Here is a 57,671-nt window from a genome sequence, read left to right on the forward strand (position 1 = left end):
TGACGGAGAGCGGGCCGCCGGCGCCGCGCCCGGCGAGGAGGGTGTCGAGCACCGTCGAGAGCGGCAGGCGCGCGGGGCCGGTTGCCACGTCCAGCAGGAAGGCCGCGAGAAGGCCGAGGCTGAGCGCCAGGAGCAGCGCCCCGCGGCGCAGCAGCAGCCGGCGGTAGCCCGCAGCGCCCTCCGCCACCTCCATCACCGCGGCGCTCACCGGAGCGACACCCAGTAGGTGCCCTCCAGCGGCAGGCTCGGCAGGAAGCGGCGGTTCATCTCGGCCAGGGTGGCGGCGGGGTCGATATCCGCGAACAGGTCAGGATGAAGCCAGCGCGCCAGGGCTTCCAGGGCAAGGAGGTTGTAGGGGCTGTCGTAGAAGCTGTGCCACAGCGCGTGCGCCCGCCCGGCCTTCACGCCGGAGAGGCCGGAGACGCCGGGGCGGGAGACGGCGCGCACAAGGGCGGCGCGGGCCTCCTCGGGCGTCACGCCCGGGCCCAGGCGGGGCTGGGTGCCCTCGCCATTCGCGCCGCCGGTCGCGACGTAGACGGCGGGGTCGCGGGTGACGACGTATTCGAGGTTCAGCGTCCCGAGCGCGCCCGGGACGACCCCCGCGCCGATATTGTCCCCGCCCGCCAGCTCGATGAGCCCGCCGAGGTTGCCCCGGCCGGGGGAGCCGCAGCACTCCCGGGTTCCGCCGGCGCGCAGCTCCATCAGCACGGCGGGGCGTGTCGGCCTGGCCTCGGCCAGCCGCGCCCGGATACGCTCGGCGTGCTCGCGCGCGAAGCCGACATACTCCGCGGCCTCGCGGTCCCGCCCGAGCGCCTTGCCGAGGAGCGCGATGCTGGGAAGCGTGTTGTTCAGCGGGTCCTGACGGAAATCGACGAAGACCACGGGCACGCCGGCCCGGGCGAACTGCGCCTCCGCCTCACTGCCCTTGCCCGGGCCATGGCCGTCCAGGCCGAGCACCACGAGGTCGGGGCGGGCGGTCAGGGCGCTCTCGATCGAGAAGGTCTCGGCGGAGGAGGCGCCGACGACGGGGATGCGCTCCGCGGCCGGGAAGCGGGCGGCGAGCTGGGCGAAGCCCTGCGGGTCCAGCCGGTGGAACTCGCCCATCCAGCCGGCGACGACGCGGGTGGGGTCTTCCCGCTCCAGCAGCGCAAGAACGGAGATGAGCCGGCCCTCGCCGAGCAGCAGGCGTTTCGCGGGGGCGGGCAGCACCACCTCGCGCCCGGCCACGTCGCGCAGGGTGATCGGCTGCGGCGCGCCCTGCCCCATGGAGGGCGCGGCGGCGAGCAGGGGGGGAAGCAGCGCGGCAAGGCGCAGCAGGCTGCGACGGATCATGGCGGCTCCTGGCGGGGGATGGCGCAGACAATAATCATTCGCATCCAGCCGTACAAATGCCGGCAGCGCGAGGCTCACCCGCTCCGGACGGGGCCGGAGGGGGAGGCGCTCCCCTCGGTCCGGATCATCGCTCCGGCCAGCGCCACCAGCAGGAGGGCGATGGGCACCGTGGAGACGAAGCCGAGGCGGGAGAAGGCGACCGCCCCCGCCACCCCGCCGAGCATGAAGCCGCCGAGAATGGCGAGCAGGAGCCGCAGCTTCGCCCGGTCGGCCCGCACCGCCGCGCCGCCGGGCACGCGGTTCCAGTACAGCAGCTTGCCCAGCTCGATCCCGAGATCCGTCACCACCCCGGTCATGTGGGTGGTGCGGATGCGCGAGCCCGAGATCTTCGTGACCGTCGCGTTCTGAAGCCCCATGAGAGAGCAGAGCAGCGGAACCGCCAGCCCCGCGACCGGCACCGCCTGGAAGAACTCGCCCAGTATGCCGAGGAGAAGGAGGAGGCCGGCCTCCAGCAGGAGGGGCAGGGCATAGGGGTGATACCGCCCGTTCCGGCGCCCCCAGTTGATCAGCACCGCGGAGAGGCCGGCGCCCAGGAGAAAGCAGGAAACGGCCGTGGCCCCGGCGACCGCCAAGCCGAAGGCGTGGAGCGCCACCGCGTCCGCGACGCCGGAGAGGATGCCCGACATGTGGGAGGTGTACTGCCCCGCCAGCAGGAAGCCGCCGGCGTTAACCGCCCCCGCGACGAAGGCGAGCGAGACGCCCAGACCGGATTCCCCCATCGCGAGCCGCCCCAGTTCCCGCATGCCGAACCCTCACCTGCCGGCGAGCCTATCGCGAAAGCGGCGCCCGGCCGAAGGGCCGGGGTTGGAATGGTTCTGGAAATCGCGATCTAGAGGACCCGTCCGGCCGCTCCGGAGAGGCTTCTGGGATGACGCTGCTGATCTCCGAGGCGACCGCCCGCACCCGCTCCCCGGGCGCGCTCGTGGCCCGCCTGCGCGACCGCATGGCCGATCACGGGATAGGGGTGGCGGGAAGCGGTGCCGAGACGCGCATCCTCCTCCCCGGTGCCACCGCCCTTCTCCTGCTGCGGGAAGGCGCGGTGGGGCTGCGGGTGGAAGCGGCCTGCCCCGATCGCCTCGCCGATGCCCAGGCCGTCCTCGCCGGCCATCTGGATGCCTTCGCCCCCGCCGAGGCCCTCGGCATTCTCTGGCGCGGCGGCAGTGCGGCCGGGGGGGACGGAAGGCCGCACAACTTCCGTGCCCTGCGCGTGGTGAGCGTGACGGATATCGCGCCCCGGATGCGCCGCGTCACCCTGGCCGGAGAGCGGCTGGAGCGGTTCAGGGCCGGGGGGATGCACGCGAAGATCCTCATCCCCGCGCCGGGGGTGGATCCGGTCTGGCCCCGGGTGGGCCCGGGCGGCCAGCCCGTTCTCGACGGCTGCGGCCTGATCCGCCGCTCCTATACGATCCGCCGCCTGGACCTCGCCGCGGGCACGCTGGACATCGACTTCCTCCTGCACGGGGAGGAGGGGCCCGGCTCCGCCTTCGCGCTGCGGGCGCGGCCCGGGGATCCGCTGGGGATCCTGGGCCCGGGCGGCGGCACCGTGACGCTCGGGCGCTGGACCATGCTCGCGGGGGACGAGACCGCGCTGCCCGCCATCGCCCGTGCCCTGGAAGGAATGCATGCGGGCGCGCGCGGCCTCGCGCTGATCGAGGTGGCAGACGCGGGGGAGGAGCAGCCGCTCCGGCATCCCGCCAGCGTCGCGCTGAGATGGGTTCACCGGGGCGTTGCACCCCACGGTGCCCGGCTACTGGAAGCTGCCCGGGCCGCCACCCTGCCCGTGCAGGAGGAGGTCACCTGCTGGGGTGGCTGCGAGAACGGCACTGCCCGTGCCCTCCGCGAGCACTGGGGAGGGGAGCGCGGCCTCGACCGCGCTCGCTACCGCGCCGTGGCCTACTGGCGCCACGGCGGGGATGGCGAGGGATAGGATGGGGTGCGGAAGGAGCCGCCCCCATCCCAGGAGTCAGCCGACGCCGAGAAGCTCCACGTCGAAGACGAGCGTGGCGTTGGGCGGGATCACGCCGCCGGCGCCGCGCGCGCCGTAGCCCTTCTCCGGCGGGATCGTCAGCCGGCGCTGCCCGCCGACCTTCATGCCCTGCACGCCCTCGTCCCAGCCGCGGATCACATGGCCCATGCCGAGGGGGAAGGAGAAGGGCTCGCCGCGGTCGCGGGAGCTGTCGAACTTGCGGCCCTTGTTCTCGGGCTTGCCGGCATCGAAGAGCCAGCCGGTGTAGTGGACCGTGACCTCCTTGCCGGCCACGGCCTCGTCGCCCGTGCCGGGCTTCTGTTCGTCGATCATGTCTCTACTTCCCTGGTGAGGGCGGCGTTCTAGCCGGACCGGCAAGGCCGGCCAAATGACGAGGCCGGGCGCTCAGGCCGCGGCACGCCTCTCGCCCGCCACTTCCGCCAGGATGGAGAAGGAGCGCTTGCGGGCGGCGTGGTCGTGGATCTGGCCCGTCACCATCAACTCGTCCGCCCCGGTGCGGGCGACGAGGTCGCTCAGCCCCTGCCGCACCGTCTCCGGCCCGCCGACGATGGAGAAGGAGAGGGAGTTGTCCAGCATCGCCTTCGCATAGGGATCGAGGCCCTCGTAGAAGCCCTCCTTCGGCGCGGGCAGCTTGCCCGGCCGGCCGCTGCGCAGGTTCACGAAGGACTGCTGGTGCGAGGAGAAGAGAAGCCGCGCCGCCTCGTCCGTCTCCGCCGCATGCACGTTCACGCCCAGCATGACATAGGGCTTCTCGATATGGCCGGAGGGGCGGAAGCGCTCCCGGTAGATCGCCACCGCCTGCTCCAGCGCCGCCGGGGCGAAATGGGAGGCGAAGGCATAGGGTAGGCCGAGCGCGGCCGCGAGCTGTGCGCCATAGGTGGAGGAGCCGAGGATCCAGAGCGGCACCTCCAGCCCCGCGCCGGGCACGGCCTGCACGCGCTGGCCGGGCTGGGCCGGGCGGAAGAGGGCCATCAGCTCCATCACGTCCTGCGGGAAGGAATCGACATCCCCCTGCAGCGTGCGGCGCAGCGCGTGGGCGGTGACCTGGTCGGAGCCCGGGGCCCGGCCGAGGCCGAGGTCCACGCGGCCGGGATGCAGGGCGGCGAGCGTCCCGAACTGCTCGGCGATCGCGAGGGGCGCGTGATTGGGTAGCATCACACCGCCGGCGCCGATGCGGATCCGGCTGGTGCCGGAGGCCACATGCGCGAGCGCCACGGCAGTCGCGGCACTCGCGATGCCGGGCATGTTGTGGTGCTCGGCCATCCAGTAGCGACGATAGCCGAGGGCTTCGGTGTGTCGCGCCAGATCGGCCGAGTTGCGCAACGCCTGGCCGGCGTCGCTCCCCTCGGGCACGGGGGAGAGGTCGAGGACGGAGAGCGGGATCATCCACGCCATATGGGCGCCCCCCTCCGGCTTCAAAACCCCGGAGGGGGGAGTGGCTAGAACCGGTTCTGCAGGCGCAGCAGCACGCGGGTCTCATCGAAATTCGCCGCCTTGTCGTAGCGAACGGCACCCCCGAGGGTGAGGCCGGGGCTGATCGCCCAGTCCAGCTCGGCCCGCACGCCGCCGACGAAGCCGCTCTGCGACTGCCCGGCATAGAAGGCGTTGAAGGGCGCCCCGCTGCCGGCCGAGGAGGTGGCCAGGGCCTCCGCCTGGGATTGCAGCGCCGGGTTGTTCGGGAAGAGGGGCGCGCGGTCCTCGCGATAGGCGGCGTAGCCGGCCGTGGCGCCGACCCTGTAGGTGACGTCCCCCGCGCGGCCGCGATAGTCCACGGGGATGTTCAGCGCCGTGTACTGCTGTGGGCTGAAATACCCGCCATGGCCGAGGGTGAAGTAGCGCAGGTTCCGGTCGTAGCCGAAATAGACGAGGTCCACGCCGCCCGTCAGCTCGCCGGATGCCGTCTTGACGAGGGGCATGGAGAGGCCGGCCCCGGCCTCGACCCGGGTGTTGTTCGCCACCCCCTCGCCATCGAAGCTCGCATAGCCGCCGCCCGCATAGGCGAAGCCCGCGCCGATCGGCACCTCCACTTGGCCGCGTCCCACCGTACGCATGACGGAGCCCCAGCGGGCGCCGGTGCGGTCGTCCACCGCGCCGGCCCAGGAGAGAAGGCTGTCCGTCACGGCGCGCCGCTCTCCGGCGAAGCGCAGCCGCAGGCGGTCGGACAGCGCCGGGGCCAGTTCAATGCCGCCGACGATGTTGCTGTTGCGAAAGCCTAGGGGCGTCGTGCCGACATCGACCTTCAGCCAGTCGTTCCGGACGTAGTTGAGCGCGAGCGCCACGCCCGAGGCGCTGGTGCCGCGCGCCGAGGCGAGGGTGCTCGCGCGGTCCGCGAGGGAGGTGTCCACCGCATTGCTGCCGTAGCGCCGCAGCGCCTGCACGCTCGTGCTCGGCGAGCCGGATTCGATGGTCACCGGTTGCACCGAGGCCGTCAGGCGCCCCCCGAGGGAGCCGGGCGAGATCTCCCCCTGGAAGGTGGCGCCGAGTTCCCGCAACCGGTCCAGCCCCGCATCGCCGGACCGGACCCGGCCCGTGATCGCCCCGGTGAGCAGGGTGCCGGTCTCCGCGCGAAGCGCCCCGGCCTCCGCCGCGATCTGGCGCATGATGGGGTCGGAGGGCTGGGCGATCGCGGCCGGGGCGGTCGTTGCCCCCAGGCTGGTCCGGGCGAAGGGGTTCGCGAGACCGGCCACCGGCACCGCCGCCGGGGCCGCCGAGGCAGCGCGGGCGGAGCCGCCGAGTTCCGCCGCCCGCTGGGTCTCGGCCATCTCGAGGGCGCGGCGGGCGCGCGCCTCATCGCCGGAGGCACGGGCCACCCGCGCCTCCAGCAGCGCGACGCGGGAATCCCGGGGGCTGTTCGCCTGCGCCCCCGCCAGCAGCCCTTCGGCCCGCGTCCGGTCGCCGATGGCCAGTGCCGCCTCCACCGCCGCGCGGCGTGCCTCCAGGTTGCGGGGATCGCGGACCAGCACCGCCTCGGCCACCCGCAGCGCATCCTCCGGGCGGCGGGCGCCGAGATAGAGGCGGGAGAGGGCGAGGCCGGCATCGCTGTTCGCGGGATCATCGGCCAGGACGGGGCGCAGCCGCTCAAAGGCATTGGCCTGGTCGCCCGCCTCGTTCAGCCGGTCCGACGCGCGGATCGCGGCGCCGGAGCGAATGGCGGCGAGGTCGCGGCGCTGCTCGGCCGTGGCCCCGGAGAGCTCGGCCTCGCCCGCCAGGGCCGTCGCTTCGGCCTCCAGTCCCACCCCGAGCAGCGCCCCCGCGATCGCGATGCGGGCGGCCATGGCGGTGCCGGCGCGGTTGGCCAGAGCGACGCGGGCGGCCTCGGCCGCCCCCGCGCGGTCATTCGCCTCGCCCAGTGCCTTGATCACCGCGACCGCCGTGCTGCCCGTGGGATCCGGACGGGCCGCGAGGGTGAGAAGGCGCGACCGCCCCTCGATGGGGCTCATGGGCAGCAGGGCGGCCGCGGAGGCCACCTCGCGCTGGCCGCGGATGCGCGCGGCGAGGCGGGACATGTCCGGGCTGCGCCGCTGCGGCGGGATGCGGGAGAGCAGGAGGTCCGCATCGGCAAGGCGGTTGTCCTCCTCCGCGAGCAGGGCGGCGGCGAAGGTGGCATCCGCCCCGCTGTCGCGCGCGGCCAGTTCATCCACCACGGCGCGGGCCTCGGCCCCGCGGCCCTGCCGGCGCAGGGCGCGGGCGAGGTCGAGCCTCGTCCAGGGATCCTCCGGCGCGGCGGCAACGGCGTTGCGGAGCAGGGCTGCGGCCGCGGCAGCGTCCGCGGTGCGCCCAGCCTCGGCGCGATAGGCGTTCGCCTGGGCATTCCCAGGGCTGGTCGGGGCGGACGAAGCGGGTTGGGGAAGGGCGAAGGCCGCGGGGCGGCCCTGGGCGCGCAGCGCGGCGTTCAGCCCTTGCTGCGCCGCGCCGAAGCCGGGGCGCCGGCTGAGCGCCGTGCGGAAGCGCGCCTCGGCGCCCTGCGGATCGTTGCGTCGCAGGGCCAGCTCGCCGAGCACCAGCTCGGCATCGGACCGGTCGTTCACCTCGCGCATCGCGGCGCGGCGTGCAGCCACGTCCGCGCCGTCGAGGTCGTTGCGGCGGAGCTTCGCCTGGGCCTCCGCGAGGTCCCCTGAATAGGAAGCGGCGTCGAGCGCGCGCTGCCATTGCTGCGCGCGGGACGGATCGGCCGCGACGGCTCGTTCCAGCAGGCGGCGGGCCTCGGGGTTGTTGCCCTGGCGAAGGCGGACCACGCCGAGGCCACCGAGCGCGTCGGCATCGTTCGGATCGGCAGCGAGGGCCGCCTCGAACCCCCGCGCGGCCTCACCCACGCCACCCGCATCGAGGCGGGCAAAGGCCGACTGGCGCACGACGGCGTTCGGGTCCGTGGGCGTGGCCTGCGGTGCGGCCCTCAACGCCTCCAGGCGGCGACGCATCTCCGCATCGTCGGGGAAGCGTTGAAGATAGGCCTCGACCGCTGGCGCGGCGGCAGGGTCGTTCCCGGCGAAGCCGAGGGCAGCCTGCCAGGATTGCCGCGCCTCGGCCCCGATCTCCGGGCGGCCGGCCAACTCGCCCAGGCGGCGGATGCCCTCGGCCCGCGTGGCGGCCGAGTAGGTGAGAGCCTGGGCATGGGCGAGGCGCATGCGGTCCGTGGCGCCGGGACGGGCGGCCAGGGCAGCGAGGCCGCGCTGCCCCTCCGCGGCGCCCGCATCGGTGCCGCTGAGCGTCTGATAGTACTCCAGCGCGTAGGGCTCGGTCGGCCCTTGGGCGCCGAAGATCTGGCGGTAGCGCTGCGCGGCAGCCTCCGTCCGGCCCTCCCGCGCGAGCCGGCGCGCTTCGTCGATCGCGGCGCGATCGAGCGAGGCGCCACGCACGGCGCCCTCGGCCTGTGATTGCTGCTCCGAACTGCCGCCCACCGTGCGAAGGCGCGCGAGGAAGGCGTTCGCCGCTTCACGGTTCCCGCGCGCCACCTCCAGCCGTGCGGCGACCGAGAGAACGGCGGGATCGTCCGGCGCGACGGCGAGGGCGCGTTCGACGGCCGGCGCCGCGAGCTCGGTGCGGTCCTGGGACAGCCAGCGCTCGGCTTGTCGGACCAGGACATCCAGCGCGGCCGGGGAGTTGGTCGGGGCCTGGGCAGAGGCCTGCCCGTGCCAGGCGGCGAGGGCCAGCGCGACGCCCAGCGCGCCGCGCGCCCGTCCTCGGCGGTGCTCTCCCATGGTCCTAGTGTCCCTTCGGTGTGCGGGCGCGGAGCCGCATCGCGGCTCGGCGCCGCAGGAGCCAGTGGAAGGGCAGGCCGAGCATCAGCGCCGCCGCGAGCATCAGCCCCGCGACGCGCCAGGGGCTGGTGCCGAGCCAGAGATAGGGCAGCACCCACCAGGGCGGGTTGCCCACGGCATAGCTGGCCCCCGTGCGGTAGCCGGAAACCTGGCCGCCGTTGATGACGACGAGGTCGCCCTGCACGCGCGCGGAGGTCTCGACATTGCGCAGCGCCCCGACGGCGTTGGAGAGCGCGGCCGGTGTCGCGCCCAGTACCGCGACCACCGACTTGCCGGCGGTGAGCGGACTCTCCGTTCCCAACATCACCGCAACGCCCTCGCCCAGATCGGCCAGGGCCGTTGAGGCGCGGGTCAACTCGTCGGAGCCGGGATGGTCGAGGAAGAGCGCGCGGATGTCCGCCAGCGCGTCGGGCGCCGCGAGGGTGATCCGGTCGCCCTGCACCTGCACCGGGCTATTGCGGAGCAGGGTCGCGGCCGCGGGCTGCCGGCCGAGCGTGCCCAACAGCAGCAGATCGTGCCCGGCCACGGTCTGCAGAAAGGCGGGGAAGACGACCGAGAGGCCTGTGGCGGGATGTCCGACATGAGCGGCGAGGCCGCCGATCAGGTCGAGGAAGGCGCCCGCCTCCAGCGTGTTCGGACGCTCCGGAAGCACCACGGCCGTGCCGGAGAGGTCAGCCATCCGCGTGAAAGGGAAACCGGCCGAAGCGAAGAACCCGAGGCTCGGCAGCCGTGCGTAGCGCCAGGCCCGCGAGAGATCGATCGTGCTGTCCGGATCGACGGCGGCGCGGATATCGCCCGGCACGGCGGTGCACTCGCCCCGGTTCAGCGGGCGCATGTCGAAGCGCATCTGCAACTCCTCACGCCCGAAGAGCAGGTAGGTCGGCACCAACGCCCGGCCGCTGCGCACGGCGGAGTCCGGCATGAGCCAGCCGGCGAGCTGGTTCATCGGCCACATCCGCTCCCCCGAACCGAGGGGGAAGGATTTCAGGAAGTTCTCGGAAACCAGCACGTCAAGCCGCGAAGCGCCGACATCCACGGCTTGTCCATTGGGCCCGCGGAAGCGGAGATCGGCGGGGATGCCGCGATCGGACCAAGTGATCAGGTCGGGCGCGGTGCGCAGCGGCACCCGGATGGTGCCGGGCGTGTAGCCATGGGCCTGCAGCTCGGAGCGATCGACAAGGCTTCCGATCTGCACCGGCCGGTCCGGGGGAAGCCAGCGCGGCGCGTCATAGGGAGTGCGAGCCGGGAGGTTCGGCGGGGAGACGCGGGCCATCTCCCCGCCAATGCCGCCCCGTCCCGCGGCGAGTGCGAGCGCGGCCTGCGCCACCTCGCTCTCCGACCGCCCGCCGAGAACCAGCAGCGTTCCGTAGGGATCGTTTGGGTTCGCGATCATCGCGAGAGTCGGCCCCTCGAAGCGCGGCAGCGTCAGGCCGGGAACGGCGTCCGGCCCCGCGGCCAGGACGAGCGCGTTGCCCTGGGCCGGTGCGGCGCGATCCACGGGAAAGCTGGCCCCGCGGTAATCCGCCTGCACCGCGAACCAGGAGGCCGCGACGGCTGCCGCCCGCAGGCCCTGCGGCCCGGTCTCTGGCGGGATCACCACCGGAAGGGTCAGCGCCCCGCGCAGCACGCGCCGGTCGAAAAGCGGCTCGGGAAGCCGTGCCAGATCCCGCTGCGGCGGCAGGCGCTCGATCGTCAGGGCGAGGGTCGAAAGGTCGGATAGATTGGCGTAGAGCAGGCCGGAGAGAGGGTCGTTGCACTCCGTCGCGTAGCGGCCGGAGAAGCGGAAGTTCAGACGGTTCACCTCGGTGAAGTTCAGCGGATCGATCTCGAAGGAGAGCGGGCCGAACGCCTGGCGCACGGGATCGAGCGGGATGTTGCCGACGAACTGCTCGTTCAGCGTCACCGCGATCTGGCTGAGCGAGGGGATGAGGGCGGCGGAGGAGCCGCCCTGCACCGTCAGGCGAGCGGAGGTCACGACCTCGTCCCGCGATAGGCCGAACAGCACTCCCTGCAGGTCGGAGGTGCCGCGGAACTGCATCGGGCCGGCCAGGCCCAGCTCGCGCAGGGTCAGCCGCGCCTCCCTTGTCCCCGCAGACCGTGCCGGGGCCGCGGCAGGCGGCGGCGCCGCCACAGGGCGGAAGGATGGGGGCTCCACCGAGGGGGCCGCGACCGGGGTGGGTACTGCCGGGCGGGACTGGGCAGAGGCCAGCCCAGGAAGCATCAGCGCAGCGAGAAGCAGCGCGGCGGTGGTATTCTCCATCACCCGGTTCGCACCGGACCGGGCGGGTGCCGCGGTCTGCGGCTTCGGGCGCAGGACGTCGGACTTGCGGATCTGCTCCAGGGGAAGTGGCTTGCTCACGCGGCTCGGCGCCTTTGTCATCTTGAAGCGGTACTTGCGGAAGACGGCGTCCTTGGTCGCCATTACGACGTCCTTCAACGCGCGCAGCGGCTGGTCCTTGGGCCAGTTGTCCCAGTGGATCCAGGCATCCGGGCGGCCAAAGAAGACGCGGACCATCGCAGCCTCGTCGGCAAGGTTCTCCGTGTGAAAGCGAAGGAAAGCCTCGCCCTCCTCCCAGTGAAGGAGCGTGGCGTTCACCTCCACGGTCTCTCCACCGAGGTCGAAGGAGGTGACGCAGCGATCCCCGTCGGCGATGCCCAGGGGCCGTTCCAGCAGGAGGCGTGCGCCCGACATGGAGATATCGGAGGATCGCGCCGCGACGCGCCGGCCGTCAGAAAGTATCAGCTCCGCTGGCAGGTTTACCTCGACGCGCGCACGGTCACGCATCTGCTCCCGCTCCAATCCAACGGCGACAGCAGCCGAAACCGGAACGAGACAGAGGGTGCACCACAGCGTGTTCAGCAAGTAGGCCTGGAACTCGAGCGAGCCCGTCTCCGCCGTCAGCAGCCCGTAGGCACCGATGCAAACCCCGACGATGAGAGCGCTGAGGAGAATGAGGTTGGGCAACACGGCCCGGACATCGAGATATCCTTCCTCCAGGCGTCCGCCCTTGTCAGTGACGTTGAACTTTCCCTTCCGCGGGTCCCACAGGGTTGCGAGCGTGACGAGCACCAGCGGCGCGGCCATGCAGGCCTCGTAGATCTCGGACCAGAAGGAGTGGCGGTTGCGCCCGTTCAGGCGGGATGCCGTGCCGAAGGCGTGGAACATGTGGCTGCCGGCATAGGCCAGGATCGCGATCGGGCTGGCCGCGATGATGTTCTGCCCGAGAAAGAGGAAGGCGAGCGGCGAGGTAAGGAACACGATGCGCGGCAGCGCGAAGAGAAAGGAGAAACCTGCGGTGAAGTAGCAGAGCCTCTGCGCCCAGGTGAGGCCCGGAGCAAAGGGCGTGTTCTCCTGCCGCATGATCTGGATCATGCCGCGCGCCCAGCGCATACGCTGCCCGATGTGAATGGCCAGGCGCTCCGTCGCCAGCCCGGCCGCGAGCGGCAAGCGGATATAGGCCGTGTGCCATCCCTTCTGCTGCATGCGGAGCGAGCAGTGGCAATCCTCCGTCACCGTCTCGTGCGGCACGCCGCCGACCTCCATCAGCGCGGTGCGGCGGATGAGAGCGCAGGATCCGCAGAAGAAGGCCGCGTTCCACAGATCGTTGCCGGGCTGGATCGCGCCATAGAAGAGAAGACCTTCGTTCGGCACGGGGCGGTTGCGGGCAAGGTTCCGCTCGAACGGATCGGGCGAGTAGAAGTAGTGGGGGGTTTGCACCATCGAGAGGCGCTGATCGCGCACGAGCCAACCTGCCGTCATTTGCAGGAAGGCCCGCGTCGGGGCATGGTCGCAGTCGAAGATCGCGATGTAGTCGCCATCTGTGTGGCGCAGGGCGTGGTTGATGTTGCCCGCCTTGGCGCCCTTGTTGTCCGGGCGGATAATGTAGCCGCAGCCCACCTCCTCGCAGAAGTCGCGGAATTCGGGGCGGCGGCCATCGTCCAGGACGTAGACGTTCAGCTTGTCGCGCGGCCAGTCGATGTTCATGCAGGCCAGGATCGTCGGCCGCACGATATCCAGGCTCTCATTGTAGGAGGGGACGTAGACATCTACGCTTGGCCAGTTCGCGGGGTTTGGCGGCAGCGCTGTCGGCTTTCGGTTGAGGGGATAGGTGAGCTGGACGTAGGACAGGAAGAGCAGCGCCCCGGCATAGCATTCCGCCATGAAGAGGCCGAGCGAGAGAAACGCCTGGAACGCGTTGTCGAACTCGATTGTCTCGCTTACTCGCCACCAGAGATAGCGCGAGGTGATGGAGACGGAGAGCAGGACCAGGAAGACCGTTGCGCGGCGCGAGGCGGAGCGGCCGATGAGCAGGAAGGCGACGATGCCGAGGACGGTGAGTACCGCCTGCTGCTCTCCATTCAGTGGAACGGTGATAACGAACAGGGTGGCCAGAACGCCGAGCGCGATGCTCGCGGCCCTGACAGCCCGTCCGAGTGCAGGCAGGCGCTCCATCGTGGCGGTCATCCGCATTGCCGTCATCGGTGCAGTCCTTAGTCAGTCAGAACGGATTGGCTTGTGGCGGCCTTGGGGGCTGGCCAGCCAAGCCGGGCGAGCAGCGTCTCCGCCAGGAGAGCGAGGTCGTCGGCGGCGCGGCTGCCTGGCACTTCCACGGGTAGTCTGCGGTCGGCCAGGGCCTCCGATACCGCGTTGTCATGCGCCACCACGCCAGCGAGCCGCCCGCCAAGGGCGGCTTGCGCGCAGCCCAGGACCGCTTCGGAGAGGGGCGAGCCGAGATCGACCTGGTTCAGCACGAGCAGGCTGCGCTCCAACGCGCGCGCGGCGAGCGTGCCGCGGCCGAGGAAATGCCCACTGGAGACCTGTGAGATGAGCGACGCGCTGCCGCCATCGGCCAGCAGCACCATGACGCAGAGATCCAGCATTGGAAGAAGGGCGGACATGGCGGGGGACGGGCCGGGCGCGCTGTCGAGGATGATGATACGGTCGGGATCGGCGAGCATCTCGCGTACTGGATCGACCAGCGTTTCGGGCCGTTCCATGAGAAGGTGCGAGATCCCGAGAACTCGCCGGGGTTCCTCGGCGCCGTGGGGCAGAAGGGAGACGCCGTAGGGCGTTCTGCGTAGCGACTCCCGCCAGCCAGCACCGCTACCAAGGCCGGCCATGAAGCCGTCCTCGTCACGCAGAGGGCGGCCGAGGTGGATCTGCAGCGCATTCTGCGGGTCGAGATCCAGCGCGAGGACCTCGTGCCCGCGCGCGGCCAGGAGGGCGGCGACGTTCGCGGCCAGCGTAGTCTTCCCGACGCCTCCCTTGGGAGATGTGAAGCCGATGAGCGGCATTATCCCCTCTTCCCCAAGCGAATCGTTCGCCGTGGTTGCGACTTCCGATCAGGGGAGATGGCCTGCTTCGGAGCCTGCTCGCCGATCAGGGAGGGTGCTTGCCAGGCCTTGGACGCAGTTGGCGGGGTGATCTGCTCGGCGAGTTCATCCAGCAGGGCGAAGCGCCGGGGCGCCGTGCGGGGAAAAGCGGCGAGCGCCGACCGCGGCTCCGGGACTTGGTGAACTCGCGATTCCGCCTGATCGATGCCGGTTGGGGCTGGCGGGAGGCGCGGCCTTGCCTCCTCCGTTGGCTTACTGATGAGGCGCACTGCTGCTCGACCGGCCGGATCAGCGGAGATGGACAGAGTTCGGGGGCAGGGTGCGCCAATGGGCCGGGGCGGGGAGGGCTCATCCGGAATGGAATGATGCGGGGACGTCGCTGAGGGAACGGGAGTTGCCCGAGGCAATGCTGCCGCTGCGTCCGTCGAGAGGGATGGAGCTGCGGGCTCGAGAACTTCGTTCGGAAGAGCGTCCGGCTCCGCGGGCAGGGAGGATGAATCAATTCTCACCGCGGGGTAGCGGATGTAGGGAAAGCTGCGCAGCCCGCAGGCACGTAGGAGACGGTCGATCGGCTCATCCGCGCGCATGTTTTTCCTACGATCTGCGGGTTGATCCTGGACCATACCCTCTCTCCTTACGCGGGAAAGAGGTTGGTCAATTGCTACTATAACGCGAGAACTTTAACATTGGGTCTCTTTCTTCGAGGCCTGCTCGCATCAGGCTTATTGCCGATTCGGTTAAAGAATGACCGGCTCCCCGAACGCGTCAGGAACTGGCTGTCATCACGTCGCCGTAGGGCAACTGCGGCTGGTGTGCCCTCCACGGCCCGGGGCTCGCCGGTGCCGGAGCCGCGCCGTTGGGACGAGATCACTGCAACGGGGGATGCTGATAGCCTCGCCCGCGCGCGTGGCAGTCCGGGAGATACGGGCGGTGCTGCGGTGCGGGAGGGGTGACGCACGTCACCCAAGGCATCAAGCTACGAAACCGCCCTCAGCAGTCTCTCAGATCCGGCAATCCCCGAGTGTCAGTCGCCACGAGCTGTGAGCCGCGCGATGCTTGTCGGTGCGGCGGAGGCCGCGGCCCATGAAATGACCCGCGGCCCCCTGCAAACGCCCGATGCGCTCCTTCAGCGGGTGGCCACGTCCCAGATCTCCGCCGCGTACTCACGGATTGTGCGATCCGACGAGAACCAGCCGACATGGGCGGTGTTCAGAACGGCGGCCCGCCACCAGGAGTCCGGCTGGGCCCAAAGGGCTTCGGCGTCCCGCTGCCGCGAGTGGTAGGCATCGAAGTCGGCGGTGACGAGATAGCGGTCGTCGTTCAGCAGCCCCTCCACCAACCCGCGATAGCGGTCAGGCTCGCCGGGAGAGAAGACCCCCGAAGCGATCGCGTCCAGGGCGCCCCGCAACTCCGGCGAGGCCTCCGCCGCCGCATGGGCGTCGTAACCGGCCCGCTTGCGCTGCGCGACCTCCTCGGCCGTGAGGCCGAAGATGAAGATGTTGTCGCGCCCGACGCGCTCGTCGATCTCCACATTCGCGCCGTCCAGCGTGCCGATGGTGAGCGCGCCGTTGAGGGCGAGCTTCATGTTGCCCGTCCCCGATGCCTCAAGACCTGCCGTCGAGATCTGCTCGGACAGGTCGGCCGCCGGGATGATCGTCTCGGCGAGGCTGACATTGTAGTTCGGGATGAAGGCGACCTTGAGCAGCCCGTGCAGGACGGGGTCGTCGTTAATCGTTGCGGCCACATCATTGGCGAGCCGGATGATGAGCTTAGCCTGATGATAGCTCGGGGCCGCCTTCCCGGCGAAGATCTTCACCCGCGGCACCCAGCTCTCGGTGGGGCGCGCGCGCATCGCGTTGTAGAGCGCGACGGTCTGGATGATGTTCAGGAGCTGGCGCTTGTACTCGTGGATGCGCTTGATCTGCACGTCGAACAGCGCGTCCGGATCGATCTTCAGGCCGATGCGGCTGCTGACCAGCGTGGCGAGGCGCTCCTTCGCCGATCGCCGCTGACCGGCAAAGAGGTTGCGGAACGACGCGTCATCCGCGAGCGGGACGAGCCGCTCCAGCCGGTTCGGATCGTCCAGCACGGAGGGGCCGATCGCCTCCGCCAGCAGCTTCGTCAGCTCCGGATTGGCGCGGTGCAGCCAGCGGCGGAAGGTGATGCCGTTGGTCTTGTTCGTGATGCGGTCGCCGCAGACGCCGTTCAACTCGGCGAAGACCGTGTCCCGCATGAGCTGGGAGTGGAGCGCCGAGACGCCATTGATGCGGTGCGAGCCGACGAAGGCGAGATGCCCCATCCTGACGCGGCGGCCGTGCCGCTCGTCGATGAGGGAGACGTTGGAGAGAAGCATGTCGTCCGCACCGCCCGCCCGCGCGCGGTCGAGATGAGCAGCGTTGATGAGATAGATGATCTGCATGTGCCGAGGCAGCAGGCGCTCCATCATCGGGACCGCCCAGGTCTCCAGCGCCTCGGGCATCAGGGTGTGGTTGGTGTAGGAGAAGGTGGCCTGGGTGATGGTCCAGGCGGCGTCCCACTCCATGCCGTGCACGTCCATCAGCAGCCGCATCAGCTCCGCGACGCCGATTGCCGGATGCGTGTCGTTGAGCTGCACGGCCACCTGCCGGGCGAGGTCCGTCAGGTCCGCGTGGCGCGAAAGGTGGCGGCGGATGATGTCCTGCAGCGAGGCGGAGGCGAAGAAGTACTCCTGGCGGAGACGCAGCTCCTGCCCCGCCTCGGACTCGTCGCCGGGATAGAGCACGCGGGAGATGGCCTCCGCGCGCATCCGGGCTGCCTGGGCGCCGATATGGTCGCCGCGGTTGAAGTCGTTCAGGTGCAGCGGGTCGGTGGCCCGCGCCGACCACAGGCGCAGCGTGTTGATCCGGTGCCCGCGCCAGCCGACGACGGGCGTGTCATAGGCCAGGGCGTTCACGACCTCCCCCGCGTGCCAGACCATCCGGGTGGAGCCGTCCGGCAGGACCTCGGGGCGGACATGGCCGCCGAAGCCGACCTCGTAGACGAGGCCCGAGCGCTCGAACTCCCAGGGATTGCCGAGGGCCAGCCAGTCTTCCGGCACCTCGTGCTGGATCCCGCCAGCGATCACCTGCCGGAACAGGCCGTGCTCGTAGCGGATGCCGTATCCATAGGCGGGCACGTCGACGCTCGCCATGCTCTCCATGAAGCAGGCGGCCAGGCGGCCCAGGCCGCCATTGCCCAGCGCCGCATCCGCTTCCTGGCCCACGACCGTATCGAAATCGACGCCCAGCCCTTCGAGCGCCTGCCGGGCCGTCTCGATCAGGCCCAGATTGCCCAGGGCGTCCGACATGAGCCGGCCGATGAGGAACTCCATCGAGAGATAGCAGACGGCCTTCCGGTCCTCGGCCCAGGTATCGTCGTTGGAGCGGCGCCAGCGATCGACCACCCGGTCCCGGGCGGCGAGGGCGGTCGCGACGAACCAGTCATGCGCGTTCGCGCGCTCCCGCCGCGCCCCGACCTGGTAGACGAGCTTGGCGAGGATGCTCTCCCGGAACAGCTGGACGGCGCCCTCATCGGGCGCATCGAGGTTCGGGGAGATGATGGGAAGCTGGTCGTTCATCGGCCGTTTTGTCCGGATGGGAGGCGGGGCAAGCAGATTGCGATCAATAGAACGATAACAAAAACGCGAGCGATAGGGGAAAAATTCGCGTCACGCGCGAGTCATCGGGCCGAAAGGGCGATTTCCCGGTAAATCGCGGCGTAGCGCCCGGCCGAGCGCGCCCATCCCACCGGGGCTCGCATGGCGTTCGCCTGGGTGGCCCGCCAGCTCTCCCGGTCCTGCCAGAGGGCGGCCAGCCGGGCGAGGGCGGCCTCCAGGGCCGGGGCCGTGGTGGGGGAGAACTGCAGGCCTGTGGCGACCCGGGTGGCCAGCGCCGCCTCATTCGCGTCGATCACCGTGTCTGCCAGCCCGCCGACCCGCGCCACCACGGGAAGCGCGCCGTAGCGCAGCGCGCAGAGCTGGGTCAGGCCGCAGGGCTCGAACCGGGAGGGCACGAGGAGGGCGTCGCACCCGCCCTGGATGAGGTGGGCCAGCCCCTCGTCATAGCCGAGGCGGGCCGCGATCCGGCCGGGATGGGCGGCAGCGGCGGCGCGGAAGCCTTCCTCCAGCGCCGCCTCGCCCGTGCCCAACACCGCGAGCTGCATCCCGTGGCCGAGCAGGGCGGGCAGGCAGCGCAGGAGCAGGTCCATCCCCTTCTGCCCCGTGAGCCGGCTGACCACGCCGAGCAGGAGCGCATCCGGGTCCTCGGCCAGCCCCATCCGGGCACGGAGCGCGGCGCGGTTGGGCTCGCGCGCCTCCGGCCGGGCCGCATCGAAGGACGAGGCCAGATGGGGGTCGGCGGCAGGGTTCCAGGCCTCCTCGTCGATGCCGTTCAGGATGCCGTGCAGGGCGTCGGCACGGCTGCGAAGCAGCCCGTCCAGCGCCTGGCCCTCCTCGGGGGTGGTGATCTCGCGGGCATAGGTCGGGGAGACGGTGGTGATCCGGTCCGAGAGCCGCAGGCCCGCTTTCAAGGCCCCGATGCCCCCGAAGAACTCCACCCCCTCGATGTCGAAGGCGTGCGGCGGAAGGCGCAACTCGGCAAGCAGTGAGGCGGGCGCCCAGCCCTGGAAGGCCAGGTTATGGACGGTGAAGACCGTTCCTGGCCGGGGATCCCCGCCGTAGCGGAGATAGGCGGGGGTGAGCCCGGCCTGCCAGTCATGCGCGTGCACCACCTGCGGGCACCATCCCGGCAGGGCGCCCCGCCCGATCTCGGCCGCGGCCCAGCAGAGCGCGGCAAAGCGGCGCGGATTGTCCGGCCAGTCCCGGCCTTGCGGGTCGACATAGGGCCCGCCGGGGCGGGCATAGAGATGCGGCGCGTCCAGCACCAGCAGGTCCATCCCCGCGGCGCGGCAGGCGAGGAGGCGCGCGGGGCCGCCGAACAGGTCGTCGAACTGGTGCACCTGCTGCCCCTGGCCGGCCGCGGCGATCACGCCGGGATAGCCCGGCAGCAGGGTGCGGACCGCGACGGATTCCGCGGCCAGCGCGGCGGGCAGGGCGCCGACGACATCGGCCAGCCCGCCCGTCTTGACCAGCGGGAAGCACTCCGAGGCGACGGAGAGGAGGCGGAGCGGGGTCGGGGAGGCCTCGGGCATGGCGCGGGTTCCGGCGAAGGGCTGGATCGCGCGCGGCCCCGGCCTGCCGGCCGTGGCGCGGGCGATCGGAATGACGGCCCGCAGCCAAGCGGGGCCGCAGGGGGCGCCCTAGTTCCCGAGGGCGTCGATCATGGGCTGGGTGATGAGGCTGACGCCCCCGGGGGAGCGCCGGAAGCGGCGTGCGTCCTCCTCGGGGTCCTCGCCCACGACGAGGCCTTCGGGCAGCACCACCCCGCTGTCCACCACCACCTTGTTCAGCCTCACATGGCGCCCGACGACGACGCCGGGCAGCAGCACCGCCCCTTCCACCTGGCCGTAGGAGCGGACCCGAACATTGGAGAAAAGGAGGGAGCGCCGGACGAGGGAGCCGGAGACGATGCAGCCGCCGGAGACGAGGGAGTCCACCGCCATCCCGCGCCGCCCGTCATCGTCCAGCACGAACTTGGCCGGAGGCGTCACCTCCCCGTTCGTCCAGATCGGCCAGTCCCGGTCGTAGAGGTCGAGGGAGGGGACCACGTCGGTGAGGTCGATATTCGCCTGCCAGAAGGCGTCCACCGTGCCGACGTCGCGCCAGTAGGACTCCGCCTCGTCGCCGGAGCGGACGCAGGAATCCTCGAACCGGTGCGCGACGGCCGTGCCGCGCGCGACCAGGGCGGGGATGATGTCCTTGCCGAAGTCGCGGCTCGATTCCGGCCGCGCGGCGTCCCGGCGCAGCTCCTCCGCCAGGAAGCGCGTCTCGAAGACGTAGATGCCCATGGAGGCGAGGGCGCGGTCCGGCTTGCCGGGCATGGCGGGCGGATCGGCCGGCTTCTCCAGGAAGGAGATGACGCGGTCGGACCCGTCCACATGCATCACGCCGAAGGCGCTGGCCTCCATGCGCGGCACCTCGATGCAGGCGACAGTCACCTCCGCGCCCGATTCGCAATGGCGCTGGAGCATCACCTCGTAGTCCATCTTGTAGACGTGGTCCCCGGCCAGGATGACCATGTAGCGGGGGCCGTAGCTCTCGATGATGTCGAGGTTCTGGTACACGGCATCCGCCGTGCCGGCATACCACTCCGTCTCGGAGACGCGCTGGCTCGCGGGCAGGATGTCGAAGCTCTCGTTCCGCTCGGGGCGCAGGAAGTTCCAGCCGCGCTGCATGTGGCGGATCAGGCTGTGCGCCTTGTACTGCGTCGCCACCCCGATGCGCCGGATGCCGGAATTGATGGCGTTGGACAGGGCGAAGTCGATGATGCGGGACTTGGCGCCGAAGAACACGGCGGGCTTGGCGCGCCGGTCGGTCAGCTCCATGAGGCGCGAGCCCCGTCCGCCGGCGAGCACATAGGCCATGGCGGAGCGCGCCAGGGGCGCGGAATGCACCGGCCGTGTGGTCATTCTTCGCTGGGCCTCCCGTTCGGTGGAACGAGTATGGCAGCTTTCACCGGGCCGGGAACGGGGGGGCGGGGAACACGGAAACGCGACTCCGTGCTCTGGAACGGAGCGGGCCGCCCCCATGAGGGGACGGCCCGCCCGGCTTCGCCGGCTCAGTTCATCGCCATGGTGGCGATGTCGATGAACCAGCTCCTCGGCTGCACCACGCCCGTCACGCGCGGCGAGATGGCGCGGGGGCCGACGTCATGCGCCACCCAGAGGAAGGGCGCCTCCTCCACGATGCGCCTGTGGAGCTGCGCGAGCGCCGCGTCGCGCCCGGCCGCGTCGAAGGTGGTGCGGGCGCGGGCGATGATCTCGTCGAATTCCGAGCTGGAGAAGTAGCCCCAGTTGTTCGAGACCGGCGGCTGCGCGGCAGTGGCCACGAAGCGGACCATGGCGAAGAAGGGATCCATGGCGGCGAAGGTGACGTTGGTGGCATTGGCGCCGCGGGCATTGGCGTGCTTTGCCCCCTCGCGCCAGTTGGTGAAGACCGCGTTCCACTCGCCGACCTCGAGCTGCACGTCGAAGTAGCAGGCGCGGAGGGCTTCCTGCAGGAACTCGTTCATCGGCAGGGGCTGCATCTGGCCCGAGCCGGAGGCCGAGGTGAGGACCTTCACGGAGAGCCGCTTCTGCGGGCTGTAGCCCGCCTCGCGCATCAGGCGCTGCGCCTCGGCCACGTCCGTGCGGATGCGGAAGCTGGGGTTGCCGTGCCAGGGATGGCCGGGCTCGACCGTGCCGGTGGCCGGGGCCATGAGGCCGTTCAGCAGGGTCTTCAGCTCGTCCCGGTTCACGCAGAGATTGGCCGCGTGGCGCACCCGACGGTCCAGCCAGGGCGAGCCCTCCGTGAAGGAGAACTGCCAGGGCCAGACATGCGGCTGCTCGTTCTGGTGCAGCTTGAACCCGCGCGAGGTGATCTGCTGCACGGCATCCGGCGCCGGCGCCTCGATCCAGTCCACCTGGTTGCCGAGCAGGGCCGCGGTGCGGGTGTTGGCCTCGGGGATCGGCAGCAGGACCACGCGGTCGATCTTCGGGCGGCGCGCGGGATCCCAGTATTCCCGGTTGGCCACCATCTCGAAGCGCTCCCGCGCGACGAGGCGGGTGCCGCGGAAAGGGCCGGTGCCCGAGGGATCGGCGGCGAAGGCGGCCCAGGCCTGGTTCGACCGCTGGCGCGCGTCCGTCACACTCGCCGGCACGGCGGCGAGCTTCGCGGCCCAGTGGGTGGGGGAGACGATGAAGAGGTTGGTGAGGTTGATCGGCAGGAAGCTGTCCGGCTCGCTCGTCACCAGCTCCACCTCATGGTCCGAGACGGCGCGGGCGGAGCGCAGGGTGGGCATGCGGCTGACCGTCACGCCCACCTGGGAGGCGTCGTAGTGCGGCGCGCCCTGGTCCAGCACCTTCTGGACGTTCCACACCACGGCGGCGGCGTTGAAGGGGCTGCCGTCGTGGAACTTCACGCCCTGGCGCAGGGTGAAGCGCCACTTCGTCTTGTCCGCCTCGTCCACGCGCCACTCCGTGGCGAGGCCGGGGATGATCACGGAGGGCTTGTCGGCCGAGGACAGGTCCCAATTCACCAGCGCGTCGTACATCGGGATGCCGGTGAAGCGGTTGCCCTCGAAGCCCTGGTCGGGCTGGCCGAGGGTGCGGGGGATGTCGGCCGCGGTCATGCCGATCCGAAGCACCTTCTCCTGCGCGCTCGCGGGATGGGCGGCGGCCGCGATGCCCGCGAACAGGGCGCCGGCCATGAGCCAGGCCCGGCGCGTGATCTTCCTCATGCGTGTCCTCTCCGTGAATGACGGTGTGGCATGGCCGGAGGCAAGTTCGATGCCAGCGGGCGGCCCTCATGGCACGCGGCTTGCTCCCTCTGCCCTGATGTCGAGCGCCCTGACGTGGGGGCGGGTGCCCCCGTGCGGCCGGAACAGGGCAGGAGAGGAAAAAGGATGAGAACGACCCGGCGTTCCCTTATCGCAGGCGGGTTCGCGGGCGCGGCCCTGCCCTGGGACATGGCACTGGCCCAGGCGCCGGCCGGCGGCACGCTGCGCATCGGGATGACGGCCGCAGCCGTGCCACTGCCCAACGGGCAGACCGACCAGGGTGGCGAGGGGCAGCGCTTCGTTGCCTATACCGTGTTCGACAGCCTTGTCTTCTGGGACCTGTCCCGCGCCGACGCTCCCTCCCGCCTCGTGCCGAACCTGGCGGCGGAGTGGAAGGCCGACCCAGCCGACAGCAAGCGCTGGCTCTTCACCATCCGGGAGGGGGTGAAGTTCCACGACGGCAGCCCCTTCGACGCCCATGCTGCCCAGTGGAACTTCGAGAAACTCCTCGATTCCTCCGCGCCGCATTTCGACCCGCGACAGGCGGCCCAGGGGCGTTCCCGCATCCCGAGCGTGGTCAAGGCCACGGCGCTGGACGCGCGCACGCTCGAAGTCCGGACGAGCGAGGTGGACGCGCTGCTGCCCTATGGCATTGCCTGGATCGTCATGTCCTCCCCGGCGCAGTGGGAGAAGGTCGGCCGCTCCTGGGACGCCTTCCTGAACGCCCCTTCCGGCACCGGGCCCTTCCGGATGACGGAGTTCGTCCAGCGCGAGCGCGGCGTCATGGTGGCGAACAAGGAGTACTGGAACCCGGCCCGCCGCCCGAAGGTCGAGCGCCTCGTGCTCCTTCCCCTGCCCGAGGCCAATACCCGCGCCGCCGCACTGCGCGCCGGGCAGGTGGACTGGATCGAGGCGCCCGCGCCGGATGTCACGGCCAGTTTGCGCGGCGCGCGCTTCAACGTCGTCACCAACGAGTACCCGCATAACTGGGTATGGCATCTCGACTTCACCTCGCCCAGCTCGATATGGCGCGATGTCCGCGTCCGCCGGGCCGCCAACCTCGCCGTGGACCGGGACGGTATCGCGGGCATGATGGACGGCCAGATGCTCCCGGGCGTGGGGCTGCTGACCCCGAGCTCGCCCTGGTTCGGCAAGCCCTCCTTCAAGATCCGCCACGATCCCGCCGAGGCGCGCAGGCTGCTGGCCGAGGCCGGCTTCGGCCCGCGCAACCCGGCGAGGACGAAGGTGATGATCCCCGGGCAGGGCTCGGGAATGATGCAGCCGCTGCCGATGAATGAGGCGATCCAGGAGAACCTGCGCGAGGTCGGCATCGCGGTCGAGTACGAGGTGATGGAGTGGAACGCGCTGGTGAATGCCTGGCGCGCCGGCTCCCGCGACCCGCTCTCCCGGGGCGTGCACGCGCTGAACTACTCCTATTTCAGCCAGGACCCGTTCACCGCCCTCATCCGCCATGTCGATTCCAACCTCGTCGCGCCGCGCGGCACGAACTGGGGGCATACGGTGGATGCCGAGCTGGACGCCGTCTGCAAGGGGTTGCGCGAGACCTTCGATCCCGCGGCGCAGGACGCGCTGATGGCCCGCGGGCACCAGCGCATCGTGGACGAGGCGATGTTCCTCTTCGTGGCGCACGACCTGAACGCGCGCGCCATGTCGCCCAGGGTGCGCGGCTTCGTGCAGGCACGGAACTGGTTCCAGGATTTCGGTACGGTGACGGTGGCATGACGGAAGTGAGGCACGATCTCGCACAGCTGCCCGATATCGGTGGCCCCGCCCAGCCGCTGCTGACGGTGCGCGGGCTGACAAAGCATTTCCCGCTGAAGTCCGGCTTCCTCGGCCGCGCCTCGGGGGTGGTACAGGCGGTGGACGACCTGAACTTCGAGGTGCTGAAGGGGGAAACCCTCGGCATCGTCGGGGAGTCCGGCTGCGGCAAGTCCACCACCTCCCGCCTCGTCATGGCGCTGATGGCGCCGACGGCAGGGGAGGTGGTGTTCGACGGCCAGGTGGTAGGCGGGCGCGAACTGCCGCTGAAGGAGTACCGGCGCCAGGTGCAGATGGTGTTCCAGGACAGCTACGCCTCCCTGAACCCGCGCCTGACCATCGAGGAGTCCATCGGCTTCGCGCCCGAGGTGCACGGCCTGGCCCGCAAGGATTCCCGCGCCCGGGCCCGGGATCTGCTGGCCGCGGTGGGGCTGAACCCCGACCAGTTCGCCCGCCGCTACCCGCATGAGCTGTCGGGCGGTCAGCGGCAGCGCATCAACATCGCCCGCGCCCTCGCCCTCCGCCCGCGCCTGGTGATCCTGGACGAGCCGGTCTCGGCCCTCGACAAGTCGGTGGAGGCGCAGGTCCTGAACCTCCTGCAGGATCTCAAGGGGCAGTTCGGGCTGACCTACATCTTCATCAGCCACGACCTGAACGTGGTGCAGTACATGTCGGACCGCGTGCTCGTCATGTATCTCGGCAAGGTCGCCGAGGTCGGGCCGGTGGAGGCGATCTACGCCGCCGCCGCCCATCCCTACACCGCCGCCCTGCTGGCCAGCCGCCCCTCCATGGATCCGGACCTGCGCCGCACCGAGCCGCCGCTGAGCGGCGATCCGCCCAATCCGATCAACCCGCCCTCCGGCTGCCGCTTCCACACGCGCTGCGCCCATGCGGAGCCGGTCTGCTCCACCACCGTGCCGCCACTCCACCCCGCACCCGCGGGGCAGGAGGCATCCTGCCTGATGGTGGTGCCGAACAGCGGGCACAGCCGTGCCCCGAGGATGGCCGCATGAGCGAACCTCTCGTCCATGTCCGGGACCTGCAGGTCCGCTTCGTCTCGCGCGACGCGACGGTGCACGCTGTCAACGGCGTCTCCTTCGACCTCGCCGAGCGCGAGTCCCTCTGCATCCTGGGGGAGAGCGGCTCGGGCAAGTCGGTCACGCTGCGCGCGCTGATGGCGCTGAACCCGCCGCGCCGCACGAAGCTCTCCGGCACGGTGCGGGTCGGCGGGCACGACATCATCGCCGCCTCCGAGCGGAAGATGGCGGATATCCGCGGCAGCACGGTCTCCATGATCTTCCAGGAGCCGATGACGGCGCTGGACCCCGTCTTCACCATCGGGCGCCAGATCGCCGAGACGGTGATGCGCCACGAGGGGCTGAGCCGCAGCGCCGCCGATGCCCGCGCGCTGGAGCTGCTGGAACTCGTCCAGATCCCCTCCGCCAAGCGCCGCCTGGCCTCCTACCCGCACGAGCTCTCGGGCGGGCTGCGGCAGCGCGCGATGATCGCCATCGCGCTCTCCTGCCGCCCGAAGCTGCTGCTGGCGGACGAGCCCACCACGGCGCTCGACGCCACCGTGCAGATCCAGATCCTGCTGCTGCTCCGCCGGCTGCAGGAGGAGATGGGCATGGGCGTGATCTTCGTGACCCATGACCTCGGCGTGGCCGGCGAGATCGCGGACCGCGTCGCCGTGATGTATGCGGGCAAGTTCATCGAGCAGGGGCCGGTGCGCGACCTCATGCGCCGCCCGCTGCACCCCTACGCCCAGGGCCTGCTCGGCGCGACCGTGCATTCCGGCCTGCGCGGCGAGCGGCTGACCACCATCCCCGGCGCCCCGCCGAACCTGGAGCGCGTGCCGCAGGGCTGCGCCTTCGCCCCCCGCTGTCCTCATGTGGGGGAGGACTGCTTGCCGAAGGTGCCGGATTTCCGCGGCCCCAGCCCCGACCACATGGCGCGCTGCGTGCGTGTTTCCCCGGCCGCCGTCACGGCCGAAGCGGCCTGAGGAAGGAATCCCATGCTCCTCTACCTCGTCCGGCGCATCCTCTACGCCGTTCCCATCGCCCTCGCCGTCGGGCTCGTCTGCTTCATGCTGGTGCAGATCGCGCCGGGCGACCCCATCAACGCCATCGTTCCCGCTGATGCCCCGCAGGAAGTGGTGGAGCAGGTTCGCCGCGACTACGGGCTGGACAAGCCGTTGCCCATCCAGTTCGGGCTCTGGATCAGCCGGGTGGTGCAGGGGGATCTCGGCCGGTCGCTGGCCACGGGGCGCCCGGTGACGGCCGATCTGGTCTCGGCGGTGGGCAATACCCTCACCCTCGCGCTCGTCGCGGCGGCGATCGGCTTCGTCATGGGCACGATCCTCGGCACGGTCGCGGCCGTCTTCCGCGGCAGTGTGATCGACAAGGCGGCGGTCGGGCTGGCGGCCGCGGGCGTCTCCATCCCGCACTACTGGCTCGGCATGGTGCTGGTGGTGCTGTTCAGCGTGACGCTAAACTGGCTGCCCGCCATGGGCGCGGGGCCCGGCGGCTCGGGCGACTGGAGGTGGGACTGGGAGCATGTGAGGTTCCTCGTCCTGCCTGCCCTGACCCTGTCGGTCATCCCGATGGGCATCGTCACCCGCACGGTGCGCGGCGTGGTGATGGAGCTGCTGAACCAGGACTTCGTGACCACCCTGCGCGGCAAGGGGCTGCGCCGGGGCGGCATCGCGCTGCACGTGGTGAAGAACGCGGCGCCCTCGGTGCTGGCGGTGATGGGGCTGCAGCTCGGCTACCTCATGGGCGGCTCGATCCTGGTGGAGACGGTCTTCTCCTGGCCGGGTACCGGCTTCCTGCTGAACAGCGCCATCTTCCAGCGGGACCTGCCTGTATTGCAGGGCACGATCCTCGTGCTCGCCATCTTCTTCGTCGTGCTCAACCTCGCGGTGGACCTCGTCCAGACCGCGCTCGACCCACGGATCCGCCGCGCATGAGCACGACTACCGCCACGACGGCCGCCATCGCGGTGCCCCAGCCGGCGCCGGCCCGCAGCAACGGGTACTGGCAGGGGGTGGCGCGGCGCCTCTCCCGCGATCCCGTCACGCTCTTCTTCGGCTTCGTGCTGCTGCTGATGGCGCTGGCCATCATCTTCGCGCCGCTGATCGCGCCGCACGATCCCTATCAGACGAGCATGATCCGCCGCCTGCGGCCCGTCTGGTTCCAGGACGGGCGCTATCCCCTCGGCACCGACGAGCTCGGGCGGGACATGCTCACCCGCCTCCTCTATGGCGGGCGCCTCTCCTGGTTCCTCGGTATCACCCCGGTGCTGATTGCCTTCGCCATCGGCGGCACGCTCGGCGTGATCGCGGGCTTCGCGGGCGGCTGGGTGAACATGCTGATCATGCGGACGACCGACGTGTTCTACGCCTTTCCCTCCGTGCTGCTGGCGGTCGCCATCTCCGGCGCGCTGGGGCCGGGAATCTCCAACGCGATGCTGTCGCTGACCCTCGTCTTCATCCCCCAGATCATCCGGGTATCGGAGAGCACCACCACCTCCGTCCGCAACCTCGACTACGTGGAATCCGCGCGGGCCAGTGGCGCGGGCGCGATGACCATCGTGCGGGTGCATGTTCTCCCCAACGTGCTCGGCCCGATCTTCGTCTATTCGACGAGCCTCATCAGCGTCTCGATGATCCTCGCCTCGGGCCTTTCCTTCCTCGGCCTCGGCACCAAGCCGCCGGAGCCGGAATGGGGGCTGATGCTGAACACGCTGCGCACCGCGATCTACACCCAGCCCGTGATCGCCATGCTGCCGGGTGTCTGCATTTTCCTGACGAGCATGTGCTTCAACATGGTGAGCGACGGCCTGCGCTCGGCCATGGACGTGCGGGGCTAGGTCCCGGCACGTCGGTTGCTTGGGGCTTCGGGACCAACCCGGAGTCCCTCATGACCCTGTCGCGTCGCGCCCTGCTGGGCGCCACCGGCCTCGCCACCCTGCCGTCCGGCCTCATGATCCCCGGCGCCGCCGCCCAGGGGGAGCGCGTCCTGCGCTACGGCATCTCCATGGCCGACATTCCCCTCACCGCCGGCCAGCCGGACCGGGGCGCGGGCGCCTACCAGTTCACCGGCTACACGATCTACGACCCGCTGGTGGCCTGGGAGATGGACGTGGCGGACCGGCCCGGGAAGCTCGTCCCCGGCCTCGCCACCTCCTGGGAAGCCGATCCGGCGGACCGCAGGCGCTGGGTGCTGAAGCTGCGCGAGGGCGTGAAGTTCCACGACGGCTCGGCCTTCGATGCCGACGCCGTCATCTGGAATTTCGAGAAGGTGATGAACGCGCAGGCGCCGCATTTCGACCAGCGCCAGGCCGCCCAGGTCCGTCCGCGCCTGCCCTCTCTCGCCGCGTGGAAGAAGCTCGACGCGATGACGGTGGAGCTGACCACCAAGGCGGTGGACAGCCTCTTCCCCTACCAGCTCCTCTGGTTCCTCGTCTCGTCCCCGGCGCAGTACGAGAAGCTCGGCCGCTCCTGGGACCGCTTCGCCGCCGAGCCCTCGGGCACTGGCCCCTTCCGCCTCGCGCGCCTCGTCCCGCGGGAGCGGGCGGAGCTGGTGAGGAACACCGCCTACTGGAACCCGGCGCGGATGGCGAAGGTGGACCGCGTGGTGCTGGTCTGCGCGCCCGATGCCGTCACGCGCAGCAACGCGCTGCTGAGCGGGCAGGTGGACCTGATCGAGACGCCGGCGCTGGACATGGTGGGGCAGCTCAAGGCGGGCGGGAACCGGGTGGTGGAGAACGTCACCCCCCATGTCTGGAACTACCACCTCTCCATGCTGGAGGGCTCGCCCTGGCGGGACCTGCGGCTGCGGCAGGCCGCCAACCTCGCCATCAATCGCGACGAGATCGTGCAGCTCCTGGGCGGGCTGGCGAAGCCGGCGGCGGGGGTGGTGGATCCCGCATCCCCCTGGTTCGGCAATCCCTCCTTCAAGCTCCGCTACGCGCCGGACGAGGCGCGCAAGCTGGTGCAGGCGGCCGGCTTCTCGCCGCGCAACCCGGTGAAGGCGAAGTTCATCATCGCGACCGGCGGCTCCGGCCAGATGCTGTCCATGCCGATGAACGAGTACATCCAGCAGGCCTGGAAGGAGGTCGGGATCGAGGTGGAGTTCCAGCCGGTGGAGCTGGAGGTGCTCTACACCGCCTGGCGAAACGGCGCGGCGCATGAATCCATGCGCGGCATCACCGCCAACAACGTGGCCTATGTCACCTCCGACCCGCTCTACGCCCTCGTCCGCTTCTTCCACTCAGGCCAGGTGGCGCCCACGGGCGTGAACTGGTCCCACTACAAGGACGCGGAGACGGACCGGCTGATCGACGGCGCCATGCAGTCCTTCGATCCGGCCGAGCAGGACCGGCTGATGGCACGGGTGCATGAGCGCGTGGTGGACCAGGCACTGCTCGTCTTCGTGGTGCACGACACCAACCCGCACGTGCTCGGCCGCAACGTGCGCGGCTACACCCAGGCTCAGCACTGGTTCCAGGACCTGACCACCCTGGCCTGAGCCCGATGATGCGGGGCTCCGGCCCCGCATCCAACCATCCTGCCTCCCCGGCGTTGCCGGTCGGACCAGCGCAGGGAGCGGGATGGCGCAGTTATTCTCACCGCGGGCCGACCGGCGGCTGCGCCTGGGCCTGCTCGCCGGGGCCGGGCTCGTTCTGCTCGTCGGCGCCTCCGGCTTCGCCTGGGTGCGCGCCGGCGCGGCCTGGGCGGTCGGCGAGCCCGCGGCCCAGCCGATTCCCTTCAGCCACGCCGTGCATGCGGGCGGCCTCGGGCTCGATTGCCGCTTCTGCCATGCGGGGGTGGAGCGGACGGCCGATGCGGGGATGCCGAGCGCCGAGACCTGCCTCGGCTGCCACGAGCGCGTCTGGAACGTGACGGCCCAGTTCGCGCCGCTGAGGGCGGCCATCGCGCGCGGCGCTCCCGTCGGGTGGTCCTCCGTCAGCCGCCTGCCCGATCACGCGCGGCTCAGCCATGTCGCCCACACCCAGGCCGGCGTGGCCTGCTCGACCTGCCACGGGGCCGTGGAGGAGATGCCGCGCACGGTGCGGGCGGAGAACCTCTCCATGGGCTTCTGCCTGGACTGCCATCGCGACCCATCCGCGCGTCAGCGGCCGGCCTCGGCCGTGATGGCGCGGGACTACCTCCCCACCGGGGAGCCGCACGCCCTCCGCCCGCACGGCCTGCAGGCCCTGCGCTACGAGCATTACGGCGTGGAGGTCTCCCCGCTCACCCGCTGCTCCACCTGCCATCGATGAGCGCGTCCGTCCCACCCCGGCGCGGCCCCGATCCCGCGCCCGAGCCGCCGCAGCCCGCGGCCCTGGCGGGCGCGCCGCACGATGCCGTCGAGCGGCGGGAGGCGCTGAAGCTGATGGGCGCCTCCATTGCCCTCGCCGCCCTGGCCGGATGCGACGAGGCGCCGGAGCACGGACACCCGCTGCACGCGCCGGCCCGCGCGGCGCATGGCGAGGCCGCGCTGGCCGACTACGCCACGGTGCTGGAGCTGGACGGCCTCTCGCGGGGCGTGATCGTCCGCACCCGCAACGGCCATGCGGTGAAGGTGGAAGGAAACCCGAACCACCCCGCGAGCCTCGGCGCGACGGACATCTTCGCGGAGGCGGCGGTGCTGTCGCTCCACGATCCCGCGCGGTCCCGCCGCATCCGGCGGGACGGGCGCCCCGTGCCGCCCGCGATGCTCGACGAGGCCCTCGCGACCATGCGGGCGGAGCTCCTGCCGCGCGGCGGCCTCGGCCTGCGGGTCCTGACCGGCCCCGTCTCCTCGCCGACCCTGGCGCGGGTAATGGACGAGCTGCTGGCCGCCTTTCCCCGGGCGCGCTGGCACCAGCACGATCCCCTGGCGGATGATGCGGCCGTGGAAGCCGCTCTCCGCGCCTATGGCCGGCCCGTGCTGCCGGTGCCCGACCTCGCGCGGGCGCGGGTGGTGCTCTGCCTCGGGGCCGACCTCCTGGGGCAGGCGCCCGGCCATCTCCGCCACGCGAGGGACTGGATCACCGCCCGCCAGGCCGGCCAGGGCGCGCGGCTGATCGTGGCGGAGACGGTGCCGAGCCTGGCGGGTGCCCGGGCGGACCATCGCGTCCCCCTCCACCCCGCCGAGGCCGAGCCCTTCGCCCGCGCGGTCGCGGCGGCACTGGGGGTGGAGGGACTCGCTGCCGCGGGGACGCATCCCGAGGCCGCCGGGATCGCGGCGCTGCTCGCCGGCGCGGGGCCGGAGGCCGCGGTGATCGCCGGACGGGGGCAGGATCCTGCGGTCCACGCCCTGGCCCACGCGATGAACGCGCGCCTGGGCGGCGCCGTGCGGCTGCTGCCGCACCCGCTGGCCCGGCCCGAGCCCGCGGCGGCATCCCTCGCCGACCTCTCGTCGGAGATGGCGGCGGGCGCGGTGACCCATCTGCTGATCCTCGGCGCCAATCCCGCCTATGACGCCCCTGCCGCCCTGGGCTTCGAGGCCGCCCTGCGCCGCACCCCCTTCGCCCTCCACCTCGGCTTCCGGGGGGATGAGACCGCCCGGCTCTGCGGATGGCACGTGCCGCAGGCGCACCCGCTGGAGAGCTGGGGCGACTCCCGCGCCTTCGACGGCACCCCTGCCATTTGTCAGCCCGTCACGGCGCTGCTGGCCGATGAGGCGAGAGGCGAGGTCGAGCTTCTCTCGGCCCTGCTCGGCAGGCCCGTCACCGCCCGCTCGGCGGTCGAGGCAACGTGGCGCGCGGCATGGGGCGACGAGGCCTTCGAGGCGCGCTGGCCCGCCGCGCTGGAGGAGGGGGTGGCCGGCGAGGCGCCTCCCGCTCTCTCCCTGCCGCTCCGGGATGGGTGGGACCGGCCGGCGCTCCCCGTACCCTCCGGCCTCGCCGCCGTCTTCGCGCCCGATCCCGGGGTGCGCGGCGGCGCGGAGGCGCATGAGGCCTGGCTGCAGGAAATGCCGCGCCCGCTGACGCGGATCACCTGGGGCAACGCCGCGCTCCTCGCCCCCGCCACCATGGAGCAGCACGGCCTGCGGCCCGGCGACGAGGTGGAGCTGGAACTCGGCGGGCGCCGCCTCCTCGCCCCCGTCTGGCCCGTCGCGGGGCACGCGCCGGACTGCGTCACCCTTCCCCTGGGCGGGGGGCGCCGGGCGGGCGGGCCGGTGGGCGAGGGGAGGGGGTTCGACGCCTACGCCCTGCGCCCGGCGGACGGCGCCTGGGCTGCCCCGGGTCTCCTGATGCGCCCGACCGGGCGGAACCGGCCGCCCGTGACCACGGATTCCCACCATCGCCTCGATCCCGGCGCGGCCATCCGCAGCGTCGCGCCGGGCGGTGCCCTGCCGCAGCCGGAGCGGGGCGCCTCGCTATACCGGGACTGGCCCTATCCGGGCCATGCCTGGGGCATGGCGATCGACATCGACGCCTGCATCGGCTGCAACGCCTGCGCCGTCGCCTGTCAGGCGGAGAACAACGTGCCCGTGGTCGGGCCGCTCGCCGTCAGTCAAGGGCGGGAGATGCACTGGCTGCGCGTGGACCGATACCTCCACGGCCCCGACGAGAACCCGGCCGCCAGCTTCCAGCCCGTTCCCTGCATGCATTGCGAGCAGGCGCCCTGCGAGCCCGTCTGCCCCGTCAACGCCACGCTGCACGACCAGGAGGGGCTGAACCTCATGGTCTATCCCCGCTGCATCGGCACGCGGACCTGCTCCAACAACTGCCCCTACAAGGTGCGGCGCTTCAACTGGGCCGACCACCGCCGCAGCCTGGACACCCCCGCGCGCAACCCGGAGGTGGCGCTGCGACCGCGCGGCGTGATGGAGAAATGCACCTACTGCGTCCACCGCATCCAGTCCGCCCGCGAGGGGGCCGCCGCCGAGGGGCGGGCCCTGCGAGACGGCGAGGTGGAGACCGCCTGCCAGCGCGCCTGCCCCACCCGCGCCATCACCTTCGGCGACCTCAACGATCCCGCCAGCGCCGTTTCCCGCGCGCGGGGGGATGGGCGGCACTACGCCCTTCTCGGCGATCTCGGCACGCGGCCGCGCACCACCTACCTCGCCCGCGTCGCGGGGGAGGGCGAGGCATGAGCGACGTCACCGCCCCCGTCGCCGAGGCGGCGCTGCGGCCGGGCCGGTGGTCCTTCCGCCTCGCCGTCCTGCTCTGTGCCGCGGGGATCGTCGCCCTGGCCGTCTCGGTCGCCGCGGTGCTGGTGCGCGGCGTCGGGGTCTGGGGCAACAACATTCCCCATGTCTGGGGCTTCGACCTCATCGCCTATGCCTGGTGGATCGGCATCGCCAATGCGGCGAGCCTCTTCGCGGCCATCCTCGTCCTGCGGCGGCACGGGCTGCGCACGGCGGTGAACCGCTTCGCCGAGGCCGCGGCGCTGGCCGCCATCCTCGCCGCCGCCCTCTATCCCATCCTGCACCTTGGCCGCCCCTGGCTGTTCCTCTGGACGCTTCCCTACCCCTCCTACACCGGCCTCTGGCCGCAATTCGGCAGCCCGCTGGTCTGGGATTTCTGGGGGATCATGTCGCATGTCATCGTCACCTCCCTCTTCTGGTACATCGGGCTGATCCCGGATCTCGCGACCATGCGGGACCGCGCGGCTGCGGCTGGGCGGACGGGGCTGGCGCGCGGCTACGGGCTGGCCGCGCTCGGCTGGCGCGGCTCGGTCGCGCACTGGCATCGGCACCAGGCGGCCTACCGGCTCGTCGCGGCCATGGTGCTGCCGCTGCTGCTCTGGGCGCAGACGGTCGTCGCGCTCGAATTCGCCACCACCGTCGTTCCCGCCTGGCACCAGGCGAGGCTGCCGCTGCATGTGGTCGTCACCGGCCTCCCCTCGGGCCTCGGCGTGGTGCTCGCCCTCGCGGCGGTGCTGCGTGTCGCGCTCTCGCTCGAGCGCTTCGTGGACGATGCCGACATGGATCTCCTCGGACAGCTGGTCGCCTGCGCGGGTCTGGCGGCGGGGCTGGCCTACGCGCACGAGCTGCTGGTCGGCTTCCTGGAGGAGGACCCGACCACCCGCGCCGCCCTCGCGGCCCGCGTGCTGGGCGAGGGGGCATCCGCCTACTGGGGCGCCGTGCTGCTCTCCGCCGTCCTGCCCCAGATCCTGTGGAGCAAGGGGCTGCGCCGGCGGGCCGCCGTCGTCGTGCCCGTCGGCGTGCTCGCGGCGGCGGGGGTGTGGCTGGACCGCTGGTCGATCGTGGTGGACGGGCTGCTGCGGGACCACCTGCCCGATCTCAGCCGCGGCTACTCGCCCAGCGCCGCCGAATGGGGGCTGCTGGGCGGCACCGTCTCGCTCTTCGCCCTGACCCTCCTGGTCTTCGGCCGTCTCGTTCCCGCCGTGTCCATGTTCGAGACGCGCCACGAGGAGAGCGAGGCCGAGGCGGAGAAGGAGGAAAGGTGAGCCAGCCGCCCCCCTTCGGCCTGATGGCCGAGTTCACCGAGGCCGAGCCCATGACGAAGGCGGTCCGCCGCGCGCGGGCCGCGGGCTGGACGCGGCTGGAGGCCTACTCCCCCTATCCCGTGCCGGAGGCCGCCGAGGCGCTCGGCGTCAGCGCCGCGCCGGTCGGCCTCATCGCCCTGGCGGCGGGCGCGGTCGGTGCCGCGCTCGCGGCGGGGACGGCGTGGTACGTCTCCGTGCACCTCTATCCCGTGAATGTGGGAGGCCGGCCGCTGAACGCCTGGCCGGCCTTCATGCCCACCACCTATCTCGTGGCCATCCTCTGGGCCTGCGCCGCGGCGCTGGTCGGGATGCTGGCGCTCAACGGCCTGCCCCGGCTGAACCACCCCGCCTTCTTCGCCCGCGGCTTCGAGCGCGCGGGGAGGGACCGGTTCTTCCTCTTCCTCTCCGCCGAGGACCCGCTCTACGACGCCGAGGCCGCGGCGCGTTTCCTGGCGGGGCTTTCCCCCCTTCGCGTCTCGGAGGTGCGGGGCGCATGACGCGGCTGCTCCCCCTCCTGCTCCTCCTCGCCGCCTGCGACGCCTGGCCGGAGAGCCCGAAGCCACCCCCGCCCGCGCCGCCGCCGGAAGGGGCCGTGCCGAGGGGTGCCGCCGCGCGGTCGCGGGCCCTGGCCGCGCCGGGCCCGCCGGTCGGTGCCGCCCTGCTGACCGAGGGCGCGGACCGCTACGCCATCTTCTGCACGCCCTGCCACGGGCCGCGCGGCCTGGGGGACGGGGTCGTGGTCTCCCGCGGGCATCCCCCCCTCGCGCCCCTGCCCGCGGACCCCGCGCGCAGCATGGCCGCGATCGCCGGGAACCACCTGGGGGCCCATCCGCTCTCGGACCGGCTCGATCCCCGGCAGCGCTGGGCGGTCGCGCGGCACGTGGAGGCGCTGATGCGCGGAACGCCGTGACGGGCCTCGCCGAGGCCTGGTTGCTCGCCTTCATCCTGGCCGCCAGCCTGGGGGCGGGAGCGCTCGCGGTGCTAGCCAGCGGCATCCTCCTGCGCGAGCGGTGGGTGGAGCCGCTCCTGTCCCCCCTCTCGGCCGCGGCGCGGGCGATGCCGGTGCTGATCCCCCTCGCGCTGCCGCTCGTCCTCATGGCCGGCGATCTCTATCCCTGGGCCGGTCAGCCCCGGGGTCTTGCGGTGCTGGCGGCGGGGGCGGCGATCCTGTCCCTCTGGGCGGTGCTGGGCCGCCTTCTCCCGCGCCCGTCCCGCACGCGCTGGAGAGCGGGCCTCTCCCTGCTGCTGATCGCCCTCTCGGCCGCGATCGGATTCGAGGACTGGGCCCTGTCGCGCGACCTGCGCTGGGCCGGCAGCCTGAACGGCATCGGGATGCTGGCCGGCGGGGCGGCGGCCTCCCTCGCCCTCGCCGTGCTCGCGCACGGGCCGCCGCAGGACGCCGAGGCCCGGACCGGGCTGGAGCGCGCCTTGCTGACCCTCGGCATCGCCGTGCTGTGGTTTCTCTTCGTCGCCTTCCTCACGGTCTGGGCGGCCGACCTGCCGGCCGAGGCCGCCTGGTACCTCCGGCGGAGCGAGGGGGCGTGGTTCTGGCTGAAGACCGGGCTGGCCCTTCCCGCGCTGCTCGGCGCGATCGCGCTCTCGGTGCTGCCGCAGTGGCGGCCCTGGCGGATGAGGGCCGCCTGCGCCCTGCTCGTGGTGCAGCACGGCGCGATCGTGCTCTGGTCGGTGCGACCGGACGTTGCTCTGGCTCCGGGAGGCACCCGGGGCGGGACCAGCCCTCTTCTGGACGCGATTGTGATCGCGGCCATGGCTCTTGTGCTCGTTCTGGCCGGCCGGTTGGCAGGGCGCAGGGAAGCGCGTCCTGTATAAACGTCCATGAATCCGGGAGGAGGCGAGATGAGTCGGAGCGATGCCGTCCCGTTCTGCGGCCTGCCACCGCTTCCGGGCGAGCTTGCCTGGAATGCAGACCCCCTGCTGATCGCCCTCCTGCTCGCCGGACTGGCCTGTGGCTGGCGGGCGGCGACGGATCGCCGTGCCCTGCTCGCAGGCTGGGCGGTGCTGGCCCTCGCGCTGGTGTCGCCGCTCTGCGGGCTCGCGGTCGCGCTCTTCTCGGCGCGGGTGGGGCAGCACATGGTGGTGATGCTCGTGGCGGCGCCGCTGATCGCCGCGGCGCTTCCCGCCCGCGCGGCCGGACCGCAGGGGCTGGCGCTCTCGGCCGTCGCCTTCGCCGCCGTGCTCTGGTTCTGGCATCTCCCGGCGCCCTATGCCCTGACCTTCGTCTCCGACACGGCCTGGTGGGCGATGCACGCCTCCCTTCTCCTGGCTTCCCTCCTTTTCTGGTGGGGCGCGTTGCGGGCGGCGAGGGCCGACGCCGCCCTGCTCTCGGGCCTCGCGACGGCCGCGCAGATGGGCGCGCTCGGCGCCTTCCTCACCTTCGCGCCGCGGCCGCTCTTCGCCCCGCACGCGCTGACGACGCTCCCCTGGGGGCTGACGCCGCTGGAGGACCAGCAGCTCGGCGGGCTGCTGATGTGGGTGCCCGGCGGAATCGCCTTCGCGGCCCTCGCGCTGTTCGCGCTGTCGCGCACGCTGCGGGCCGCGCCGGACCGGCTGAAGGCGTGAGGCGGCTCCTCCCGCTCCTCGCCCTGGCCGGATGCTCGGGCGCGCAGACGCCGCTGGACCCCTGGGGCGTCCAGGCCGGGCATATCGCGACGCTCTCCCATGTGCTGTTCTGGGGTGGAGGGGCGTTGTTCCTCGTCACCATGGGCTTCCTCGCGCTCGCCATCCTCGCGCCCGCGGGGCTGCGGCGGGCGATGGGCTCGCACGGCTTCCTCATCGGCGCCGGCATCGCCTTTCCGGTCACGGTGCTGACGGCGCTGCTCGTCTACTCCCTCGGCGTCTCCCGCGCACTGACGCGGCCGCTCTCCGAGGCGCCGCTCCGGATCGAGATCATCGGCCGGCAGTACTGGTGGGAGATGCGCTACCCCGATCTCGGCGAGGGCGCTGTGACGGCCAATGCGCTGCACCTGCCCGCCGGGCGGGAAGTGGAGCTGAACCTGACATCGGGCGACGTGATCCACAGCGTCTGGGTGCCGAACCTGCACGGGAAGATGGACATGATCCCCGGGCGGGTGAACCGGCAGCGCCTGCGCGCGGACCGCACTGGCACCCTGCGCGGCCAGTGCACGGAGTTCTGCGGCGCCCAGCACGCCTTGATGGCCTTCGATGTCGTGGTGCAGGAGCCCGCTGAGTTCGAGGCCTGGATCGCTCGCCAGCGGGCGCCCGTGCCCGAGCCGCGAACCCCGGAGGAGCGCCGCGGCATGCAGGTGTTCGGGGAGGCCGGCTGCGGCGCCTGCCACGCCGTTCGCGGCACGCCTTGGTCGGCGCGCATCGCGCCGGACCTCTCGCGGGTGGGCTCGCGCGCCACCCTCGCCGCGGGCGCCATTCCGAACACCCATGGCAACCTCGCCGGCTGGATCGCGGCGCCGCAGGACATCAAGCCCGGCAACGCCATGCCCGCCTATGCCCGCTCCCTGGAGGGCTCCGACCTTCTCGCCCTCGCCACCTGGCTGGGATCGCTGCGTTGAGCGAGCTGCCGAATCCCCTGCCGCGCCCGCCCGAGGAACTCGGCCGGCTGGAGAAGGCCTGGGCCTTCCCGCGCGGCATCGCGGTGATCACGGAGATCAACAACAACCTCATCGGCCCGCTCTTCCTCGCGACCTCGCTGATGTTCCTTCTGCTGGCCGGGCTGCTGGGCGTGCTGATCCGCCTCCAGCTCGCCGTGCCCGGCCTCACCATCCTGGAGCCGAACACCTACAACCAGGTCTTCACCACCCACGGCACGATCATGATGTTCCTCTTCGCCGTGCCGGTGGTGGAGGCGGTGGGCATCGCGCTGCTGCCCGCCATGCTCGGCGCGCGGGAGATGCCGACGCCGCGCCTCGGCGCCTATGCCTACTGGATCTACCTGATCGGCGGCAGCGCCTTCTTCCTCTCGCTCTTCTTCGGCGCGGCGCCCGACGGGGGCTGGTTCATGTACCCGCCGCTGACGGGCAAGGCGCACTCGCCCGGCGTGAACACGGACATGTACCTGCTGGGCATCGGCTTCATCGAGATCTCCGCCATCGCCGGCGCGATCGAGCTGATCACGGGCATCCTGCGCTGCCGCGCGCCGGGGATGACGCTCGGGCGGATGCCGGTCTTTGCCTGGGCGATGCTCGTCTTCGCCGGGATGGTGATCTTCGCCTTCCCCGCCGTGATCGTCGCATCGACGCTGCTGGAGCTGGAGCGCGCCTTCGACTGGCCCTTCTTCATCCCCGAGCGCGGCGGCGACCCGATGCTCTGGCAGCACCTGTTCTGGTTCTTCGGGCATCCGGAGGTCTACATCATCTTCCTGCCGGCCGCCGGCATGGTCTCGATGATCGTGCCGGCCATGGCGAGGGCGCCGCTCATCGGGCACTCGCTGGTGGTGCTCGCGCTGGTGGGGACGGCCTTTCTCTCCTTCGGCCTGTGGGTCCACCACATGTACGCCACGGGCATTCCGGGGCTGAGCCTCGCCTTCTTCGCTTCGGCGGGCTTCGCCGTCTCGATCCCCTCCGGGCTGCAGGTCTTCGCCTGGATCGCGACCTTCGCTTCCGGGAAGAAGGTGCGGATCGCGACGCCGACCCTCTTCATCATCGGCTTCCTCTTCATCTTCAGCCTCGGCGGGCTGACCGGCGTGATGGTTTCGGTCACGCCCTTCGACTGGCAGGCGCACGACACCTACTTCATCGTCGCCCACCTGCACTACGTGCTGATCGGCGGGATGGTCTTTCCCGTGCTCGCGGCGCTCTACTACTGGGCGCCCGCCATCGGCACGCCGCTCTCGGAGCGGCTGGGGAAATGGGTGTTCTGGCTGCTCTTCCTCGGCGTGAACCTCACCTTCTTCCCCATGCACGTCTCCGGCTTCCTCGGCATGCCACGGCGCATCTACACCTATCCCGCCGGCATGGGGCTGGAGATCCCGAACATGCTCTCCACGGCGGGCGCGATCGTCGCGCTGGCCGGGGGCGTGCTGCTTCTCTTCGACATCGGCCGGAGCTTCCGCCCACAGGGCGGCGGCGGGAATCACTGGGATGCCGGCACGCTCGAATGGCTGCCGAACATGAATTACGGCCCGCGCAGCATCCCCGCCGTGGACGGCCGCTATCCCCTCTGGCGCCACCCGAAGCTCGCCGAGGAGGTGGAGGCGGGCGGCCACTACCTTCCCGGCACGATCACCGGGTTGCGCGAGGGACTCGTGGTCAGCCCCGCCGAGGGCACCCCGCAATACGTCGCCGTCCTGCCCGGGCCGAGCTGGGCGCATCTCGTCGCCGCCGTCGGCACGGCTGGCTTCTTCCTCGTGCTCACGGTGGAGTGGCTGGTGCCCGCCGCCGCCTTCGCCGCCCTTGCGCTGGCCGCCTTCCTCCGCTGGCTCTGGACGGGCACCGATCTCGGGCCGATCGGGGAGGGGAGGGGCAGCATCGGCGGCGGCATCGTGCTGCCGACCTATGTCACGGGGCCCATGGCCACCTCGTGGTGGGCAATGACCGCGCTTATGCTGGTGATGGGCTCCTGCTACGCCTGCCTGATCGGCAGCTACCTCTTCCTCTGGCTGGTGAACGGGGACGGCATGTGGCCGCCAGCGGGGTTGGGCAGCCCGTTGCTGGAGCGAGGCGCCCTGGCCCTCCTTCTCTACGCCGCCGCAGCCGCGACGATGCTGCTGGCGGGCGCCCTCCTGCGCCGGCGCAATGCGCTGCCCGCCTGGGCGATGCCGCTGGCCCTGATGCTGCTGCTCGCCGGCTATGCCACCGATCTCTCGGCCGTCTGGGGATCGGGCCTGCGCCCCTCGCAGCACGCGCACGCCGCGATCACCTACGGGCTGGTCGCTTGGCAGGGCGTGAACATCGCCGTCTCCGCCATCATGGCGCTCTACTCCCAGGCGCGCTCCTGGGCGGGGATGATCGACGGCACGCGGCGGCTGACCTTCGACAACACGATGCTCTTCTGGCTCTACACGGCCGGACAGGGGGCGGCGGGGATCGTGCTGCTGCACGGCTTCCCCCGGCTGCTGTGAGCGCCTCCGCCACCCGCGCCGTGATCTGGCCGGCGGCGGGGCTGGCTGTCTGGGGCGCGCATTTCGGCGCCATCTACGCCGTCCACGCCCATGCCTGCGAGCGGGACATGGCGGGGAGGGAGCTTCTCGGCCTGCCCTGGGTGCCTGCGCTCGTGGTCGGCGCGACGCTTCTCGCCCTCGTCGTCCTGGCCGTGCTCATCCTGCTCGCGCGGCCGGGGGGAGCGGTGACGGACGGGGGGGAGGCGGAGCCGCGCTTCACGCTGTGGTTCGGGGCGGCGGCCTGCGTCGTGGCGGGCTTCGCCATCCTGTTCCAGGCGACGCCGGCCCTGGTGCTGCCGGCCTGTTACTGAACTCCTGGCGAGGCCACCGGGCCCAGGGCCGGTCAGGCCCGCGGGCGGATGCGCGGCTCCTCGCGCGGGCCGGCCTCCTTCGGCCCCAGCGGAAGCCCGGCCGGCACCTGCGGCACGCGGCCCGCGCCGAGGGTGAAGAGATAGGCGGCCGTGTCGCGCGCCTCCGCCTCGCTCAGCCCGAGATTCGGCATGGCGCTGCCGGGCGCGATCGCCTGGGGGTCGCGCAGCCAGGCGATCAGGTTCTCCGGGGAGTTCGGCAGATGCCCGGCGAGGTAGCCGCGCCGCGCCCATTCCGTCAGCGGCGGCCCGGCCCAGGAGACGGCGCCGCGCACGCCGGGAATGACGTGGCAGGCGCCGCAGCCGTATTCCAGCGCCACCGCGCGGCCGCGCGCCGGATCCCCGCCGGCCACGCGGAGATGCGCGGGCGGCTCGCCGTCGCAGGCCGCGAACAGGACGGGAAGGAGGAGAAGGGAGGCGCGGATCATGGCCTCCACGGGCTGCACCGCCCGGCGAACGCGGGGCCGCCCGGGCGGGTTTCCGCTCAGAGGCCCCGGGCCGGGTTCAGGACGTTCGGATCGGGCACCTGCCCATCAGCCGGCCGCGGCGGGTGGAGAGCCGAAACGTCGACAGGAAGGCACCGTGCCGCAGGAATGCGGGATGCGCGGAGCCGTGCTACACCTTCACCGACATGCCGAGGGCCCCGATCGCCAGGACCGCACCCGATCTGCCGCCGCGCCCCTCGGGTGCCGGGTTCCGGTTCCGCTTCCAGCGCCCTTCGGGCGGGCCTTCCCCGGTTGTCCAGGCACGGCGGCGGCTGGTGCGGCGGATCGCTGCCTGGGCGCTCATGGGAACGGTCTGGGGCGGGCTGGCCCTGGGCGCGCTCCTCCTCGTCTTCGCCTGGGACCTGCCGCGGCCGGAAGAGGCGCTGGAGACCACGCGGCGCCCCTCCGTTACCCTTGAGGCCGCGGACGGCCGCCTTCTCTCCACGAGCGGCGACCTCTACGGCGACACGCTCCGCCTGCGCGACCTGCCGGTCCATCTGCCGACCGCCTTGCTGGCCATCGAGGACCGCCGTTTTCGCCAGCATTTCGGCCTCGACCCCATCGGGCTGATGCGCGCCGCCTGGGTGAACCTCACCAGCGGCCGGGTGGCCCAGGGCGGCTCCACCCTGACCCAGCAGCTCGCCAAGAACCTGTTCCTCACGCCTGAGCGGTCGCTGCGTCGCAAGGTGCAGGAGGCGATGCTGGCGCTCTGGCTGGAGAGCCGCTTCACCAAGGACCAGCTGCTCGAGATCTATCTCAACCGCGTCTATCTCGGGGGCGGCGCCTACGGGGTGGACGCGGCGGCGCGGCTCTATTTCGGCGTGCCGGCGCGGCGGCTGGCCCTCTGGCAGTCGGCCGTGCTGGTGGGGCTGCCGCGGGCGCCCTCCCGCCTGAACCCGCGCGCCAACCCGCAGGCGGCGGCGCAGCGCGGGGCGGAGGTGCTGCGCGCCATGGCCGCGACCGGCGCCATCACCGAGGCCCAGGCCGCGGCCGAGGCCGAGCGAATCGCCTTTCCCCCGCGCCCCTCGCGCGACTCCGGCTGGTTCGCGGATTGGGTGAACGACGACCTCGCCGCCCGCTTCCCCGGCTCCGCCGACCTCACCCTCCGCACCACCATGGACCTGCGCGTGCAGGCGATGGTGGAGGCGAGGCTGGAGGCCCTGCTGGCCGGTCCCGGCGCCGCGGCCGATGTCGGGCAGGGGGCCGTGATCGTGATGGACGCCGCCACGGGCGCCGTGCGGGCCATGGCGGGAGGGCGGGACTACCGGCGCAGTTCCTTCAACCGCGCCGTCTCGGCCCGGCGCCAGCCCGGCTCGGTCTTCAAGCCCTTCGTCTACCTCGCCGCGCTGGAGCACGGCCTGCACCCGGAATCGACGGTGTCCGACGCCCCGATCACCCTGGGCCGCTGGTCGCCCGGGAACGGGAACTGGCGTCCCCGCGGCGATCTGCCCCTGGAGGAGGCGCTGGCCCACAGCGTGAATACCGCCGCCGTGCGCGTGCTCGCCCGAGCCGGCGGGGCGCGGGAGGCCGCCGCCGTCGCGCGCCGCCTTGGCCTGGCCGGGCCCTTCCCGAACGACGCGACCATCGCCCTCGGCACCGGCGAGGCGAGCCTGTTGGAGCTGACCGCCGCCTACGCGGCCATCGCCAATGGCGGGATGCGGGTCGTGCCCCATGGAATCGCCGCCGCCCGGGCGGACCGGCGGGTGCTGCCGCCCGGCAATGTGGCGCCGAGCCGGGTCCTGGCGGCGGGCGACGCCCAGGCGATCCGCCGGATGATGGAGGCCGTCGTCTCCCGCGGCTCGGGCCGTGCCGCCGCCGTGCCGGGGCGTCCCGCAGCGGGCAAGACCGGCACGACCCAGGATTTTCGCGACGCCTGGTTCATCGGTTTTTCAGGTGGAACTGTTATAGGCATCTGGCTCGGCAATGACGACGCGACGCCCATGGAGGACGTTCGTGGCGGCACGCTGCCGGCCCGGCTATTCCACGAGATACTGGAAGGACTGCCCCGATGATCCCGAGCCGACCCCACCACGCCGGAGCGGCGCGCTGATGGCGGGCGAGCAGAATCCGGGGAAGGCCGCGGCGGAGCAGGCCATGGCGCTGCTGATGCGGCCGGTGCGCCACGCGGTGAACAATCTCTCGATGGTCCTCACCGCGAATCTCGACTCCGCGCTGCCCCGCCTGCCGGAGGGAGAGATCGTTCGCCGGCAGGTGGCCCGCGCCCGTGAGGCGGCGCAGGACTACGACAATCTCGCCCGCGGCTTCCTTGCCCTCGGCCGGGACGAGGGCTCCCGCCCCGCGCCCGCCGGCAAGCTTCTCCAGGAGTTGCTGCCGTTGCTCTCGCTCGCGGCGGGCGGGCCGCTCGAGCTGCAGGTCCAGGGCAGCGCCGTGGTGGAGCGACGCTCGCCGGCCCTGGAGGGGGCGCTCATCCTCGCCGTCTCTGGCGGCGCCGAGATCGCGGGCGGAACGCGCGCGCCGCTCCGGCTGGACGGGGCGCGGCTCCACCTGCCCTGGCCCGTGCCTTCCACCGCTCGGGAGGCCCTGGAGTCGCTGGGCGCCGTGGTCGAGCCGGAAGGGGAAGGGACAGCCATCACCCTGCCGACCTAGGCGTGCCCGGTCATTCCCGCGCCGCGCCGGACACCGCGTCCTCATAGGCGAGGATGGCCGCGGCCAGGTCCTCCCCGGCCCATCCCACGGATTTGAACACCGTGATCTCCGCGGCGTTCCGGCGACCGGGATGAGTTCCGCGGCAGAGATCCGCGAGATCCGCCGCCACGTGCTCGGGCCCGATCGCACCTTCCGCGACCGCCTGGACGATGTCGCCGGCCTCGGCCAGCGCTCCCGCGCGCGTGTCCACCACCAAGGTGGCGGCCGCGAGCAGGTCGCCGGCGGATTCGCGCATGTCGGGCCGGAAGGCCCCGACAAGGTCGACATGGGTTCCCGGCCGCACCGATCCCGCGCGCAGCAGCGGCGTGCGGGAGAGGGTGGCTGCCGAGACGATGTCTGCCTCCCCGGGGTCGGGATCATCGACGGCCATGGCCGGATGCCCCTCCGCCCGGAGGCGTGAGGCCAAACGTTCCACATTGCGCGGATCCCGGGACCAGACAGCAATCTCCTCGATCGGGAAGGCAGCGCGATAAGCTTCGGCCAGGGCGTGGGCCACCTTGCCGCTGCCCAGCAGCATCAACCGGCGGCTGTCCGGTCGCGCGAGGTGGCGGGCCGCGAGAAGGCTGGCCGCTGCCGTGCGCCGGTCCGTCAGCGCGCCTCCGTCGAGAAGCGCGAGCGGAACGCCGGTGACGGCGTCGGAGAGCAGATAGGCGGCGTGGACGGCGGGGACATGCCCGGGGGCGACATGCACGATCTTCACGCCGGTGTAGCGGCCGGCCTGCCAGGCCGGCATGAGGAGAAGGGTGTTGCGCTCCTCTCCTTCTGCCCAGCCATGGGCGTGGCGAAGCGGCGCTTCGCAACCATCGCGGAACATGGCTGCTAGCGCATCAACCAGGGATGCCCAGGTAAGGGATGAGCTTACCGCGGAATGGTCGAGATGGAGCAGTTCAGCCTCCCGGTCACGCAGTTCGGCACGCGGCTTGCAGCGTATGCCGGCGTGACGCATCGCCTCCTCATCGTGCCGCCAAGCCCCGGCGGCGGAAACCCTCCGAGGGCTGATTTGCCGTTCCCGCGGAGGAAGGCTAAGGGCGTGCCCTGCGGTCCGCGCAATCCCGCGTTGATCCAGGCACAACCCTGGCGCAGCATGACGCCTGGGCCGTCCCAATGAGACTCAGGGAGACCTTGATGAAGAAGCAGCCCTTGCGGCTTGCAATGCTCGGCACGATCGGCGCCGTCGCGATGACGGCCCTCGGCGTGCTGCCCGCGGCGGCCCAGGCTCCGGCCGCCGGCGGCGCCTCGATCCTGGACGCGATCAAGGCTCGCGGCACCCTCGTCTGCGGCGTGAACACCGGCCTCGCCGGCTTCGCCCAGCCCGACAGCCAGGGCGTGTGGCGCGGATTCGACGTGGAGTACTGCCGCGCCATCGCGGCGGCGATCTTCAACGACGCCAACAAGGTGCGCTACGTGCCGACGACGGCGCAGAGCCGCTTCACGGCGCTGCAGTCCGGCGAGATCGACCTCCTGGCCCGCAACACGACCTGGACGCTCTCGCGCGACACCTCGCTCGGCCTCGATTTCACGGGCGTGAACTTCTATGACGGCCAGGGCTTCATGGTGAAGACCTCGACCGGCGTGAAGACCGCCAAGGAGCTGGAGGGCGCCACCATCTGCGTCCAGCCCGGCACGACGACCGAGCAGAACCTGACGGACTGGGCCCGCGCCAACAACGTCCGCTTCACCCCCGTGGTGATCGAGCGTCTCGAGGAACTGGTCAGCGCCTACGCCGCCGGCCGCTGCGACGCCTACACGACCGACGTTTCCGGCCTCGCCGCCACCCGCTCCAGCCAGCCCACCCCCGCCGAGCACACGATCCTTCCGGACGTGATCTCGAAGGAGCCGCTCGGCCCGCTGGTCCGCCACGGCGACCAGCGCTTCGCCGACCTTCTCCGCTGGACGCATTTCGCGCTCGTCGCGGCCGAGGAGCTGGGCATCACCCAGGCTAACGTGGCGCAGATGGCCGCCAACGACGCCCGGCCGGAAGTCCAGCGCATGCTGGGCAAGAACGGCGGCCTCGGCCAGATGCTCGGCGTGCCGAACGAGTGGGTCGTGAACGTCCTCCGGGCGACCGGCAACTACGGCGAGATCTTCGCCCGCCACCTGCAGCCGATCGGCATCCAGCGCGGGCCGAACGCCCTCTGGACCACGCCGGGCGGCCAGCAATACGCGATGCCGTTCCGTTGATACCCTGCCCCGCGGGGGCCCTTCCCGGGCCCCCGTGGACTCGTTGAAGAACAAGAACACACGAGGGCTCCACCGGATGTCGCAATCCGCCGCCGACCCGAGGCACCTTCGCACACCGCCCAAGCGCCAGCTTCGCCTGTCCTGGGCGGATGAGCGCATCCGCGCGATCGTCTGGCAGGTCCTGATCGTGGGCGCCGTGGTCGGCATCGTCTGGTGGCTGGTCCGCAACACGCAGCACAACCTGGAGGTCCGGCGGATCGCGACAGGCTTCGGCTTCCTCCAGCGCGAAGCCGGCCTGCCGATCGGCGAGCACCTGATCGAGTACACCCCCGCCAGCACCTACCTGCGCGCCCTCACGGTCGGCGTGCTGAACACGCTGAAGGTCGCAGTGATCGGGATCGTGCTGGCCACGGTCCTCGGCACGGTAATCGGCATCGCCCGACTGTCGAAGAACTGGCTGCTCGCCAAGGTCTCGGCCGTCTATGTCGAGGTGATCCGCGACGTCCCGCTGCTGCTGCAGTTGCTCTTCTGGTACACGATTCTTCAGGGCCTTCCCGCGCCGCGGCAGGCGCTCAACCCCGTCGCCGGCGTGTTCCTCTCCAATCGCGGGCTGCGTCTTCCCTTCCTCGATTGGGAGGCCGGGCATAGCTGGGCGCTGCTGGCCTTCGTCGCCGGCTGCTTCGCGACCTGGTTCTATGCGAGGACAATGCGGCGCCGGCGGATGCAGGATGGCCAGCCGCGCCCGATCTGGCCGGCCGCGCTCGGCTTCCTTATCGGGCTGCCGGTCGTCGCGTGGTGGCTGGGCGGCGCGCCCACCGGGGTTGAGTGGCCCGCGCTGCGCGGCTTCAACTTCCAGGGCGGCATGACGATCAGCCCGGAATACTTCGCCCTGCTGATCGGGCTGACGACCTACACCGCCGGCTTCATCGCCGAGATCGTGCGCGCCGGCATCCTGGCCGTGTCCCAGGGGCAGTGGGAGGCGGCGCAGGCGCTGGGCCTGCGGCCCGGCACGGTGCTGCGGCAGGTCGTACTGCCCCAGGCGCTGCGCGTGATCGTGCCGCCGATGACGAGCCAGTACCTGAACCTGACGAAGAACTCCTCCCTCGCCGTCGCCATCGGCTACCAGGACATCGTCAGCATTGCCAACACCACACTGAACCAGACTGGTCAGGCGATCGAGGGCATCGCGATCATCATGCTGGTCTACCTGACCATCTCCCTTTCCATCAGCCTTTTCATGAACTGGTACAATTCGCGCATCGCGCTGGTCGAGCGGTGAGGGAGGCCCTGACATGAGCGACATTCCCCTCAACACCTCGGTGGCCGGCGTGCCGGAAGCAGCGGCGCCGCGGCAGCCGCCCGCGCTGACCACTGGGCCGGCCGCCTGGCTCCGGGCGAATCTCTTCTCCTCCTGGCTGAACACGGCGATGACGCTCGTGCTGGCCTATTTCATCGTGCGCTACGCCATCAGCTTCGTGGACTGGGCCTTTGTCAACGCGATCTGGTCCGTGCCGAACAACCAGACGGCCGCCTGCCGCGCGCTGAAGACCTCGCCCAATCCCGGGGCCTGCTGGGCGGTGATCACGGAGAAGCACCGCTTCATCCTCTTCGGCACCTATCCTTATGAGGAGCACTGGCGGCCGGCAGTCGTCTGCGTGCTGTTCACCGCGCTCTACGTCGTCTCCGCCATGCGCCGGTTCTGGCGGTGGGAGCTGGCGGTAGTCTGGGCCGTCACGCTGGTCGCGATCGGCATCCTGATGTGGGGCGGCGTCTTCGGCCTCTCTTACGTGCCACAGGAGCGCTGGGGCGGGCTGCCGATCACCCTCATCCTCGCCACCTTCGGCCTCGCCTTCGCCTTCCCGCTGGCCATCCTGGTGGCGCTCGGCCGGCGCTCGTCCATGCCAGCGATCCGTGTGCTCTGCATCGCCTATGTGGAGCTGATCCGCGGCGTGCCGCTGATCTCGCTTCTCTTCATGGCGAGCGTGATGTTCCCCCTCTTCCTTCCGGAGGGGATCAACATCGACAAGCTGCTGCGCGCCCAGGTCGCCGTCATCCTCTTCGCCGGAGCCTATCTGGCGGAGGTGGTGCGCGGCGGATTGCAGGCCCTTCCGAAGGGCCAGTACGAGGCGGCGGAGGCGCTCGGCCTCTCCTACTGGCAGAAGACCGGCTTCATCATCCTGCCCCAGGCGCTGCGGCTGGTGATCCCGCCCTTGGTGAACACCTTCATCGGCTTCTTCAAGGACACGTCGCTGGTGCTCATCATTGGCATCTTCGACCTCCTGACCGCCGGCAAGACCGCCGTGGTGGAGCCCGCCTGGCAGGGCTTCGGCGTCGAGGTCTACATCGCGATCTCGGTCATCTACTTCGTCTACTGCTTCGCCATGTCCCGCTACAGCCAGAACCTGGAGGCGGAGCTGAACCGCCACCGCGTTCGCTGAGCCCGGAAAGGATCACGCCATGAGCGCTGCCCTCGACACGGATACCCATATCGCCTCTTCCATCCGGACCGATGCGCCCCCGGCCATCCTGCTGGACAGGGTGAACAAGTGGTACGGCTCGATGCACGTGCTGCGGGACGTCTCGCTGCAGGTCGCCACGGGGGAGCGGGTGGTGGTCTGCGGGCCGTCGGGCTCGGGCAAGTCGACCATGATCCGCTGCATCAACCGACTCGAGCAGCACCAGGAAGGGCGGATCGTGGTGGACGGCCACGAGCTGGCCGACGACGTGCGCGCACTCGACGCCATCCGCCGCGAGGTCGGGATGGTGTTCCAGTCCTTCAACCTCTTCCCGCACCTCACCATCCTGGAGAACTGCACCCTCGCCCCGATCTGGGTCCGCCGCATGCCGAAGCGGGAGGCGGAGGAGCTGGCCATGCACTATCTCACGCGGGTGAAGATCCCGGACCAGGCGCTGAAATACCCGGGGCAGCTCTCGGGCGGCCAGCAGCAGCGCGTGGCCATCGCCCGCGCCCTCTGCATGAAGCCGAAGATCATGCTCTTCGACGAGCCGACCTCGGCGCTCGACCCCGAGATGATCAAGGAGGTGCTCGACACCATGGTCGGGCTCGCCGAGGACGGCATGACCATGATCTGCGTGACCCATGAGATGGGCTTCGCTCGCCAGGTAGCCGACCGGGTGGTCTTCATGGACCGGGGCGAGGTGGTGGAGCAGGGCGCCCCGGAGCAGCTGTTCAGCAATCCTTCGACCGAGCGCCTGAAGACCTTCCTGTCCCAGATCCTGCGGGGGCACTGAGCATCGGGCCCGTCCGCCGCCTCGTTCCGCCAGCAAACGCATGCCGGGGCTGAAACCAGGAGCCGGGGGCGGGGGTTGCAGCCCCTGGGGTGACGGTCATATGCCGCCGCCGACCAACAAGTGCGGACGACGGACGTGACATCAGGGGCCTCTCAGGGCGAACGGCAGCCGGTCAATGCGGCCGTCCTCCTGGCCGTATTGGGCATCGTCTACGGGGATATCGGTACCAGCCCGCTCTACTCAATGCGGGCAGCCCTGCTCCATTTCTCCTCCGACGGGCTGGAGCGCTGGGAGATTCTGGGCATCCTCAGCCTCATCATCTGGTCGCTCATCATCGTCGTGACCGTGAAGTATGTCTGGCTCGTCACGCGCGCCGACAACAAGGGGGAGGGCGGCATCCTCGCCCTCATGGCCCTGGCGCAGCGGGCGGCGGTGACGGAGCGGGGGCGGTGGACCATCGCCGTGGTCGGGATCGCGGGCGCCGCCCTGTTCTTCGGGGACGGGGTCATCACGCCGGCCATCTCCGTTCTCTCGGCGATGGAGGGGCTGAAGGTCATCTCGCCCGCCTTCGAGGGGGCTGTCGTCCCGCTCTCCGTCGCGGTGCTGCTCGCCCTGTTCCTCTTCCAGTACCGCGGCACGGGCAGCATGGGGGCGATCTTCGGCCCCATCACCGTGGTGTGGTTCGGCGTGATCGGGCTGCTGGGGCTGATCGAGGTGGTGCGTGAGCCCGAGGTGCTGGCAGCCATCTCCCCGCACTACGCCGTCCGTTTCGTGCTGGCCTACCACTTGGCGGCCTTCATCGCCCTCGGCTCCGTCGTCCTGGCCGTGACGGGCGCCGAGGCGCTCTACGCCGATATGGGCCATTTCGGCCGGCGGCCGATCCAGCTCGCCTGGCTCGGCTTCGTGCTGCCCTCCCTCGCCCTCAACTATCTCGGCCAGGGCGCGCTGCTGCTTTCCGACCGTGCGGCCCTGGAGAACCCCTTCTACCTTCTCGCGCCCGAGTGGCTGCGGCTGCCGCTGGTGATCCTGGCGACGGCCGCGACCATCATCGCCAGCCAGGCGATGATCTCGGGCGCCTATTCCATCGCGCGGCAGTGCGTGCAGCTCGGCTTCATGCCCCGCCTCGTGGTGCGCCACACGAGCGAGACGGAGGAGGGGCAGATCTACATGCCCCAGGTGAACTTCGCCCTCCTCCTGGGCGTCATCATTCTCGTCGTGTCCTTCCGGAACTCCGACAGCCTCGCGGCGGCCTACGGCCTGGCCGTGACCGGCACCTTCATCGCGACCTCGATGCTCGCCGGCCTCGTCTTCCGGCGGCGCTTCGGCTGGTCGCTGCCCCTGGTGATCGCGGTCTTCCTGCCGCTCTTCCTGCTCGACCTCGCCTTCTTTCTCTCCAACGTCCTGAAGATCCCGGATGGGGGGTGGGTGCCGCTGCTGCTGGGCGGTGCGATCTTCGCCATGATGCTCACCTGGCGTCGCGGCCGGGACCTGCTGTTCAGCCGCTTCCGCCAGGACAGTTTGCCCCTGAAGTCCTTCCTCGCCCGTCTGCCGCAGTCGCGCACCACGCGCGTCCCCGGCATCGCGGTGTTCATGACGAGCCAGGCCGACTACGTCCCCAATGCGCTCCTGCACAACCTGAAGCACAACAAGGTGCTGCATGAGCGCGTGCTCTTCGTTACCGTCAACAACGAGGACGTGCCGCAGGTGACGGACAGGCGCCGCGTCGAGGAGCTGGCGCCCGGCATCCACCGGGTGTCCCTCTGCTACGGCTTCCAGGAGAGCCCGAACATTCCGCGCGAGCTCGAGGGCTTGCGGGAGCTCGGTGTCGACTACGAGCCGATGCAGGCCTCCTACTTCCTCGGACGGGAAACCGTGGTGGCCTCGGCGATTCCGAAGATGGCGCGCTGGCAACAGTGGCTCTTCGGCATCATGTCGCGCAACTCGGTTCCAGCGACCGAGTTTTTCCGTATCCCCAGCGACCGCGTGGTCGAGCTGGGGGTGCGGGTCGCCATCTAGGCGGTCCGCTGCGGCAACCATTTGAGGAGGTGTGCATGCCGCTCGTCGTCTTGTCGCCGAGCGGCGGGACCGGCCTGCCGGAGGGCAGCCCCCAGCACCGTTATGAGGTGCAGCTGACGCTGACCTCCCAGGGCTTTCCGGACCCGGCCGCTTGGCAGAACGATCCGGCCACCTGGGTCGCGCGCCGCTTCTGGCCGGGGCAGGGGCTCATGGATGGCGACGTGGTCTATGACCCCGACATGGGCTGGGCCCTGCGCTTCTTCCGCCGCGACGACAGCCCGATCGACGCGCCGATCCAGGCCGTGATCCGCAGCGGCGCACCGTGCCGCCCGGGCGAGAATGTCACGATCGCTGAGCCGGATGGGCAGGAGTTCGCCTGGCGCATCGTCGGCGTCGGTTGAGGGACTGGCCCTGCTAATAAGGGCAGCGGCCCAAAAGAGAGCGGGGCGCCCGTTGCCGAGCGCCCCGCATCATCCCGCTAAACTGGTGGAGCCAATCGGAATCGAACCGACGACCTCTTGAATGCCATTCAAGCGCTCTCCCAACTGAGCTATGGCCCCCCAAGGCGGTGCCGCGATATAGCCCTGCCCATGAGGGAGGGCAATCCCCCTTTCCGAGGTTTCTCGCCTCTTTATGCCCTGGCGAGGGGCGGCTAGCCTCCCCGCATCGAGAGTACTGGAGGACGCCACGGAATGAGCAGGAAACTCTACCCGGATGCGAAGGCAGCGCTGGACGGGCTGCTGCGCGACGGCATGCTCATCCATTCCGGCGGCTTCGGCCTGTGCGGTGTTCCTGGCCTGCTGATCGAGGCGATTCGCGACAGCGGCGTGAAGGGACTGACCTGCGTTTCCAACAATGCGGGCGTGGACGATGCGGGGCTTGGGCTGCTGCTGCAGACGCGGCAGATCCGGAAGATGATCGCCTCCTATGTCGGCGAGAACGCGGAGTTCGCCCGCCAGTACCTCGCCGGAGAGTTGGAGATCGAGTTCAACCCGCAGGGCACGCTGGCCGAGCGCATCCGCGCGGGCGGCGCCGGCATTCCGGCCTTCTTCACCCGCACGGGCGTGGGCACCGCCGTCGCCGAGGGCAAGCCGACGCAGGAATTCGACGGCGTGACCTATGTGATGGAGCGGGGCATCATGGCGGACCTCGCCATCATCCACGCCTGGAAGGCTGATCCGGAAGGCAACCTCGTCTATCGGAAGACCGCGCGGAACTTCAATCCGATGATGGCGACCGCCGCCCGCGTGACCGTCGTCGAGGTCGAGGAAATGGTCGGGCAGGGCGAGCTGGACCCCGATCACATCCACACTCCCGGCATCTATGTGAAGCGCATGATCCTCGTGCCGCCCGGCACGCAGAAGCGGATCGAGCAGCGCACCACGCGCAAGCGCTCCGAGCCCGCCAATGCCGCAACTGCCGGGGCCGCCGCCGGCACCGATCCCCTTCCGACTCGCTGAGGAGCGCCGCCATGGCCTGGAACCGCGACGAGATGGCCGCCCGCGCCGCGCGCGAGCTTGAGGACGGCTTCTACGTGAATCTCGGGATCGGGATCCCGACCCTGGTCGCCAACCACATCCCCGAGGGCGTCTCCGTCCAGCTCCAGAGCGAGAACGGGATGCTCGGGATCGGCCCCTTTCCCTACGACGGAGAGGAGGACCCGGACCTCATCAACGCGGGCAAGCAGACCGTCTCCGAGCTGCCGACGACCAGCTATTTCTCCTCGGCCGACAGCTTCGCCATGATCCGCGGCGGCCATATCGACCTGTCCATTCTCGGCGCCCTGCAGGTGGCCCAGAACGGCGACCTCGCCAACTGGATGATCCCGGGCAAGATGGTGAAGGGCATGGGCGGCGCCATGGACCTCGTGGCCGGCGTGAAGCGCGTGGTGGTGCTGATGGAGCACACGGCGGGGGGCAAGCCGAAGCTGCTGAAGTCCTGCGCCCTGCCGCTGACGGGGCAGGGGGTAGTCGATCTCGTGGTGACCGATCTCTGCGTCATGGAGATCGACAAGGTCGCCGGCCGCATGCGCCTGATCGAACTCGCCCCCGGGGTGACGGAGGAGGAGGTGCGGTCGAAGACGGAGGCCGAGTACGAGGTCTCCCTCCAGGTGGCCTGAACGGCACCGGAGAGGGCGGTGGGCGGTTCTGGTCAGCCTGCCCGACGCCCCTGGGGTGAGCGGCCCGCTCACCCCGCCTCAGCGCGGTGTGACCGTCGGCGCCCCAGCGGGGTTATAGTCGCGGTAGGGGCCGTTGCCCCGGGCCGGCTCAGCGAACCGCCCCCGCTCCGCCCCGATCTGCGATTCGAGCTCCCGAATACGCCGGTCCCGGTCGGCGAGCTCGCGCGCCAGCTCCGCCTCGCGGTCCTGGCGGGGCTGGGAAGCGACAGCTGCCTGCGGGCGCCGCGGCGCTGCAGGGCTGGCAGCCCGCCGCGGGGCGGCCCGCGCGGCGCGGCGCGGCTTCGCGGGGACCGGGCTGGCGTAAGCTGTGCTCCCCGGAAGATCGGTCACCGCCATGTCGGGCACGGGACGCTCGCCCCGGCCGAGGGACTCGATAGGGGGCGGGCTCAGGCGGTCGAACTGTCGCAGGCTGGAGCCGAGATAGTCGCCGATCGGCCCGGAATCACTCGGCCAGCTCTGGGCGGCGGCAGGGAGGGCCGTCAGGCCGATCAGGCCCAGCCCGAGCAGTCCCGCACGGATCCGCGGCTTCGACATGAGACCTCTCCTTTTCGCGAGCCCACCGTTACGCCACCCCGCCCCCGACTGAAAAGCCTCCTCTTGCCTCCCCCTACCTCACGGCGAGCCAGAGGAGGATGAGGGTGCCGAGAGCGATGCGGTAGAGGCCGAAGGGGGTGAAGCCGATGCGCGAGATGGAGGCGAGGAGGGCGCGGATGACGAGGAGGGCGGTGACGAAGGCGGCGGCGAAGCCGATGGCGATCTGCCCGAGGCCGGAGAGGTCGAGTTCGGCGCGGGCCTTGATGAGGCTGTAGGTGGTGGCGGCCAGCATGGTGGGGATGGCCAGCAGGAAGGAGAACTCGGCGGCCGCGCGGCGTTCGACGCCGAGCAGGAGGGCGGCGATGATGGTCGCGCCCGAGCGGCTGGTGCCGGGGATCATGGCGAGCACCTGGCCGAAGCCGATGAGGAGGGCGCCGACGGGCCCGATCTCGGGGATGGAGCCGATGGAGGGGGTGGGCCGGGCGCGCTCGATGAGGATGATGGCCACCCCGCCCAGGATGAGGGCGAGGGCGACTACCACGGGGGTGAAGAGCAGGCGCGTGATAGGCCCGTGCAGGAGCGCCCCGATCACGAGCGCGGGCAGGAAGGCGAGCAGGAGGTTGGTCAGGGTGTAGCGCTCGGCCGTCCCGGGCCGCCACAGCCCGCCCGCGATCTCCAGCAGCCGGCGCCAGTACACCACCACCACGGCCAGGACGGCGCCGAGCTGGATCGCGATCTCGAACACCTTGCCCGGCGGGCCCTGGAAGCCGATCAGCTCGCCCAGGAGGATCAGGTGCCCCGTGGAGGAGATCGGCAGGAACTCCGTCAGACCCTCGACAACCCCCATCAGCAGCGCCGAGAGCAGACCAGCGACGTCCATCAGAAGCATCCCGTGGGGTGAGGAATCGAGAAGGGGGCGGGAACTCCCGTTCCCGCCCCCTTCCCTTAGCCCCGGACGGGTGTCAGCGCACCGTCTGCGCGGCGGTGAAAGCGAAGTTGTCGAATGAATTCTCGCTCACCCGATGCCAGGTATACACATCATCGCGGAAGCGGCGATGGCTCTCCATGATCCGCTTGAAACGCTCGTTCTTGCCCGCGAGCTCATCCATCACCTCGTTGGTCGCGCGCCAGGCGGCCTCGAGGATCGGGCGGGACCAGAAGCGAAGCTGCGCGCCGCCCGCGACGAGGCGGCGCAGCGCCTGCGGGTTCGCCACGTCGTACTTCGCCACCATTTCCGCATCCGCCTCGGCGGTCGCGACGGCGATCGCGGCCTTGTACGGGGCCGGCAGGGCGTCATAGGCGCGCTGGTTGGCGATGAAGTGGAGGCGCGCGCCCGGCTCCCAGAAGCCGGGGGCGTAGTAGTTCGGCGCCACCCGGGCAAAGCCGAGCTTCTCGTCGTCATGCGGGCCGACGAACTCGGCCGCATCGATCGTGCCGCGCTCGAGCGAGGAGTAGATGTCGGAGGCCGGGACGACGGAGGCGGTCGCGCCCATCCTCTGGAAGACCTGGCCGGCGAGGCCGGTGATGCGGAACTTCAGGCCCTTCACGTCGTCCACGGTGCGGATCTCGCGCCGGAACCAGCCGCCCATCTGCGCGCCCGTGTCGCCACAGGGGAAGGCGACCGCGTTGTACTCGCGCATCATCTCGTTCATCAGGTCCTGCCCGCCGCCGTGGCGCAGCCAGGCCGTGTTCTGGCGGGTGTTCAGGCCGAAGGGCACGGCCGTGAAGAAGGCCAGCGCGGGGTCCTTGCCGATATAATAATAGGAAGCCGTGTGGGCGCACTCGATGCTGCCGGACTGCACGGCATCCAGCGCGGCGAGGGCGGGGGCGATCTCGCCGCCCGGGAAGGCCTGGATGCGGAACCGGCCCTCGGTCAGCTCGCCCACGCGGCGGGCGACGGCCTCGGCGGTGCCCCAGAGGATGTCCGTGTTGCGCGGGAAGGAGGAGGTGAGCCGCCAGCGCACTTCGGGGTTGGTCTGGGCGATGGCCGGCGCGGCGAGGGCCACGGGCACCGCCGCGGCCGGCGCAGCGGTCAGCAGCGCGCGGCGATTCACGCGGGAAACCATGATGCGACGTTCCTTTCCCTGAGAAGACGTATTGCGGGCGTGATAAGGCATCGGCGCCCGGTGCGGAAGCGTCGAGCCCTATTCCGCCGCCTCCGCCTGGAGCGCGCGATAGGGGTGGGCGGGGTAGCAGCCGAGGATGTGCACCTCGCGCGAGAAGAAGCGCAGCTCCTCCAGCGCCCGGCGCAGCGGCGGCTGGTCCGGGTGCCCGTCCACGTCGCAGAGGAACTGAACGGCGGTGAAGCGCCCATCCAGCATGTAGGATTCGAGCTTCGTCAGGTTCACGCCATTCGTCGCGAAGCCGCCCAGCGCCTTGTAGAGCGCGGCGGGGACGGAGCGGACGCGGAAGACGAAGGTCGTCACGCTGTCCGGCGCCGTGACGGGCGGGAGCGAGGGCTCGCGCGACATGATGTAGAAACGTGTGGTGTTGTGCGCCTCGTCCTCCACGTTTCGGCGAAGGACCTGGAGCCCGTAGATCTCGCCGGCCAGGGAGGAGGCGATCGCCGCGTCCTCCACCCCGCCGCGCTCGGCGATGAGGGCGGCCGCGCCGGCCGTGTCGGCCTCGATCACCGCCCCCCAGCGCATGTCGCGCAACAGGTTCAGCACCTGCCCGAGCGCGACGGGATGGGAATGGGCGCGGCGGATCGTCTCCAGCGTCGCCCCGGGCGGGGCCAGGACGCAGTGCTCCACGCGCTCATAGTGCTCGCCCACCACGTGCAGCCCCGATTCGGGCAGGAGCCGGTGGATATCCGGCACCCGGCCGGCGAGCGAGTTCTCGCAGGGGAGCATGGCCAGCTCCGCCCGGCCTTCCCGTACCGCGGCCATCGCGGCCTCGAAGGAGGGGCAGGGCAGGGTGGTCCAGCCGGGATAGGCGGCACGGCAGGCAAGGTCGGAATAGGCGCCGGCCAAGCCCTGGAAGGCAATGATCCCCGTCATGGGGCGTTCCCCCTCGTCTCGCTGGCCGCGCCTCTGTGGGCGGCGAGGCCGGGATGAAGCACCGCACGGGCCCGGGCGAGGTCGGCCGGCGTGTCCACGCCGAAGGGCGCGTGGTCCACGCGGGCTACGGCGATCCGCATCCCGGCCTCCAGGGCGCGGAGCTGCTCCAGTTTCTCCCGGAGTTCGAGCGGGCTGGCCGGCAGGGCCACGAAGCGTGCGAGCGCCGCGCGCCGGTAGGCGTAGAGGCCGATATGGTGCCAGAGCGGCCCGTCGCCCGAGGGGATGGGGTGGCGGGAGAAGTAGAGTGCGGGC

Annotated in this window: 46 protein-coding genes and 1 tRNA gene (2 of these 47 running past the window's edge); 27 read left to right on the top strand and 20 right to left on the bottom strand. The window is 71.2% G+C overall.

What is annotated here, in order from left to right; genetic code table 11:
* From FHS87_RS15465 to FHS87_RS15475, 3 genes are all read right to left on the bottom strand, one after another.
* Positions 1-193, bottom strand: partial view of a FecCD family ABC transporter permease gene (locus tag FHS87_RS15465; RefSeq protein WP_184520347.1) — the start only. 851 nt of this gene lie to the left of the window's left edge; 193 of the gene's 1,044 nt are visible here — the first part of the coding sequence; its start codon is at positions 191-193; the stop codon falls past the left edge of the window.
* 11 nt (positions 194-204) lie between these two features.
* Complete coding sequence (locus tag FHS87_RS15470; RefSeq protein ID WP_184520265.1) at positions 205-1,332, bottom strand: ABC transporter substrate-binding protein; 1,128 nt, start codon at positions 1,330-1,332, stop codon at positions 205-207.
* Between the two features lie 74 nt (positions 1,333-1,406).
* Positions 1,407-2,135 (bottom strand): YoaK family protein, encoded by a 729-nt coding sequence (locus FHS87_RS15475; protein WP_184520267.1) that lies wholly within the window; start codon positions 2,133-2,135, stop codon positions 1,407-1,409.
* Between the two features lie 125 nt (positions 2,136-2,260).
* Here FHS87_RS15475 and FHS87_RS15480 point away from each other — a divergent pair, with 125 nt between their 5' ends.
* Positions 2,261-3,319: a siderophore-interacting protein gene (locus FHS87_RS15480; protein WP_184520269.1), complete on the top strand. Its 1,059-nt coding sequence runs from the start codon at positions 2,261-2,263 to the stop codon at positions 3,317-3,319.
* A 36-nt stretch (positions 3,320-3,355) separates the two neighbouring features.
* Here the strand turns inward: FHS87_RS15480 and FHS87_RS15485 are convergent, their stop codons facing one another.
* From FHS87_RS15485 to FHS87_RS15525, 9 genes are all read right to left on the bottom strand, one after another.
* Positions 3,356-3,691 carry an FKBP-type peptidyl-prolyl cis-trans isomerase gene (locus FHS87_RS15485; RefSeq protein WP_184520271.1) on the bottom strand — a complete coding sequence of 112 codons (336 nt, stop codon included), beginning with the start codon at positions 3,689-3,691 and terminating at the stop codon, positions 3,356-3,358.
* A 72-nt stretch (positions 3,692-3,763) separates the two neighbouring features.
* Positions 3,764-4,765: an LLM class flavin-dependent oxidoreductase gene (locus FHS87_RS15490; RefSeq protein ID WP_184520348.1), complete on the bottom strand. Its 1,002-nt coding sequence runs from the start codon at positions 4,763-4,765 to the stop codon at positions 3,764-3,766.
* Between the two features lie 53 nt (positions 4,766-4,818).
* Positions 4,819-8,577, bottom strand: coding sequence for a cellulose biosynthesis protein BcsC (locus FHS87_RS15495; protein WP_184520273.1), 3,759 nt, complete (start codon positions 8,575-8,577; stop codon positions 4,819-4,821).
* A 4-nt stretch (positions 8,578-8,581) separates the two neighbouring features.
* Positions 8,582-13,117: a UDP-forming cellulose synthase catalytic subunit gene (gene bcsA / locus FHS87_RS15500; RefSeq protein ID WP_184520275.1), complete on the bottom strand. Its 4,536-nt coding sequence runs from the start codon at positions 13,115-13,117 to the stop codon at positions 8,582-8,584.
* A gap of 11 nt (positions 13,118-13,128) precedes the next feature.
* Entirely contained in the window at positions 13,129-13,932 is an 804-nt protein-coding gene (locus tag FHS87_RS15505; RefSeq protein ID WP_184520277.1) for a cellulose synthase operon protein YhjQ/BcsQ, read from the bottom strand.
* A gap of 1,165 nt (positions 13,933-15,097) precedes the next feature.
* Positions 15,098-17,566 (bottom strand): glycogen/starch/alpha-glucan phosphorylase, encoded by a 2,469-nt coding sequence (locus FHS87_RS15510; RefSeq protein WP_184520279.1) that lies wholly within the window; start codon positions 17,564-17,566, stop codon positions 15,098-15,100.
* A 101-nt stretch (positions 17,567-17,667) separates the two neighbouring features.
* Positions 17,668-19,137: a glycogen synthase GlgA gene (gene glgA / locus FHS87_RS15515; RefSeq protein WP_184520281.1), complete on the bottom strand. Its 1,470-nt coding sequence runs from the start codon at positions 19,135-19,137 to the stop codon at positions 17,668-17,670.
* 108 nt (positions 19,138-19,245) lie between these two features.
* Entirely contained in the window at positions 19,246-20,514 is a 1,269-nt protein-coding gene (gene glgC / locus FHS87_RS15520) for a glucose-1-phosphate adenylyltransferase (RefSeq protein WP_184520283.1), read from the bottom strand.
* Positions 20,515-20,663: 149 nt separating this feature from the next.
* Positions 20,664-22,322, bottom strand: a complete 1,659-nt coding sequence (locus FHS87_RS15525; protein ID WP_221299971.1) for an ABC transporter substrate-binding protein — start codon at positions 22,320-22,322, stop codon at positions 20,664-20,666.
* 165 nt (positions 22,323-22,487) lie between these two features.
* Between FHS87_RS15525 and FHS87_RS15530 the strand changes: the two genes are divergently transcribed.
* From FHS87_RS15530 to FHS87_RS15605, 16 genes are all read left to right on the top strand, one after another.
* Positions 22,488-24,104, top strand: coding sequence for an ABC transporter substrate-binding protein (locus FHS87_RS15530; protein ID WP_184520285.1), 1,617 nt, complete (start codon positions 22,488-22,490; stop codon positions 24,102-24,104).
* Positions 24,101-25,153, top strand: coding sequence for an ABC transporter ATP-binding protein (locus FHS87_RS15535; RefSeq protein ID WP_184520287.1), 1,053 nt, complete (start codon positions 24,101-24,103; stop codon positions 25,151-25,153). The genes FHS87_RS15530 and FHS87_RS15535 overlap by 4 nt, the downstream gene beginning before the upstream one ends.
* The gene (locus FHS87_RS15540; RefSeq protein ID WP_184520289.1) at positions 25,150-26,142 is read left to right on the top strand and encodes an ABC transporter ATP-binding protein; all 993 of its coding nucleotides are present in this window, start codon (positions 25,150-25,152) and stop codon (positions 26,140-26,142) included. Before FHS87_RS15535 ends, FHS87_RS15540 begins: the two co-directional genes overlap by 4 nt.
* Positions 26,143-26,154: 12 nt before the next feature.
* Positions 26,155-27,108, top strand: coding sequence for an ABC transporter permease (locus FHS87_RS15545; protein ID WP_184520291.1), 954 nt, complete (start codon positions 26,155-26,157; stop codon positions 27,106-27,108).
* On the top strand, positions 27,105-28,010 hold the full coding sequence (locus tag FHS87_RS15550; RefSeq protein ID WP_184520294.1) for an ABC transporter permease: 906 nt from the start codon (positions 27,105-27,107) through the stop codon (positions 28,008-28,010). Before FHS87_RS15545 ends, FHS87_RS15550 begins: the two co-directional genes overlap by 4 nt.
* A gap of 50 nt (positions 28,011-28,060) precedes the next feature.
* Entirely contained in the window at positions 28,061-29,671 is a 1,611-nt protein-coding gene (locus FHS87_RS15555) for an ABC transporter substrate-binding protein (RefSeq protein ID WP_184520296.1), read from the top strand.
* Positions 29,672-29,753: 82 nt separating this feature from the next.
* Complete coding sequence (locus tag FHS87_RS15560) at positions 29,754-30,425, top strand: cytochrome c3 family protein (RefSeq protein WP_184520299.1); 672 nt, start codon at positions 29,754-29,756, stop codon at positions 30,423-30,425.
* Positions 30,422-33,229 (top strand): 4Fe-4S dicluster domain-containing protein, encoded by a 2,808-nt coding sequence (locus FHS87_RS15565; RefSeq protein WP_184520301.1) that lies wholly within the window; start codon positions 30,422-30,424, stop codon positions 33,227-33,229. The genes FHS87_RS15560 and FHS87_RS15565 overlap by 4 nt, the downstream gene beginning before the upstream one ends.
* Positions 33,226-34,548: an NrfD/PsrC family molybdoenzyme membrane anchor subunit gene (gene nrfD, locus FHS87_RS15570; RefSeq protein ID WP_184520303.1), complete on the top strand. Its 1,323-nt coding sequence runs from the start codon at positions 33,226-33,228 to the stop codon at positions 34,546-34,548. The genes FHS87_RS15565 and nrfD overlap by 4 nt, the downstream gene beginning before the upstream one ends.
* A complete protein-coding gene (locus FHS87_RS15575) occupies positions 34,545-35,084 on the top strand; it encodes a DUF3341 domain-containing protein (protein WP_184520305.1) in 540 nt (179 codons plus the stop codon). The genes nrfD and FHS87_RS15575 overlap by 4 nt, the downstream gene beginning before the upstream one ends.
* Entirely contained in the window at positions 35,081-35,497 is a 417-nt protein-coding gene (locus tag FHS87_RS15580; RefSeq protein WP_184520307.1) for a c-type cytochrome, read from the top strand. The genes FHS87_RS15575 and FHS87_RS15580 overlap by 4 nt, the downstream gene beginning before the upstream one ends.
* On the top strand, positions 35,494-36,417 hold the full coding sequence (locus FHS87_RS15585; protein ID WP_184520309.1) for a hypothetical protein: 924 nt from the start codon (positions 35,494-35,496) through the stop codon (positions 36,415-36,417). Before FHS87_RS15580 ends, FHS87_RS15585 begins: the two co-directional genes overlap by 4 nt.
* Before the next feature lie 27 nt (positions 36,418-36,444).
* Complete coding sequence (locus tag FHS87_RS15590) at positions 36,445-37,167, top strand: cytochrome c oxidase assembly protein (protein WP_184520310.1); 723 nt, start codon at positions 36,445-36,447, stop codon at positions 37,165-37,167.
* Entirely contained in the window at positions 37,164-38,132 is a 969-nt protein-coding gene (gene coxB / locus FHS87_RS15595) for a cytochrome c oxidase subunit II (RefSeq protein ID WP_184520311.1), read from the top strand. The genes FHS87_RS15590 and coxB overlap by 4 nt, the downstream gene beginning before the upstream one ends.
* Positions 38,129-40,639, top strand: coding sequence for a cbb3-type cytochrome c oxidase subunit I (locus FHS87_RS15600; protein ID WP_246418442.1), 2,511 nt, complete (start codon positions 38,129-38,131; stop codon positions 40,637-40,639). Before coxB ends, FHS87_RS15600 begins: the two co-directional genes overlap by 4 nt.
* A complete protein-coding gene (locus FHS87_RS15605) occupies positions 40,636-40,989 on the top strand; it encodes a hypothetical protein (RefSeq protein WP_184520312.1) in 354 nt (117 codons plus the stop codon). Before FHS87_RS15600 ends, FHS87_RS15605 begins: the two co-directional genes overlap by 4 nt.
* A 32-nt stretch (positions 40,990-41,021) precedes the next feature.
* Here FHS87_RS15605 and FHS87_RS15610 read toward each other — a convergent pair whose 3' ends face one another.
* Positions 41,022-41,474 (bottom strand): c-type cytochrome, encoded by a 453-nt coding sequence (locus FHS87_RS15610; RefSeq protein ID WP_184520351.1) that lies wholly within the window; start codon positions 41,472-41,474, stop codon positions 41,022-41,024.
* Between the two features lie 332 nt (positions 41,475-41,806).
* Here FHS87_RS15610 and FHS87_RS15615 point away from each other — a divergent pair, with 332 nt between their 5' ends.
* Positions 41,807-43,543, top strand: a complete 1,737-nt coding sequence (locus FHS87_RS15615; protein ID WP_312862014.1) for a transglycosylase domain-containing protein — start codon at positions 41,807-41,809, stop codon at positions 43,541-43,543.
* Positions 43,544-43,580: 37 nt separating this feature from the next.
* Positions 43,581-44,138 carry a hypothetical protein gene (locus tag FHS87_RS15620; RefSeq protein WP_184520313.1) on the top strand — a complete coding sequence of 186 codons (558 nt, stop codon included), beginning with the start codon at positions 43,581-43,583 and terminating at the stop codon, positions 44,136-44,138.
* Between the two features lie 10 nt (positions 44,139-44,148).
* Here FHS87_RS15620 and lhpI read toward each other — a convergent pair whose 3' ends face one another.
* Positions 44,149-45,144 carry a bifunctional Delta(1)-pyrroline-2-carboxylate/Delta(1)-piperideine-2-carboxylate reductase gene (lhpI, locus tag FHS87_RS15625; protein WP_184520314.1) on the bottom strand — a complete coding sequence of 332 codons (996 nt, stop codon included), beginning with the start codon at positions 45,142-45,144 and terminating at the stop codon, positions 44,149-44,151.
* A gap of 179 nt (positions 45,145-45,323) precedes the next feature.
* Between lhpI and FHS87_RS15630 the strand changes: the two genes are divergently transcribed.
* The 6 genes from FHS87_RS15630 to FHS87_RS15655 all read left to right on the top strand — a co-directional run bounded on the left by FHS87_RS15630 (position 45,324) and on the right by FHS87_RS15655 (position 52,048).
* Positions 45,324-46,379 carry an amino acid ABC transporter substrate-binding protein gene (locus FHS87_RS15630; RefSeq protein ID WP_246418443.1) on the top strand — a complete coding sequence of 352 codons (1,056 nt, stop codon included), beginning with the start codon at positions 45,324-45,326 and terminating at the stop codon, positions 46,377-46,379.
* Between the two features lie 76 nt (positions 46,380-46,455).
* Complete coding sequence (locus FHS87_RS15635) at positions 46,456-47,658, top strand: amino acid ABC transporter permease (protein WP_184520315.1); 1,203 nt, start codon at positions 46,456-46,458, stop codon at positions 47,656-47,658.
* Between the two features lie 13 nt (positions 47,659-47,671).
* Positions 47,672-48,817: an amino acid ABC transporter permease gene (locus FHS87_RS15640; RefSeq protein WP_184520316.1), complete on the top strand. Its 1,146-nt coding sequence runs from the start codon at positions 47,672-47,674 to the stop codon at positions 48,815-48,817.
* 19 nt (positions 48,818-48,836) lie between these two features.
* Positions 48,837-49,631 (top strand): amino acid ABC transporter ATP-binding protein, encoded by a 795-nt coding sequence (locus FHS87_RS15645; protein ID WP_184520317.1) that lies wholly within the window; start codon positions 48,837-48,839, stop codon positions 49,629-49,631.
* 135 nt (positions 49,632-49,766) lie between these two features.
* A complete protein-coding gene (locus tag FHS87_RS15650) occupies positions 49,767-51,647 on the top strand; it encodes a potassium transporter Kup (protein ID WP_312862015.1) in 1,881 nt (626 codons plus the stop codon).
* A 35-nt stretch (positions 51,648-51,682) separates the two neighbouring features.
* Positions 51,683-52,048, top strand: coding sequence for a hypothetical protein (locus FHS87_RS15655; RefSeq protein ID WP_184520319.1), 366 nt, complete (start codon positions 51,683-51,685; stop codon positions 52,046-52,048).
* Positions 52,049-52,131: 83 nt separating this feature from the next.
* On the opposite strand, the gene FHS87_RS15660 is transcribed toward FHS87_RS15655, so the two are convergent.
* Positions 52,132-52,207: transfer RNA gene (locus FHS87_RS15660), tRNA-Ala, on the bottom strand.
* A 132-nt stretch (positions 52,208-52,339) separates the two neighbouring features.
* Here FHS87_RS15660 and FHS87_RS15665 point away from each other — a divergent pair.
* Together FHS87_RS15665 and FHS87_RS15670 are read left to right on the top strand one after the other, a co-directional pair.
* Positions 52,340-53,107, top strand: a complete 768-nt coding sequence (locus FHS87_RS15665; protein ID WP_184520320.1) for a CoA transferase subunit A — start codon at positions 52,340-52,342, stop codon at positions 53,105-53,107.
* Positions 53,108-53,118: 11 nt separating this feature from the next.
* Positions 53,119-53,766, top strand: coding sequence for a CoA transferase subunit B (locus FHS87_RS15670; RefSeq protein ID WP_184520321.1), 648 nt, complete (start codon positions 53,119-53,121; stop codon positions 53,764-53,766).
* Positions 53,767-53,844: 78 nt separating this feature from the next.
* On the opposite strand, the gene FHS87_RS15675 is transcribed toward FHS87_RS15670, so the two are convergent.
* The 5 genes from FHS87_RS15675 to FHS87_RS15695 all read right to left on the bottom strand — a co-directional run.
* Positions 53,845-54,360, bottom strand: a complete 516-nt coding sequence (locus FHS87_RS15675) for a hypothetical protein (protein ID WP_184520322.1) — start codon at positions 54,358-54,360, stop codon at positions 53,845-53,847.
* Between the two features lie 73 nt (positions 54,361-54,433).
* Positions 54,434-55,240, bottom strand: a complete 807-nt coding sequence (locus tag FHS87_RS15680; protein WP_184520323.1) for an undecaprenyl-diphosphate phosphatase — start codon at positions 55,238-55,240, stop codon at positions 54,434-54,436.
* A gap of 82 nt (positions 55,241-55,322) precedes the next feature.
* The gene (locus FHS87_RS15685; RefSeq protein ID WP_184520324.1) at positions 55,323-56,426 is read right to left on the bottom strand and encodes a TRAP transporter substrate-binding protein; all 1,104 of its coding nucleotides are present in this window, start codon (positions 56,424-56,426) and stop codon (positions 55,323-55,325) included.
* Between the two features lie 78 nt (positions 56,427-56,504).
* The gene (locus FHS87_RS15690) at positions 56,505-57,359 is read right to left on the bottom strand and encodes a prephenate dehydratase (protein WP_184520325.1); all 855 of its coding nucleotides are present in this window, start codon (positions 57,357-57,359) and stop codon (positions 56,505-56,507) included.
* Positions 57,356-57,671: the 3' portion of a 3-deoxy-manno-octulosonate cytidylyltransferase gene (locus FHS87_RS15695; protein WP_312862017.1), read on the bottom strand. It continues 482 nt past the right edge of the window; the window shows 316 of its 798 coding nt (coding positions 483-798); its start codon lies beyond the right edge, outside the window — the gene reads right to left on this strand; the stop codon is at positions 57,356-57,358. The genes FHS87_RS15690 and FHS87_RS15695 overlap by 4 nt, the downstream gene beginning before the upstream one ends.

This window comes from Muricoccus pecuniae (assembly GCF_014199205.1).
Lineage (GTDB): Bacteria > Pseudomonadota > Alphaproteobacteria > Acetobacterales > Acetobacteraceae > Roseomonas > Roseomonas pecuniae.

Coding starts and splice junctions, on each gene's coding strand:
- FHS87_RS15670 (WP_184520321.1), top strand. CDS start 53,119: ATGGCCTGGAACCGCGACGAGATGGCCGCCCGCGCCGCGCGCGAGCTT.
- FHS87_RS15690 (WP_184520325.1), bottom strand. CDS start 57,359: ATGACGGGGATCATTGCCTTCCAGGGCTTGGCCGGCGCCTATTCCGAC.
- FHS87_RS15550 (WP_184520294.1), top strand. CDS start 27,105: ATGAGCACGACTACCGCCACGACGGCCGCCATCGCGGTGCCCCAGCCG.
- FHS87_RS15525 (WP_221299971.1), bottom strand. CDS start 22,322: ATGAGGAAGATCACGCGCCGGGCCTGGCTCATGGCCGGCGCCCTGTTC.
- FHS87_RS15510 (WP_184520279.1), bottom strand. CDS start 17,566: ATGAACGACCAGCTTCCCATCATCTCCCCGAACCTCGATGCGCCCGAT.
- FHS87_RS15530 (WP_184520285.1), top strand. CDS start 22,488: ATGAGAACGACCCGGCGTTCCCTTATCGCAGGCGGGTTCGCGGGCGCG.
- FHS87_RS15475 (WP_184520267.1), bottom strand. CDS start 2,135: ATGCGGGAACTGGGGCGGCTCGCGATGGGGGAATCCGGTCTGGGCGTC.
- FHS87_RS15655 (WP_184520319.1), top strand. CDS start 51,683: ATGCCGCTCGTCGTCTTGTCGCCGAGCGGCGGGACCGGCCTGCCGGAG.
- FHS87_RS15680 (WP_184520323.1), bottom strand. CDS start 55,240: ATGGACGTCGCTGGTCTGCTCTCGGCGCTGCTGATGGGGGTTGTCGAG.
- FHS87_RS15565 (WP_184520301.1), top strand. CDS start 30,422: ATGAGCGCGTCCGTCCCACCCCGGCGCGGCCCCGATCCCGCGCCCGAG.
- bcsA (WP_184520275.1), bottom strand. CDS start 13,117: ATGACGGCAATGCGGATGACCGCCACGATGGAGCGCCTGCCTGCACTC.
- FHS87_RS15545 (WP_184520291.1), top strand. CDS start 26,155: ATGCTCCTCTACCTCGTCCGGCGCATCCTCTACGCCGTTCCCATCGCC.
- FHS87_RS15540 (WP_184520289.1), top strand. CDS start 25,150: ATGAGCGAACCTCTCGTCCATGTCCGGGACCTGCAGGTCCGCTTCGTC.
- FHS87_RS15620 (WP_184520313.1), top strand. CDS start 43,581: ATGGCGGGCGAGCAGAATCCGGGGAAGGCCGCGGCGGAGCAGGCCATG.
- FHS87_RS15580 (WP_184520307.1), top strand. CDS start 35,081: ATGACGCGGCTGCTCCCCCTCCTGCTCCTCCTCGCCGCCTGCGACGCC.
- FHS87_RS15485 (WP_184520271.1), bottom strand. CDS start 3,691: ATGATCGACGAACAGAAGCCCGGCACGGGCGACGAGGCCGTGGCCGGC.
- FHS87_RS15560 (WP_184520299.1), top strand. CDS start 29,754: ATGGCGCAGTTATTCTCACCGCGGGCCGACCGGCGGCTGCGCCTGGGC.
- glgA (WP_184520281.1), bottom strand. CDS start 19,137: ATGCCCGAGGCCTCCCCGACCCCGCTCCGCCTCCTCTCCGTCGCCTCG.
- glgC (WP_184520283.1), bottom strand. CDS start 20,514: ATGACCACACGGCCGGTGCATTCCGCGCCCCTGGCGCGCTCCGCCATG.
- FHS87_RS15590 (WP_184520310.1), top strand. CDS start 36,445: ATGAGTCGGAGCGATGCCGTCCCGTTCTGCGGCCTGCCACCGCTTCCG.
- FHS87_RS15495 (WP_184520273.1), bottom strand. CDS start 8,577: ATGGGAGAGCACCGCCGAGGACGGGCGCGCGGCGCGCTGGGCGTCGCG.
- FHS87_RS15490 (WP_184520348.1), bottom strand. CDS start 4,765: ATGATCCCGCTCTCCGTCCTCGACCTCTCCCCCGTGCCCGAGGGGAGC.
- lhpI (WP_184520314.1), bottom strand. CDS start 45,144: ATGCGTCACGCCGGCATACGCTGCAAGCCGCGTGCCGAACTGCGTGAC.
- nrfD (WP_184520303.1), top strand. CDS start 33,226: ATGAGCGACGTCACCGCCCCCGTCGCCGAGGCGGCGCTGCGGCCGGGC.
- FHS87_RS15505 (WP_184520277.1), bottom strand. CDS start 13,932: ATGCCGCTCATCGGCTTCACATCTCCCAAGGGAGGCGTCGGGAAGACT.
- FHS87_RS15630 (WP_246418443.1), top strand. CDS start 45,324: ATGAAGAAGCAGCCCTTGCGGCTTGCAATGCTCGGCACGATCGGCGCC.
- FHS87_RS15470 (WP_184520265.1), bottom strand. CDS start 1,332: ATGATCCGTCGCAGCCTGCTGCGCCTTGCCGCGCTGCTTCCCCCCCTG.
- FHS87_RS15640 (WP_184520316.1), top strand. CDS start 47,672: ATGAGCGACATTCCCCTCAACACCTCGGTGGCCGGCGTGCCGGAAGCA.
- FHS87_RS15645 (WP_184520317.1), top strand. CDS start 48,837: ATGAGCGCTGCCCTCGACACGGATACCCATATCGCCTCTTCCATCCGG.
- FHS87_RS15675 (WP_184520322.1), bottom strand. CDS start 54,360: ATGTCGAAGCCGCGGATCCGTGCGGGACTGCTCGGGCTGGGCCTGATC.
- FHS87_RS15480 (WP_184520269.1), top strand. CDS start 2,261: ATGACGCTGCTGATCTCCGAGGCGACCGCCCGCACCCGCTCCCCGGGC.
- FHS87_RS15610 (WP_184520351.1), bottom strand. CDS start 41,474: ATGATCCGCGCCTCCCTTCTCCTCCTTCCCGTCCTGTTCGCGGCCTGC.
- FHS87_RS15685 (WP_184520324.1), bottom strand. CDS start 56,426: ATGGTTTCCCGCGTGAATCGCCGCGCGCTGCTGACCGCTGCGCCGGCC.
- FHS87_RS15535 (WP_184520287.1), top strand. CDS start 24,101: ATGACGGAAGTGAGGCACGATCTCGCACAGCTGCCCGATATCGGTGGC.
- FHS87_RS15635 (WP_184520315.1), top strand. CDS start 46,456: ATGTCGCAATCCGCCGCCGACCCGAGGCACCTTCGCACACCGCCCAAG.
- FHS87_RS15555 (WP_184520296.1), top strand. CDS start 28,061: ATGACCCTGTCGCGTCGCGCCCTGCTGGGCGCCACCGGCCTCGCCACC.
- FHS87_RS15665 (WP_184520320.1), top strand. CDS start 52,340: ATGAGCAGGAAACTCTACCCGGATGCGAAGGCAGCGCTGGACGGGCTG.